42 protein-coding genes and 4 pseudogenes are annotated in these 49975 nt (G+C 58.1%); 25 read left to right on the top strand and 21 right to left on the bottom strand.

Translation table 11 applies throughout. From position 1 onward, the window contains the following. Together KGB06_RS16425 and yecR are read left to right on the top strand one after the other, a co-directional pair. Nucleotides 1-4214, top strand: a 4214-nt coding sequence (locus KGB06_RS16425; protein WP_223517512.1) for a beta strand repeat-containing protein, incomplete at its 5' end; no start/stop codon positions are given. Between the two features lie 419 nt (nt 4215-4633). After that, nucleotides 4634-5104, top strand: a complete 471-nt coding sequence (gene yecR, locus KGB06_RS16430; protein ID WP_223517514.1) for a YecR family lipoprotein — start codon at nt 4634-4636, stop codon at nt 5102-5104. Between the two features lie 106 nt (nt 5105-5210). Here yecR and KGB06_RS16435 read toward each other — a convergent pair whose 3' ends face one another. The 6 genes and pseudogenes from KGB06_RS16435 to KGB06_RS16460 form a co-directional block, all read right to left on the bottom strand. Next, the gene (locus KGB06_RS16435; RefSeq protein WP_223517515.1) at nt 5211-5459 is read right to left on the bottom strand and encodes a DUF1214 domain-containing protein; all 249 of its coding nucleotides are present in this window, start codon (nt 5457-5459) and stop codon (nt 5211-5213) included. Next, the gene (locus tag KGB06_RS16440) at nt 5372-5911 is read right to left on the bottom strand and encodes a DUF1254 domain-containing protein (protein ID WP_223517516.1); all 540 of its coding nucleotides are present in this window, start codon (nt 5909-5911) and stop codon (nt 5372-5374) included. Before KGB06_RS16440 ends, KGB06_RS16435 begins: the two co-directional genes overlap by 88 nt. 415 nt (nt 5912-6326) lie before the next feature. Beyond that, nucleotides 6327-7754, bottom strand: coding sequence for a GGDEF domain-containing protein (locus tag KGB06_RS16445; RefSeq protein ID WP_223517518.1), 1428 nt, complete (start codon nt 7752-7754; stop codon nt 6327-6329). 981 nt (nt 7755-8735) lie between these two features. Beyond that, nucleotides 8736-9086 (bottom strand): annotated as a pseudogene (locus KGB06_RS16450) (copper oxidase); the annotation flags it as partial. 484 nt (nt 9087-9570) lie between these two features. Continuing rightward, the gene (locus tag KGB06_RS16455; RefSeq protein ID WP_223517520.1) at nt 9571-10017 is read right to left on the bottom strand and encodes a hypothetical protein; all 447 of its coding nucleotides are present in this window, start codon (nt 10015-10017) and stop codon (nt 9571-9573) included. Between the two features lie 256 nt (nt 10018-10273). Next, nucleotides 10274-10492: a GDCCVxC domain-containing (seleno)protein gene (locus KGB06_RS16460; RefSeq protein WP_223517521.1), complete on the bottom strand. Its 219-nt coding sequence runs from the start codon at nt 10490-10492 to the stop codon at nt 10274-10276. Between the two features lie 165 nt (nt 10493-10657). On the opposite strand from KGB06_RS16460, the gene merR reads away from it, so the two are divergent. The 3 genes and pseudogenes from merR (at nt 10658) to KGB06_RS16475 (ending at nt 13064) form a co-directional block, all read left to right on the top strand. Then, nucleotides 10658-11056 carry an Hg(II)-responsive transcriptional regulator gene (merR, locus tag KGB06_RS16465; protein ID WP_223517523.1) on the top strand — a complete coding sequence of 133 codons (399 nt, stop codon included), beginning with the start codon at nt 10658-10660 and terminating at the stop codon, nt 11054-11056. A gap of 169 nt (nt 11057-11225) precedes the next feature. Beyond that, nucleotides 11226-12655 (top strand): annotated as a pseudogene (locus KGB06_RS16470) (IS1182 family transposase). 127 nt (nt 12656-12782) lie between these two features. After that, nucleotides 12783-13064 carry a transposase gene (locus tag KGB06_RS16475; protein ID WP_411741854.1) on the top strand — a complete coding sequence of 94 codons (282 nt, stop codon included), beginning with the start codon at nt 12783-12785 and terminating at the stop codon, nt 13062-13064. Between the two features lie 200 nt (nt 13065-13264). Here the strand turns inward: KGB06_RS16475 and KGB06_RS16480 are convergent, their stop codons facing one another. Then, a complete protein-coding gene (locus KGB06_RS16480) occupies nt 13265-14587 on the bottom strand; it encodes a DUF1329 domain-containing protein (protein ID WP_223517524.1) in 1323 nt (440 codons plus the stop codon). Nucleotides 14588-14954: 367 nt separating this feature from the next. Here KGB06_RS16480 and KGB06_RS16485 point away from each other — a divergent pair, with 367 nt between their 5' ends. The 6 genes and pseudogenes from KGB06_RS16485 to KGB06_RS16510 all read left to right on the top strand — a co-directional run bounded on the left by KGB06_RS16485 (nt 14955) and on the right by KGB06_RS16510 (nt 21338). Then, nucleotides 14955-15791 (top strand): AraC family transcriptional regulator, encoded by an 837-nt coding sequence (locus KGB06_RS16485; RefSeq protein WP_223517526.1) that lies wholly within the window; start codon nt 14955-14957, stop codon nt 15789-15791. A 108-nt stretch (nt 15792-15899) separates the two neighbouring features. Continuing rightward, nucleotides 15900-16496, top strand: coding sequence for a LysE family translocator (locus tag KGB06_RS16490; protein ID WP_223517528.1), 597 nt, complete (start codon nt 15900-15902; stop codon nt 16494-16496). 147 nt (nt 16497-16643) lie between these two features. Next, nucleotides 16644-18644, top strand: coding sequence for a peptidase U32 family protein (locus tag KGB06_RS16495; protein WP_223517530.1), 2001 nt, complete (start codon nt 16644-16646; stop codon nt 18642-18644). A gap of 126 nt (nt 18645-18770) precedes the next feature. Next, nucleotides 18771-19598, top strand: a complete 828-nt coding sequence (locus tag KGB06_RS16500; protein WP_223517532.1) for a hypothetical protein — start codon at nt 18771-18773, stop codon at nt 19596-19598. Nucleotides 19599-19808: 210 nt separating this feature from the next. Beyond that, nucleotides 19809-20432, top strand: a pseudogene (locus KGB06_RS16505) (NIPSNAP family protein). 141 nt (nt 20433-20573) lie between these two features. After that, a complete protein-coding gene (locus KGB06_RS16510) occupies nt 20574-21338 on the top strand; it encodes a tetratricopeptide repeat protein (protein ID WP_223517533.1) in 765 nt (254 codons plus the stop codon). 33 nt (nt 21339-21371) lie between these two features. On the opposite strand, the gene KGB06_RS16515 is transcribed toward KGB06_RS16510, so the two are convergent. The 6 genes from KGB06_RS16515 to KGB06_RS16540 form a co-directional block, all read right to left on the bottom strand. Then, a complete protein-coding gene (locus tag KGB06_RS16515) occupies nt 21372-22280 on the bottom strand; it encodes a MurR/RpiR family transcriptional regulator (protein ID WP_223517535.1) in 909 nt (302 codons plus the stop codon). Nucleotides 22281-22407: 127 nt separating this feature from the next. Next, nucleotides 22408-23172, bottom strand: coding sequence for an ABC transporter ATP-binding protein (locus tag KGB06_RS16520; protein WP_223517537.1), 765 nt, complete (start codon nt 23170-23172; stop codon nt 22408-22410). An 18-nt stretch (nt 23173-23190) separates the two neighbouring features. Beyond that, nucleotides 23191-24303 (bottom strand): succinylglutamate desuccinylase/aspartoacylase family protein, encoded by a 1113-nt coding sequence (locus tag KGB06_RS16525; protein WP_223517539.1) that lies wholly within the window; start codon nt 24301-24303, stop codon nt 23191-23193. A gap of 9 nt (nt 24304-24312) precedes the next feature. Further along, the gene (locus tag KGB06_RS16530; RefSeq protein ID WP_223517541.1) at nt 24313-25011 is read right to left on the bottom strand and encodes an ABC transporter permease; all 699 of its coding nucleotides are present in this window, start codon (nt 25009-25011) and stop codon (nt 24313-24315) included. Between the two features lie 13 nt (nt 25012-25024). Next, a complete protein-coding gene (locus KGB06_RS16535; protein ID WP_223517543.1) occupies nt 25025-25714 on the bottom strand; it encodes an ABC transporter permease in 690 nt (229 codons plus the stop codon). A 114-nt stretch (nt 25715-25828) separates the two neighbouring features. After that, nucleotides 25829-26605: an ABC transporter substrate-binding protein gene (locus tag KGB06_RS16540; RefSeq protein WP_223517545.1), complete on the bottom strand. Its 777-nt coding sequence runs from the start codon at nt 26603-26605 to the stop codon at nt 25829-25831. 727 nt (nt 26606-27332) lie between these two features. Between KGB06_RS16540 and KGB06_RS16545 the strand changes: the two genes are divergently transcribed. The 10 genes from KGB06_RS16545 (at nt 27333) to KGB06_RS16590 (ending at nt 37501) form a co-directional block, all read left to right on the top strand. Next, on the top strand, nt 27333-27692 hold the full coding sequence (locus KGB06_RS16545; RefSeq protein WP_223517547.1) for a DUF6124 family protein: 360 nt from the start codon (nt 27333-27335) through the stop codon (nt 27690-27692). A gap of 237 nt (nt 27693-27929) precedes the next feature. Continuing rightward, nucleotides 27930-28505, top strand: coding sequence for an antitoxin Xre/MbcA/ParS toxin-binding domain-containing protein (locus tag KGB06_RS16550; RefSeq protein ID WP_223517549.1), 576 nt, complete (start codon nt 27930-27932; stop codon nt 28503-28505). Next, nucleotides 28505-29002 carry an RES family NAD+ phosphorylase gene (locus KGB06_RS16555; RefSeq protein WP_223517591.1) on the top strand — a complete coding sequence of 166 codons (498 nt, stop codon included), beginning with the start codon at nt 28505-28507 and terminating at the stop codon, nt 29000-29002. Before KGB06_RS16550 ends, KGB06_RS16555 begins: the two co-directional genes overlap by 1 nt. A gap of 443 nt (nt 29003-29445) precedes the next feature. Then, nucleotides 29446-30357: a TauD/TfdA dioxygenase family protein gene (locus tag KGB06_RS16560; RefSeq protein ID WP_223517593.1), complete on the top strand. Its 912-nt coding sequence runs from the start codon at nt 29446-29448 to the stop codon at nt 30355-30357. Between the two features lie 34 nt (nt 30358-30391). Continuing rightward, on the top strand, nt 30392-31501 hold the full coding sequence (locus tag KGB06_RS16565) for an ABC transporter substrate-binding protein (protein ID WP_223517559.1): 1110 nt from the start codon (nt 30392-30394) through the stop codon (nt 31499-31501). A 4-nt stretch (nt 31502-31505) separates the two neighbouring features. Then, on the top strand, nt 31506-32411 hold the full coding sequence (locus KGB06_RS16570) for an ABC transporter permease (protein ID WP_223517561.1): 906 nt from the start codon (nt 31506-31508) through the stop codon (nt 32409-32411). Next, nucleotides 32408-33193 (top strand): ABC transporter permease, encoded by a 786-nt coding sequence (locus KGB06_RS16575; protein WP_223517563.1) that lies wholly within the window; start codon nt 32408-32410, stop codon nt 33191-33193. The genes KGB06_RS16570 and KGB06_RS16575 overlap by 4 nt, the downstream gene beginning before the upstream one ends. A gap of 25 nt (nt 33194-33218) precedes the next feature. Continuing rightward, nucleotides 33219-33983: an ABC transporter ATP-binding protein gene (locus KGB06_RS16580; protein WP_223517564.1), complete on the top strand. Its 765-nt coding sequence runs from the start codon at nt 33219-33221 to the stop codon at nt 33981-33983. A 59-nt stretch (nt 33984-34042) separates the two neighbouring features. Further along, nucleotides 34043-35425 carry an LLM class flavin-dependent oxidoreductase gene (locus KGB06_RS16585; RefSeq protein WP_223517566.1) on the top strand — a complete coding sequence of 461 codons (1383 nt, stop codon included), beginning with the start codon at nt 34043-34045 and terminating at the stop codon, nt 35423-35425. A gap of 666 nt (nt 35426-36091) precedes the next feature. Then, nucleotides 36092-37501, top strand: a complete 1410-nt coding sequence (locus KGB06_RS16590) for an MFS transporter (RefSeq protein ID WP_223517568.1) — start codon at nt 36092-36094, stop codon at nt 37499-37501. 282 nt (nt 37502-37783) lie between these two features. On the opposite strand, the gene KGB06_RS16595 is transcribed toward KGB06_RS16590, so the two are convergent. After that, nucleotides 37784-38803: an AbrB family transcriptional regulator gene (locus KGB06_RS16595; protein ID WP_223517574.1), complete on the bottom strand. Its 1020-nt coding sequence runs from the start codon at nt 38801-38803 to the stop codon at nt 37784-37786. Nucleotides 38804-38998: 195 nt separating this feature from the next. On the opposite strand from KGB06_RS16595, the gene KGB06_RS16600 reads away from it, so the two are divergent. Next, nucleotides 38999-39997 carry a bile acid:sodium symporter family protein gene (locus KGB06_RS16600; RefSeq protein ID WP_223517575.1) on the top strand — a complete coding sequence of 333 codons (999 nt, stop codon included), beginning with the start codon at nt 38999-39001 and terminating at the stop codon, nt 39995-39997. Between the two features lie 35 nt (nt 39998-40032). Beyond that, nucleotides 40033-40149: pseudogene (locus KGB06_RS16605) on the top strand (metallophosphoesterase); the annotation flags it as partial. A gap of 26 nt (nt 40150-40175) precedes the next feature. Here KGB06_RS16605 and KGB06_RS16610 read toward each other — a convergent pair. From KGB06_RS16610 to KGB06_RS16630, 5 genes are all read right to left on the bottom strand, one after another. After that, nucleotides 40176-40586: an ester cyclase gene (locus KGB06_RS16610; protein WP_223517576.1), complete on the bottom strand. Its 411-nt coding sequence runs from the start codon at nt 40584-40586 to the stop codon at nt 40176-40178. Between the two features lie 67 nt (nt 40587-40653). Continuing rightward, the gene (locus KGB06_RS16615; protein WP_223517577.1) at nt 40654-41775 is read right to left on the bottom strand and encodes an alkene reductase; all 1122 of its coding nucleotides are present in this window, start codon (nt 41773-41775) and stop codon (nt 40654-40656) included. A gap of 77 nt (nt 41776-41852) precedes the next feature. Continuing rightward, nucleotides 41853-42611, bottom strand: coding sequence for an SDR family oxidoreductase (locus tag KGB06_RS16620; RefSeq protein WP_223517578.1), 759 nt, complete (start codon nt 42609-42611; stop codon nt 41853-41855). Nucleotides 42612-42790: 179 nt separating this feature from the next. Further along, the gene (locus tag KGB06_RS16625; protein ID WP_223517580.1) at nt 42791-43693 is read right to left on the bottom strand and encodes a LysR family transcriptional regulator; all 903 of its coding nucleotides are present in this window, start codon (nt 43691-43693) and stop codon (nt 42791-42793) included. A 160-nt stretch (nt 43694-43853) separates the two neighbouring features. Continuing rightward, nucleotides 43854-44954 (bottom strand): alkene reductase, encoded by a 1101-nt coding sequence (locus KGB06_RS16630; protein ID WP_223517582.1) that lies wholly within the window; start codon nt 44952-44954, stop codon nt 43854-43856. A 147-nt stretch (nt 44955-45101) separates the two neighbouring features. Here KGB06_RS16630 and KGB06_RS16635 point away from each other — a divergent pair, with 147 nt between their 5' ends. Then, nucleotides 45102-45986 (top strand): LysR family transcriptional regulator, encoded by an 885-nt coding sequence (locus tag KGB06_RS16635; protein ID WP_223517584.1) that lies wholly within the window; start codon nt 45102-45104, stop codon nt 45984-45986. Between the two features lie 60 nt (nt 45987-46046). Here KGB06_RS16635 and KGB06_RS16640 read toward each other — a convergent pair whose 3' ends face one another. Both KGB06_RS16640 and katG read right to left on the bottom strand, forming a co-directional pair. Continuing rightward, nucleotides 46047-46316, bottom strand: a complete 270-nt coding sequence (locus KGB06_RS16640) for a hypothetical protein (protein WP_223517586.1) — start codon at nt 46314-46316, stop codon at nt 46047-46049. A gap of 160 nt (nt 46317-46476) precedes the next feature. After that, complete coding sequence (gene katG / locus KGB06_RS16645; protein WP_223517587.1) at nt 46477-48732, bottom strand: catalase/peroxidase HPI; 2256 nt, start codon at nt 48730-48732, stop codon at nt 46477-46479. A 481-nt stretch (nt 48733-49213) separates the two neighbouring features. Here katG and KGB06_RS16650 point away from each other — a divergent pair, with 481 nt between their 5' ends. After that, nucleotides 49214-49843: a DUF2238 domain-containing protein gene (locus tag KGB06_RS16650; protein WP_223517589.1), complete on the top strand. Its 630-nt coding sequence runs from the start codon at nt 49214-49216 to the stop codon at nt 49841-49843. Nucleotides 49844-49975 lie beyond the last annotated feature (132 nt).

A 49975-nucleotide genomic window follows, 5' to 3' on the forward strand; every position in this document is an offset into this window, starting at 1 on the left:
CCAACCACGACCTCGTCTGGAGCGGCGGCACCCTCGGTGCGGCGCAGGCCGTAGCGCTGGTCGCCGGCTTCTCGGTCGATCAGGCCGGCTGGAACTACAGCAGCAGCGAGAACCTGGACTTCCTGCGGGCCGGCGAAACCATCAGCTTCTCCTACACCGTGGTGGCCACCGATAACAGCGGCGCGGCCAACGCCACCTCGGCAGCGCAGACGGTGACGATCACCCTGACCGGCACCAATGACCGGCCGACGCTGACCATCACCGACCCGACCGGGGCGATGAACGAAGGCAACGGCGCGGCCACGCTGAGCGACAGCGGTACGCTGAGTTTTGCCGATCTGGACAGCCACGACGTCGTGACGGTCAGCCAGAGCGCCAACCACGACCTCGTCTGGAGCGGCGGCACCCTCGGTGCGGCGCAGGCCGCGGCGCTGGTGGCTGGCTTCTCGGTCGATCAGGACAGCTGGAACTACAGCAGCAGCGAGAACCTGGACTTCCTGCGCGCCGGCGAAACCATCAGTTTCTCCTACACCGTGGTGGCCACCGACAACAGCGGCGCGGCCAACGCGGCCTCGGCGGCGCAGACGGTGACGATCACCCTGACCGGCACCAACGACCAGCCGACGCTGACCATCGACGATGCGACCGGGGCAATGAACGAAGGCAACGGCGCGGCCACGCTGAGCGACAGCGGGGCGCTGAGCTTCGCCGATCTGGACAGCCACGACGTCGTGACGGTCAGCCAGAGCGCCAACCACGACCTCGTCTGGAGCGGCGGCACCCTCGGTGCGGCGCAGGCCGTAGCGCTGGTCGCCGGCTTCTCGGTCGATCAGGCCGGCTGGAACTACAGCAGCAGCGAGAACCTGGACTTCCTGCGCGCCGGTGAAACCATCAGCTTCTCCTACACCGTGGTGGCCACCGACAACAGCGGTGCGGCCAACGCCACCTCGGCAGCGCAGACGGTGACGATCACCCTGACCGGCACCAACGACCAGCCGACGCTGACCATCGACGACACAACCGGGGCAATGAACGAAGGCAACGGCGCGGCCACGCTGAGCGACAGCGGGGCGCTGAGCTTCGCCGATCTGGACAGCCACGACGTCGTGACGGTCAGCCAGAGCGCCAATAACGACCTCGTCTGGAGCGGCGGTACGCTCGGTGCGGCGCAGGCCGCGGCGCTGGTGGCTGGCTTCTCGGTCGATCAGGACAGCTGGAACTACAGCAGCAGCGAGAACCTGGACTTCCTGCGCGCCGGCGAAACCATCAGTTTCTCCTACACCGTGGTGGCCACCGACAACAGCGCCGCGGCCAACGCCACCTCGGCAGCGCAGACGGTGACGATCACCCTGACCGGCACCAACGATGATCCGGATATCCATCTGGTCACGAGCGACAGTGCGAGCGCGACGCTGACGGAGACTAATGCGGGGCTCACCGCTAGCGGTACGCTGAGCGTCAATGATGTCGATCTCTCAGATTCGATCAGCACGTCAATCACAGGAGTGGTTGCAACAGGCACTACTACAGGGCTTGGCCTGACGAACGCACAACTGCTGAACATGCTGAGTGCAACACCTACTTCCGGCCTGGCGGCTGACAGTGGCGACGCGCACAACCTGATCTGGAACTTCAATTCCGGCATACAGGCGTTCGACTATCTCAATGTCGGCCAGTCCCTGGTGCTGACTTACACGGTGCGCAGTGCAGACAATAATGCTGCGTCTGACACACAGACAGTGACAGTGACTATCAACGGCACGAACGAAATCCCGACGCTGCCAACGGTAACGGGCGCCAGCTATGGCACTAACGATGGCACGCTCAAGGCAGCTGAGACGGTGACACTGAACCTGACTTTCAGCGACGTCGTACTGGTCACAGGTTTGCCGACGCTCAACCTGAACACCGGCGGGACGGCAAGCTACACGAGCGGCTCGGGCACTAATACGCTGACGTTCACTTACACGGTAGGGGCCGGTCAAAATACAGCCGACCTTACCCTGGCTGCGTCCGCATTCACTCTTGGTGGTGCGACGATCAAAAATGCGACGGGGAACAATGCCATTCTTACAGGAGCCAATGGCGTCAATCCAACCGGCACATTGATAGTCGATACTGCTGCACCCATCGGGGCGGATGGGGAGGGGAACGGATACTACAATCGAGGTAGCAATATTTTCACAATAGGTGTGACTGACACTTCAGGTTCAGGTTCAGGTGTGGTGTCAGTGACCGTTCATGATAACCATCCCACTTCTCCTGTCGCAGACTTCTCTTTAGTGCTGGTTAATGGAACTGCAACCAATGGAAAATGGGCGATAGATGGCAATACCAATTCCGCTTTAGGAACCTCAGACAATATAGATGGACACAATGTCACAGTGACCATGACTGATCTGGCGGGTAACACAAGCACGAGATCAGAAGCTGCTCCAGCGGGGATCGCTGGAGAGGCTATCAACCTTGCACTGACTGATCCGCCGGTGGGCGCAAGTGACTTTATCGATGTGACGATAACAGGGATGCCGTCAGGCTGGACGCTGAACGCCGGAACCAACAACGGCGACGGTAACTGGACAGTGCATACCAACGATCCCGGTTCACTGACTGTGACAACTCCTACTGACTTCGCCGGTGCGCTGGTGCTCGGAGTCAGCATGACCTGGACCAACGCCGATGGCAGCATTGGTAATGCCTTCGTTTCCGACAACATAGAAGCCTACGCCCCAGGTTCACCGATCTTCGCCTTGTCCACCGACGACAATCTGACTGGCTCGTCCGGTGCCGACACCTTCGTGTTCGCCCAGCCGATCGGCAACAACGTTATTCACAGCTTCGATGCAGCGGCGGACACGATCGACTTGATCGGCTTCACGGGCGTCAACGGGTTTGCGGATGTGAGTATCGCCAACGACGCGAACGGCAATGCCGTGCTCAGTATCAGCGCCGACCAGACGATCACCATCAACGGTGTGGATGCTGCGGCGTTGAGCGGGGCCAACCTACTGTTCGATGTGGACCCGGTCACGACTAATACGGGCACCATCACCATTGCCGACGGCGCGATCATGCCGTTCGGTGGCAGCATCGACAACAGTGGCACCATAGCGCTCGGCTCCACCGGCAGCGGGACCGATCTTGAGATTCTGTTCCGTGGCGCGACGTTGACCGGAGGCGGGCAAGTGGTGCTGTCCGACAGCGCGCAGAACGTGATCTTTGGTGGCAGCGCGGACACGGTGCTTACCAATGCCGACAACACAATCTCGGGTGCCGGCCAGTTGGGAGCGGGGCAGATGATGCTGGTCAACTCGGGCCTGATCCTTGCCAGCGGCGTCAATGCGCTGGTGATCGATACCGGTAGTAGTGCCGTGACCAACTCTGGTGTGCTGCAAGCCAGCGGCAGCGGCGGATTGGTGATTGAAAGTGCACTCGTCAACAGCGGCAGCCTGTGGGCAAACGATGGCAATATCATCATCCACGGAGATGCCAGTGGCGCGGGAAGCGCGACTATCAGCGGTTCGGCGATGCTGGAATTCGGTGCTGCCTCCGATCAGCATGTGACGTTCGACAGCGGCGCGGCAGGCACGCTCAAGCTTGATGTGTCAGCGGCGTTCAGTGGCAGCGTCAGCGGTTTTGTCGCGGGTGACAGGCTGGACTTTGGCGATGTAGCGTTCGGCGCCAATACGCAGATCACCTATGCAGCGAATGACACAGGCACCGGCGGCATGCTGAGCGTGAGCGACGGTGCGCATGTGACGCAGGTCGCGCTGAATGGCCAATACGCGGCCGCAGGTTTGCAGGCGAACGCCGAGGGCAGCGGCAGTGAGCTGGCCTACGATGCAGCGGCGGCAAACCACACGATGCTGGGCGGCCAGGCCAACGACATTCTGGTCGGCGGTGCGGGCGACGATCTGTTCTTCGGCGGGCTGGGCAACGACACGCTCAACGGCGGCTTCGGCAACGATACCTTCGTGTTTGCTGCCGCAGGCTTCGGCAACGACTCGATCCAGGGCTTCGATATCAATCCGGCCGGAGGGCAGGACTTGCTCAATATCGCGGGGCTGGGGATCAGCAGCGAGACGTTCGCTGCCAACGTGAGCATTGCGGCTGACGGGGCGGACACGGTGATCGGGATCGGAGTGGACTCTATTCGCCTTGTCGGTGTTAGCAGCTCAGGTATCGATCAGACGGACTTTATCCTGTCGGCATGATGCTGTTGCTGCTGACCGCACGTTGCTACGCGGTTGCAGACCCCATCGCAGATAAATCCGCGATGGGGTCTGTGCGAGGTGTTTTTTCGTCACTCCACCCGGAGCGAGGGGGCGCCCCCGGAGTCCATGCAGTCTCCTTTCTCGGGTGTTGCTCTAGCGGGGCGAGTGCGGGGTGGTGCTCGATGCCTCCATCAGGAGCCTACCTGAACTGGTCAAAAAATCCCGGACACCAGTTACGGTGTTTATGCCGCATTCTGCTCCATAGCTATTGGCGACAGGTAGTCGTTGTAGCTGTGGAGCCTGGGCTCATTGCTGCCGTCTTTATTTAAATCGTTCGTCCATTCAAGAATCGTTTTTGTAGACAACAGCAAGGCACATTGCCATCATTGTGCTTCTTGTATCTGAACGGGATTTCCTCCATGCGTAAGCTACTTTTTCTGGTCATGCTGGCTGTTGTGGTAACAGGCTGCTCCAGCCGTAAAGACTTCTACGCAACCGGCGGGAGCCGAGCGGACGGCTCGATCGATATGGCTTATGATTTCAAACCCTTTGAGACACCGGTCGTTGACTATAAGCAAGCTGAGTCAATTGCAAACAGCAAATGTGCGGTTTGGGGTTACAACCGCGCCGAACTCTTCGGTGGGAAAACCCAGAACTGCCAGGTCCGCGATGGCTGGGGTAATTGCACCACTGGCCAGATGATCGTCAAATATCAATGCGTCGGAAACATCACGCCAGCTAACCAGGCCTCAGCTTCTACGCTCCCGTCGGTTCCGGTTGGAATGCTGACTCCTACTCAGTACAAGGAAGCGCGCGTGAAAGTATTGATGGATCAAAACCTTCCCTATGCCGAGTACCAGAAGCAGTATCAGGCGATCATGGCGGAGTGATTCGGTTGACGCTGGTTCACGGTACAGCTCAATTTCTCCGAAGCTCCCTGAGAGTCGGCGTGAAACTGAACACCGCCCGGGAGGTTGTGCTGACCGTGACCTTGTCTCACCGAACCAGTTCGACCTCGCTCGGGCGCCACTCTTTCGTGAAGAACGACTCAAGGGGGCTGTAGAGGCGCAGGAGCAGGAACCAGCCCTTGTTGGGCATGGTTTGTATCCAGTTGCCAGCTTTGGCGTCCGCTGGTTTGAAAGGGCCGAAGTAGATGGTCATGGAACCATCCGCGTTTTCGATGGCCGCCGGTGAAGGGTAGGTTTGACTGCCGGCACGCGGATAGCGCTGTGGTGTCTGGAGCATGGAGCGCGTCTGGTTATCGTCAGCTTGTCTTTGATGAGATCAACCGCAGGTTTCGTGTCGTTGTTCTCCATAAAGGCGCGAACGGCGTAGAGCACATGGTTGGTTTTCGAGCGGCCAACAAAGTAACCGCCATCAGGAACAGGACCATCGTAGTCTGGCGGCAGAATCAGGTATTTACCGCCTTCACCCCGATCAGGTCCGGGTGCGCCGATGTCGATGATCCAGCCAAACCACATGTCATTAAGCGTGCCGAGAGCCTTCGGTGGCACTTCAACCACCAACGGTCCTTTCGTCAAGTCGAGCGTTGCCACCGTGTAGATAGTATCGGCGTTGGCCGTGAGAAAGAGCGAGTCGGAGTCCATCAACTCGGAGAAGATGACCACCGAGTTGTCTTCAGCGCCAATGCTGTGGAAGCCCTCGCGAATCGCATAGGCCGATTCGGGTTTCGACACGATCCGGCGTCTTGATTGCGGGTGAAATGTCGGTAGCCGCCTGCGCAGAGGTCAGCACCGGCAGCATCATTGTAAAAAAGGACGTTAGTACGGTGATTGGTTTGAGAATGTGCACAATGGTTTTCTCCCTGGGGGAAGTTTGAAGCATTGACGACTCAAACTGAGGAAGGGCATGGCGCAAAGGATTTTCGAAAGTCAGGGAAACTACTGGCTTGGTTTCAGGATCATCGAAGATGTGCTGAAACTGATACGCCCGGATGACCTTTGACGGATATTGCGCACAGGTGACGGAGCAGCACGGAATGCTCGATCAGTTCTTCCAGCAGACCCAAGCATAGGTGCACATTTGCCATAGAATGCTGTGGCGCAAAGCTGGGTATCGGTGCCGACGCTTTCAGCGACTTCGAGACGATGGTCAGGGCAGAGGTTGGAGGCTGGTTTTGATGGTAGTCACCACACGGTTACGGCCTTCGTGTTTAGCGTGATATAGGCGTTGATCGGCTGTACGCAGAATTGCCTCGATGGTGTCACCGTCGCGGCCAGATTGTGATACACCGATGCTCACTGTGACCACGGTTGACCGCTGCAGGCCATAAAAAGAATTATTTGCAACGGTGCTTCGCAGACGCTCAGCGATTACGTGCGCGCCTTCAAGTGAAGTCTGAGGTAGCAGTATCATGAATTCTTCCCCGCCCACTCGGGCTACGCCGTCATACGGCCGGATCGAATCGAGGCATTTCCCCACGAAACTCTTCAGGATGTCATCGCCAACCTGATGCCCGAAGCGATCGTTGATGGACTTGAAATTATCCAGATCGAGTGCCAGCACGGAGAATGGCGCACCGCCGTGTTTGGTCCGGCCGATTTCGACTTCGACCCGCTCCATGAACCGACGCCGATTATCAGCGCCTGTCAGTGGATCGGTCGCCGCAAGTTGCCCGAGTTCTTGATTGGTGCGCTGGAGTTCCCGCAGGGCGCTCTCGGTATACGCCATCGCTTCGGCAAGACGCACCATCAACTCCTCTTGGCTGTAAATCTTCGAGAACGACCGCGTGGTGAGGAACGCTTGCACTACCCCATAGCTCAACATGAAGAATCCGCCGGCGAAGATCGCATGAGCGAGCCACCACATATGGTTCCACGGACGTGCAAGGATGAAGGCAAGAGATGACAGCGCGAACGCGGTGACCGAGATGACAAAAATCATCATCAGCGGCGAACGGATACGGCGTAGCAGGAGTACTGCCACGGTCAATGTGGAAAGAACGAGGGCACCACCTTCCATCGAGAGGCGCACCGAGAGATTGTCGGCGATCGGCGAATTCGCGACATACGCCACTGCCACGTCAACCAGCAGGAACAGTCCTATCCAGGTCAACCACGGGCGGGCCTTCGTTCGTTGGTCCGCAGCATCAGGTGGGCGGTGGTACGACAGCATTCCGACTAACAGCAGAATCGACATGACCAGTCGAGAGGCAGGTCCATAAAGCAGGAACAGCCAGATATTGTGGTGTGCTAGCCCAGTGAACGCACCATGCAACGCGTAGATCAGTACAAAACCGAGAAAACCAAGCGTCATCCATCGCAGTAGCGGATCTCCCGATGACTGATAGCAGCGCCACGTTACGTAAGTAACAAACAAGCCTGCCAAGGTGGCTGTCGTGATCGCAATTACATGGAACAGGTGATTCTCGAATAGAAGCGTGGGGTCCTGAAAGAAGTATAAGTAGCCAATCAGATAGGCCGGAACAAACGCAAATCCTGCGAGCAGCAAATAGGCGTAAACCTTGACCACGAGGCGAACGGCTTCAGGTGGCTCGTCGGTGGCGATGAGATGGTTCATGGTTCCCTCCAAAGTTAAATCCATATAGCCAACACCGGTCCAGTGTTGGAGCCGCCTACATGCCAACGGTCCCTCGCATCATTACGCAAATATGGGATGGACCGATCTATCGCATTTCAATATTAGACTCCTTACCAATTTCTGCTGCAGAAGCAGGTAAAAATGAATCGCCTCTGGTTTCCTGGACGCCTGCGAAAGACCGCATTTGGCCGATTCTGTTGAAAAAGTCGGCGATGGTTTGCGCATCAGAAAAGTACGCGTCCGAGATTGAAATCTTTACTTTTCGCAGAGGCTTCCGGAGTCGGATTTCACGTAGCAGCGTGCAGAAAAGGCGTTTTCACCAGTCAATGATCAGGCAGTTTGGGCAGACCGACTTTTTCAACAGAATCGGCCGTTTTGTGCCTGTCACGACCGGACTGGCTTGGGTCGATTTCGGTCATTTGTGGAGGTGGAAACCCGGCCGTGAAACTCTCTTGCTTCTGGACTTGGCTCTGAGTCGATGCCCATGCGTACCCGCGCTCATGACAATCGGCTATCGACCACTCTCTATGAATCGTGAGAAATAAGCGTCCACCCAACACACCTCGCGTGGCTAATCGTCCTGGCACTCCGGCAGCAAGATGACTTGAGTTCGCGCCTAGCCTTCAATGAATCGCTTCATGATCGTCTTGGCCAAGTCAGGATCGACCACCATCGGAGCCGGCAGTTCAGAGCGCTCAAAGGGTCAACTCCATCGCCAATACAGTGGACAACGCCAGCATCATCAGCAACGTGATAAATATTAGGCTCAACTGAGCAAGCTGCTTATAAAGGGTGTTCGGCCTTTTCGTGATTACAGCAATTGATCTATTAGTGGAAGACATCACCAATTCTCCCTTTTCCACGGAACACGGTTAGCTCCAGAAGGTGTTCATCAGGGTCACCGGCAGGATGAACAGCGCGCCGATCAGGGCGAACACAAACGGCTAGTGCATATGACGTTGGCGCCGGCAGTGTCGGGTCGAGTTTTTCCGTGCCGAATTCTTCGAGCCACAGCAGTTGCTGAGTGTACGGCTGAGCCCTGAACAATTGGCTGGGCTTGCCGTTGGTGGGGATTTTGAATGATGTCTGCAAGTTTGGTGGAAGTACGTTGTCAGCCCGTGGCGTGTTCCGGTCACCGAACACGCCGTTGGGCAGGACACTCGCGCCTGGGTTGGCTGGTGGCAAGGTCAGCACATCCAGCGCGGCCTTGAGGTCGGCCGGCGGATTGTTAAACGCCGAGGGGGTCGTCGGTGGTGGCGAGCCGAAATCATCCAGCGGCACGATGCTGGCGGTGGTCAGGGTATGGAGCATCGTACAGGGCGGGCTTGACCTGAGCAGTAAGGCGATGGAGCTGCATGGTGGTGTCGCGCGCTTCATTTTTCACCCCTCGCGTCATACCGAATCAGGCAAGCCCCGCCGTCTCCATGATGTCCGGGACGACAGCTGTTGCGGGTACCAGGGGGGGAAGCAATGAATGAGCCATTGCAATAGGGCGAAGAAAAAGTTCAAGTTAATTAACAAGCTGTATCTCAGTGTTCCAAGCGAGACTCAAATTAGGTGGTAAACACCCGGTAGGTGGGTGTAATACCCCATTTATGGGGATAGTAGCGGCCCAATTTCACCGACTGCTTTTAGTAGGGGGGCTTGCCCTAAGGCGACGTGGATTTAACGGGTCGAGAAGGGCCGCTTCTTGGCCGATTGCTGCCTGTCAGGAAGGGCCACAAACGCCCCGGGCTGCGTGAAAACGTTTTTGAGCATATTTGGCTGGAGGGGCGGGCGAAACTTGGAGCGAACGCTAATCACATGCCTCAGTTACAGCCTTCTCGGTGCGTTTGATTTCTTGCTTGATATCAGTGGTTATGCGCTGTTTTTTGAGTTGCTGTTCGAGAAAAACCTGATTCCCTTGGTTTTTCAATTCTGCATCGGTTGCAGCGTCTTTCGCCTCTAACTGGGCAGCGTGTGCGTCTATGACAGCTTCAACCTCAGCATCATTGTTTGCGGTATCCAGGGCGCTGACCAATTTGTCCACCTCAGTATTCTCGGCCTCTGCGTAAGCGTCGATAGACAGTCCCGCAGCCATCGCTCGCGCTCGACTTTCCAGGGTTTTCAAATGCTGCTGCGCTGCCTTGCACACCGTATCCTTTCGCTCGTTCTCGATAGATGTCCATTCCATGAACTTATGCGTCGTCACACCAAGCACCGCGATGATGATGGTGGTGGCCCCAATCAATCTGGCTCTCACGTTTCGCAACCTCAACTGAGTTTTGTGAGTGATTCCAGAATCCATTCGAGATATTAAAAGCTTGGCGGACCGACCGATCGTCACCAATTGGGTCAAAGCCAATACATGAGAGCCATGGTATACAACCAGCCGATGGTGAGGGTGATAGTCAGGTAGGCCATCACGAGCACCAGAGCGTGATTCCACATGTCACTAACCTCCCATAACCACCGTTGGAGGCGCGTCAGGGGCGTCTGATAAACGGAATAAACATAGGTTAGGCCGTACCACAGCATCCGCGTTGCTCCTGAAACGGCGGGCACTTCACCGTGCCAAACGAACAGAACACACAGCAGTCACCGGGGTTCGGGCGTAGCAGGGTTTTGCAACTGCCACACTCGTAGAAGAACTGGCAGGCATCCGTGGGCATGGCCTCCTGCTTGGCGAAACCGCAATGCGGGCAGGTCAACACGGATTCGAGGATGACGGCGCTCATGGTTGCCTCATTTGTGCATGGTGGGGGGATAACTTGCATTCGTCGTCGCCTTGGTCAACGCCTCAGGATCCGCCGATCTGCTGAGCCATCGTTTTCTCCATTGAATCGATCTAACCTAGAGTCACTCTACACTCCGTACCCCGGTACAGAATCAAGGGGCGTGTGATGGCGACAGGGTTGAGTATCGGAAAGTTGGCGGAAGCTGCCGGGGTGAATATCGAGACTATTCGCTATTACCAGCGACGCGGCTTGCTGGATGAGCCGCCAAAGCCGCTCAGCGGTTATCGGTGCTATCTACCGGAGCAGGTCAAACGGTTGCGCTTCATCAAGAGGGCGCAGGCGCTGGGATTCACGCTGGATGAGGTGGGTGCACTGCTGACACTTGATGCGGCCTGCACTTGTCGCGAGACTCGAGCACTGGCCGTGCGCAAACTGGCCCTGATCGAGCAAAAGATGGCCGACCTTGCCGCAATTCGGCAGGTGCTGGGCGGACTGGTGCAGGAGTGCGATGCAGGCGACGGCGGGGCTGCTTGCCCTATCATCGATGTGCTGAACAGGGAGTGATGCCTGGTTGCAGGGCATCGTGCACAGGCGTCAGGCCAGCAACCCATGCAGTGCAATCGTAAGGCCGCTTGCTAGCGGTCAGGAATGACCGCTTGTGGCCCAGAGTGTGTAAAAACGCCTCCGCGAACCCTTGCTATGATTTCTGAGGATTACATCGCAGGGATTGCCCATGAAGCGCTTTATTCAAGGTGAACACCGAGGTCAAGGCACGTTGCTTCCCGAAAACCTTGACGACTATGTCAGCGATACCAATCCGGTGCGTGTGGTCGACGTCTTTGTCGACGAGCTTGACCTGGTCAAGCTGGGTTTTGAAGGGGTTATTCCTGCCGATACTGGGCGGCCTGCTTACCACCCCGCGATCCTGTTGAAGATTTACATCTACGGCTATCCAACCGCATTCAGTCAAGCCGGCGCCTGGAGCGAGAAGCCCAGCGCAACATCGAGTTGATGTGGCTGACTGGTCGCTTGATGCCGAACTTCAAAACCATCGCCAATTTCCGCAAAGACAACGGCAAGGCCATCCGCGGTGTGTGCCGCCAATTTGTGGTGCTGTGCCAACAACTGGGGTTATTTTCCGAAGCGCTCGTTGCCATCGACGGCAGTAAGTTCAAGGCGGTCAACAATCGGGATCGGAACTTCACCAGCGCCAAGCTTCGACGGCGAATGGAGGAAATTGAGTCCAGTATCAATCGCTATCTGACAGCACTTGATACCGCAGACCGTCAGGAACCTTCCGTAGCTCAGGCCAAAGCCGAACGCCTCCATGACAAGGTCTCGGCCCTGAAAGCCAAGATGCAAGAGCTCAAGCAAATCGAGGTACAGCTAAACGAAACGCCGGATAAACAGATCTCCCTAACCGATCCTGATGCTCGCTCGATGAAGACGCGCGGAACAGGAATGGTCGGCTACAACGTCCAGACTGCAGTTGATGCGAAGCACCACCTGATCGTGGCACACGAGGTAACGAATGATGGCGTTGATCGAGACCAACTGAGTTCGATGGCAAAGCACGCACGAGAGGCCATGGGTGTCGAAGAACTGTCGGCAGTCGCAGACAGAGGGTATTTCAAAGGCGAAGAAATACTGGCGTGCCATGAAGCTGGAATTACCGTTTTCGTGCCCAAGATACTGACGTCGGGAGCGACAGCGGCTGGTCGATTCGGCAAAGATGATTTCATCTATGACACCTCAACGAATGAATACCGATGCCCAGCCGGGCAAAGCTTGATCTGGCGTTACTCAAGTGTCGAGAAGGGGTTAAAACTACATCGCTACTGGAGTTCGAACTGCCGGAATTGTGCCTTGAAGGAGCGTTGCACGCCCAGCTCTGAGCGGCGAATTAGCCGTTGGGAACATGAGTCGGTCGTCGAGGCGATGCAGAGTCGTCTTGATCAAGCACCAGAAATGATGCGGATCCGCCGCCAAACAGTGGAGTATCCCTTCGGCACACTGAAGTCCTGGATGGGGGCCACGCATTTCCTCACCAGAACTCTTACCCGGGTGAGCACGGAGATAAGCCTGCATGTGCTCGCCTACAACTTCAAACGCGTGCTACGGCTGTTGGGCAGTGATGCCTTGATGGCGGCAATGAAGGCCTGAAGCCTTTTGAGCGGTGCGATAACCGCATCTAGCAGGTACCCGCTGGCACAAGTTCCGATCAATACAGCAACATTGATTTGGCTTGGATGAGGTCCCTAGAGACCTCCAGCGCAGCGAAAAACCACCGATTACCCAATCCTCTGCATCCAAAGCGTTTTTTACACACTCTGGAATGCAAACGGTAATCCCGCTACGCAGCATGAAGCGCAAACCCAAGCCGGGTTTACCGAGACTGTTTGACCGCCCCAAGTACCGGCAGCGCAACATCATCGAGCGTATGTTTGGCTGGTTGAAGGAGAACCGCCGCATCGTTACGCGCTTCGACAAGCTCGCGAAAGGTTATGCGGCGATGGTCTCACTGGCCTGTGCCATGCAGTGTTTACGACATTACTTTTCGTACAGAGCCTAGCCATCCGGCAGATGATTTCCCTGGCAGGGCTGTCGCTAAACCGAGTGCTTGATCACGTAGATCCACAAGGGTCGGCGAGGGCGTTGTTTCAAACAGGTGTGCAGTAAAAAGCCCCGTCCCCTTTGAAGGGGCGGGGCTTTATGCGTTTCAGTGTCCCGTCCTGAGCTAAGGCTCATTGTCTGTGCGGTATCATCCCGGGCCTAGCGAATACCGGCACCCGCCATGGATTCTGGCACCCACTGCGCCGTCGATAGCGCTTCCGTATACCGAATTCCACCATGAGGACCTACCACGCCATTGATGTTGTAGGTGCCGCGCGACAGATCGTACGTCATGAACGGGGTGGCATCCGGGACCTGCTGGTCATAGCTCTGGCTGAGGAAAGCGAAGGAGCCACGGTATAGCTGGCCACTTGTGTCGTACTGATCGGAGGCCAGAGCGGCCCAGGTGTCTTCATCCAGGTAAAAGCGGCGTTTCTGGTAAATGTGCTTTGCACCGGGCTTGAGGTTGCCCTCGACGACGTAGACGCGGTGTTTTTCCCAGCGTACGAAGTCCGGGGAAATGAAGTTTGGGGTAGTCAGCGACTTGGCATCCCGGGCATAGGTCAGTTTGTAGGTGTTATAGGGCACGATCATTTCTTGCTTGCCCACCAGCGTCCAGTCGTACAGTTCGAGTGCACGGGCGGTACCGGGGTTCGGAGTGTCATAGGCCAGGATCGAAATCTGTTTGACCCGGCGCTGGGCCGGCATGTACTGCCAGGCACGGCCAGGACGCTGCAGCGGGTTGGTGGCGTTCTTGAGCATGATCGACTCGCCGGCTCGCCGCGCAGGTCCGGTATAGGACAGTTTCATCTGATAGTAGATGTCGGAGTTGTTGAAGGGCTTCGACAGGTTTTCGTAAATCGGGAAGGAGATGTATGCCTCGCCGGTGATAGCCAGGCTCGCCACTCCTGCCGAGTCGACGTTCCAGGAGTCGTACTTGGAATGGATGTTGACGCCCTGGTAACGCAGCAGGAAATTCCACATTGCCTCGGCGCCCGATTGCGGGATGGGGAACGGTACCCCCGGCATTACGTTGTCGATGGCTAACCCGCCTTCGAGTGACCTGGCGGCAGTGGCATTGCGGCGGCTATTGTTCAGCACCGCCTGTGGCAGCGCTGCGGTGCGGTGGGTCGGATACACGTCGATGCGGTAGCCGGGGTGGCGCTTGGCCAACTCGACGGTGGTGGCAGTTAGCATGCCTTTGTACTGGTCAACGTTCTTGCCGTTGATCACCAGCAGTGGTTTCTCGTGCGCATAGGGGTCCGGGCGCATGCTGTCACCGGCCTTGAAGCTGGCCGGGGCATTGGTCAGGCCACCGCTATAAGGCGGAATGGTGCCATCGGCATTACCGGCCTTTTCAGCGCCTACCAGCGTCAGGCTGGTGCCCAGTTGGGCAGCTTCCTGACTCGATACATAGGCCTGTGCATCGATGGTCAGGGCCATGAGGAGTGGAGCAGCCAGAAAACTTTTCACGAAGTTCATATTGTTGTTCTCCTGCTTGGCGTACCAAGCAATTCGTGACGCAGGCGCAGCAGTCGCGTTCGCCTTGTGGGCGACCAGACTGCCTAAATCGCCAGATGCTTTTTTATGGCTGACATTAAAGAGCCCCCGAAAAGGGGGTGCTTTTCATTTTGCGACAATCGCTTGGCTATTCATGACAGACCCAAAATATTCCGCGGGCATGGCGGCTGTGGTTGGTTCAGTCAGGGCCAGCAACGCCTTGTCGGTCACAACCGGCAGTTATGGCTCAGCACCCACCTGCACAAATCTTCTAAACGCCCTTTTCCAAAGCGCGGTAATTTAGCCGTCCGCACCGTTCAAAGCTGAACCATTACCTCTGGAGCCTTGCGTGGATAAACGCAACTGGATTGAGTTGTCCCAGGATGCCGATACCGGGATTGAATCGATTCGTGCCCATTTTCAGGGACATGCCTACGATCCGCACTGGCATGACAGTTATCTGGTGGGGGTCACCGAGCAGGGCGTGCAGCAGTTCAATTGCCGGCGCGTTCGCCACCTCAGTACGCCGGGCAAGGTATTCATGCTGGAGCCGGGGGAGATACACGATGGGCATGCGCCGACCGAGGAGGGGTTTACCTATTCCATGCTCTACCTCGATCCGCACTGGCTGGAACGGGAGTTGCTCGCGTTGTTTGAGCACGCGCCGAGCAACAGTCAGCCGGGTTTTGCCGACACCCTGAGCCAGGATCCGGGCCTGGCCAATGCCATTTATCTAGCCTTCCACGCGCTCCATGAGGGTGACTTGCGCATCGTGCGCCAGAGTGCCATCGACACCTTGTTGGGTTCGCTCACTTGCCACCTTGATTGGCGCAAGCGTCAGACCTTTGATCCGCGCCTGCCGTTGGTGGCCCAGGTTGCGCGTGACTATCTGCATACCCATGCCTACGAGGACATCGGACTGGATGATCTGGCCCAGGCCTGTGGTGTTGATCGCTTTCGTCTGACACGGGCCTTCAAGGCAGCCTTTGGGCTGGCGCCTCATGCTTATTTGATCCAGCTGCGGCTGGCCAAGGCACGGCAGTTGCTGGCGCGGGGCGAGTCGCCGGCACAGGTGGCCAGTGCTCTCGGGTTCGCCGATCAAAGCCATATGGGGCGCTGGTTTCGCCGTGCCTACCAGCTCACACCCGCGGATTACCGCAAGCGCTGCTCAAACCTTCCAGACTGAATCCCGCCGACTCGCGACCATGGTTTCCTATTTGATCAAGGAGTCCATGCCATGTCTTTTTCGCTGTTCTTTTCCGCCCCTTCGATACGCCTTCAGGGAGTCTGAGCCATGGAATCGTTGCTGCCTTTCCTGCTGTTTGCGTTCGTTGCCTCGATTACCCCGGGACCGACCAATATTCTGGTGTTGAGTCACAGTTCGCGGTGGGGGCTAGGTGCCACACTGCCGATCATTTTTGGCGCATGCGTGGCGGCGGCACTGATTGTGTTTGCAGTCGGGCTCGGCGTGGGCGAGACGCTGCTGCGGTTTCCGCGTGTGCAGCAGGCAATGGCCTGGGCCGGTGTGCTCTGGTTGAGTTGGCTGGCCTGGCAGATTTTTCAAAGCGCGCCGCCATCCTTGGACCCGGCCACCTCGCGCGACGAGGGTCTCAGCGTGTTCGGCGCCGCCACCCTGCAATTGGTCAACCCCAAGGTCTGGATGATGGCGGTGGCGGTGGTTAGCGTATTTGTCGGTGGCGGCGACAAGACCAAGCGGCTGGTGGTGTTGTCGCTGGTGTTTCTGTTGGTCTCCTTGCCGTGCATGACCCTGTGGGCGTTGCTCGGCGTGGGCAGTGCCCGGTTTTTTGGTTCGCCACAGGCGTTCAAACGCATGAACCATGCATTGGCTTTTTTGCTGCTGGTGTCGGCCTGGTTGACTGTGGTGGTGTAGGTCGAACAAAGCTGCCTGTCAGGACCGAGACCCTTGACACTCTGGATGTCACGGGTGAGTGACAGGATCCATTCCGTCGCCCCACGTGCCCATCACGTTTTTGCCCGCTACAATGCGCACCTCGACCGTGATAACCAGATAAAAAATATGTCTCTTCCCAAACATCACCTGGAATTGCTCAGCCCCGCCCGTGACGTGAGCATCGCTCGCGAGGCCATTCTGCATGGTGCCGACGCCGTGTACATCGGTGGCCCGAGCTTCGGCGCCCGGCACAACGCCTGCAACGAAGTCAGCGATATTGCCCGACTCGTGGAGTTCGCCCGTCGCTACCACGCCCGAGTGTTCACCACGATCAACACGATTCTGCATGACAACGAACTGGAGCCGGCGCGCAAGCTGATCCACCAGCTGTACGATGCTGGCGTCGACGCGTTGATCGTTCAGGATCTGGGCGTGATGGAGCTGGATATCCCGCCGATCGAGCTGCACGCCAGCACCCAGACCGACATTCGGACACTGGCGCGGGCAAAGTTTCTTGACCAGGCTGGCTTTTCCCAACTGGTACTGGCCCGCGAGCTGAACCTGCAAGAGATTCGCGCCATCGCCGACGAGACCGATGCGGCGATCGAATTCTTCATCCACGGCGCGTTGTGTGTGGCGTTCTCCGGGCAATGCAATATTTCCCACGCACAGAACGGTCGTAGCGCCAACCGTGGCGACTGCTCCCAGGCCTGTCGTTTGCCTTATACCCTCAAGGACGACCAGGGCCGCGTCGTCGCCTACGAAAAACACCTGCTCTCGATGAAAGACAACAATCAGAGCGCCAACATCCGTGCGTTGGTCGAAGCCGGCGTTCGCTCGTTCAAGATCGAAGGGCGCTACAAGGACATGGGGTATGTGAAGAACATCACGGCCTATTACCGTCAGCGTCTGGACGACGTGCTTGAAGATCGTCCGGATCTGGCTCGGGCATCCAGTGGCCGCACCGCACACTTCTTCGTGCCCGACCCGGACAAGACCTTCCACCGTGGCAGCACCGACTACTTCGTCAGTGAGCGCAAGATCGACATCGGCGCCTTCGATTCACCGACCTTCACTGGCTTGTCGGTGGGCGTGGTGGAGAAGGTGGGCAAGCGTGATTTGCAGGTGGTGACCTTTGAACCGCTATCCAATGGTGATGGCCTTAACGTGCAGATCAAGCGCGAGGTGGTGGGCTTTCGCGCCAACATCGCCGAGCCCAAGGGTGAATTCCTCGAAGAGGGTCAGAAGCGCTATCGCTACCGTGTCGAACCCAACGAGATGCCGGATGGGATGTTCAAGTTGCGGCCTAACCATCCATTGAGCCGCAACCTTGACCATAACTGGCAGCAAGCCTTGCAGAAGACCTCCGCCGAGCGTCGTATCGGTTTGAGTTGGGTTGCACGTCTTGACGAGCAGCGCCTGCAACTGACCGCCACGAGCGAAGAGGGCGTGAGCGCCAGCTTGTCTCTGGACGGTCCGTTCGGTCTGGCCAACAAGCCGGAGCAGGCATTGGAGCAACTGCGCGATCTGCTCGGTCAACTGGGCACCACTGACTATCACGCCACCGCCATTGAGCTGGTTGCATCCCAGGCGTTCTTCATTCCCAACTCGCAGCTCAAAGCCTTGCGCCGCGAAGTGATTGACGCGCTGACCGTGGCCCGTCTGCTCGCCCACCCAAGAGGTCATCGCAAGGCTGAAACCACTCCGCCGCCGGTGTATCCGGAGTCGCACTTGTCATTCCTGGCCAACGTCTACAACCAGAAGGCTCGGGACTTTTATCACCGCCACGGCGTCAAGCTGATCGACGCAGCGTTTGAGGCCCATGAAGAAACCGGGGAAGTGCCGGTGATGATCACCAAGCACTGCCTGCGTTTCTCCTTCAACCTCTGCCCCAAGCAAGCCAAAGGCGTCACCGGTGTACGCACCAAGGTCGCGCCGATGCAACTGGTGCACGGTGACGAGGTGCTGACGCTGAAGTTCGACTGCAAACCTTGCGAAATGCACGTCATCGGCAAGATCAAGGGCCACATCCTTGACCTGCCGCTGCCGGGCAGTGTCTCGGAGCCGATCGTGGGTCACATCAGTCCCGAAGACCTGCTCAAGACGATCCCTCGCGCGCCGCATTGAGTGACAGGCGTATACGCAGCATCCTGTGCTGCGTTCGCCTTCTCAGGCTTTTTTGCTGGATTTGTCTGCGCTGGCCAACTCAGGACACCACAACTTCAAGCGGTACCTCACCACTGGCGGCGGCTTATGAAACTCATACTCTCGCGCAAAGGTTTCGACTCCAGCGCTGGCGGAGTTCCTAGCCCGCTCGTGGAGGGGCGGCCAATCTCGCTCCCCATCCCCACTCGCATGCCAACGCCCATCACCTTCGGCGACCTGACCGAACCGATCCCGACCCTCATCGAACAACTCACCCGAGGCCGCCACTCCAGAGCAACTCCATGCCACCTCGATCCAGATCTTGATTCCAGCGTGCGCCCTCGCGCGTCCGGATGGCGCGGGGCGCTCGGTCAGCTTGCCGCAGCTCAGAGTCATCTCGCCGGGCAAGGTGTCGGCGTCGGCGATTTGTTCCTCTTCTGGGGTTTGTTCCGGCCGGTGACGCAAATCCAGGGCCGCTGGTCATACACGGGGCAACGCGAACATCGCGTATTTGGGTGGTTGCAAATCGGCGAGGTTTTCTCTTTGGGTGTCGATGGAACACACGCGGCTGAGTGTTACCCCTGGCTCGAAGAACACCCGCACACCCGGGCCGGCTGGAAGGAAAACAACACGCTTTACATTGCTGCCGAGCATCTGATGCTGGACGGTCGTATAACCGATCGCCCGGGGTTTGGCCTGTTCAAGACGGGCATTCGACTGACCGAGAGTCGTGCGCCGCGTCCGTCCCTTTGGTCGGTACCTGACTGGTTGAACCCAGCACGCGGCGGAGTTGGTCTGACCTATCACCCATCGCAACGCTGGTCGTCGTCCGGGACTCTGGAGGCCGCCGCACGTGGTCAGGAATTCGTCGCAGACATCTCGAATCGTGCCGATGCGCTCGCGTGGCTCGATCAGCTCTTTGCGCAGGAGGCATGATGAAGTGAGTCCTCGAAACCTGGCATACAGGCGAGCGGACTTGCATGGGTTTACCTGCTGACGGTTGCCATAAAGGAACTACATAAAGGAACTACATAAAGAAACTACCTAGAACACTAAGGTGATCGCCGTCCACCAAGGGGTTCGTCTCAATATCTCGCCTTCTAGGCTCTGGTTTAGGCTAAGGGCAACGAATGAGCGGAGCACGTTATGCGATTGTTTGAACTGATTACTTTTACGGTGCGTGTGCGGACCGTTGCAGAGGCACTGGTCCGAATCGAGGCCGCGCTGGCCAAGCCCGGAGTGGGGGGCACGCTGATGGGGTGCTGGGCGTCGGAAATCGGCCAGCTGAATCAAATTGCCGTGCTGCGCGGTTATGCCGACGAAAGTCTGCGGCAAGCGGAGCGCGAGCGCTTTCTGTTGGAGGGCGAAGCGTTCGGTATCAACGCCTTTATCACCGACCTGCGAATCGAAAATTACAGCTTGTTCCCGTTCCTCACTCCCTTGAGTGCCGGAAAACACGGGCCGTATTACGAAATGCGCGTGTGAGACCTGGTCAGTTCCGGGTTGCAACCGACACTCGATGGCTGGAGCAAGGGCGTGGAACCGCGCACCGCCGAGCAGTATTCGCCGGTGTATGCGGCGTTTTATGCCACCGACGGTGCCTTGCCGCGCTACCTGCACATCTGGCCGTGGTCGACCCTGGAGCAGCGCCTGCAAGTGCGGACTCAAGCCGTGGCAGACGGTGTCTGGCCACCCGAGAACTCCGGTCCGCAACTGCGTGACATGCGCTCGACGATTTACCTGCCAGCGGCTTTTTCGCCATTGCAATGAACGTGTGAAGGCGCAGTGGCCGTTGCAGTGGGAACTTCAGGGCGCTGGCCAGGTCAGTACGGGCGCTGTGTTGGAGATGCCGAGCAGCGATGGTGCCTGTTTTACGGCAGCACCGTCTCAGATCAGCCGAGTCCGCCCCTGATGCCAAACAAGAGTTTTCTGCCGGGTCTCATCCTGGCGTTCTGCGCCGTCGCGTCGCTTGGCTCGGTTGCTGCCGAGCGAAGAGTGCCCTCGCAAAGTAACAGCGCATCGACCACCCTGATCGAAACCGCCTCGCGGCAGTATGAAAATGGCCAGTTGGACCAAGCCGCTGCCACGCTGGAGCGTGCCCTGCATATCCAGCCGAACAATCCCGCGACGCTGCATTACCTCGGCGTGTTGCGTCTTCAGCAGGGGCAGTACCAGCAGGCTGAAACGTTGGCGGCGCGCTCGAACATGCGGGTTGGTCGCAACGTCGAGTTACGCAACCGCAACCTCCAATTGATCCAGGCGGCGCAGCAGGCCAAGGCTTCGGGTACTTCACCCAACGCCAGGGAGGACCTGGTCGCAGTACAGAAAGGGCTCGCAGAGGAGGCCCAAAGACGTCGCGAAGCAGAAATGGCCACTGCTGAACAATCTACTCCAGACGCTGAACCTCACGCAGGCAACTTCGCTCGCGCAAATGAAAAGTGGGTATCGGATTCGCCAACGGCTGGCAGGCCCAATCCCGAAGGAGAGTTGCAAGTGGCTTCGGTCGAGCCAGAGCCCGCGTACGGGGAGGTTGAAATTCCCCGCGGCCATTGGCCGCCTCCGGGTAAATGCCGCATCTGGTTTCCCGATCGCCCGCCCGGGCATCAGCCCCCACCCGGCAAATGCAAGAAGCTGCGACATCGGGTTCCGTCAGGCGCTTACCTGGTGCGCGGTTGAGTTGCTGTCTATCAGGTAAAAACCAGAACGAAATCACTTTTTCGCCGGTTTACCGCTGTTAGGAATATGCAGGTACGACATCACGCTTTCTGTCAGTTCTGTTGCCAGCTTCACCGCTTCTTTATTGCGCGCCATCACGCCGGCGACCAAGCCTTCGATCAAGGCGAGCACGGCGATGTTGGAACTGGTCAGCACCGGGTGATCGCACGGCGCAAACAGCGTGTGCTCAGCGATGCCGGTGAGCGGTGAGGCGGGTGAGTCGGTAATTGCCAGCACCGATGCGCCACGTTCATTGGCGAAGCGTGCCAGTTGCAGGGTGTCGAGGGAGTAGCGCGGCAGGGAGATCGCCAGCAACACGTCCTGATCAGTGATCGCGGCCAGTCGGTAGGCGGCATTTTCGTTGCCACCCTCCATGCTGATGGCCGTGGCGTCGGCACAGAAGGGCATCAGGGTCGAGGCGGCGAGGCCGGCGAAGTAAACACTGTTGCCGAACCCCAGAATGTAGATTTTGCGTGCCGTGGTCAGGCGAGTGACGAACGCTTCAAAGGTGTCGGCGTGGTTGTTGCTCGTCGCCGTAGTCAGGTTGCTGCTGGCGCTCTGGAGTTGCTCATGCAGGCCAAACGCGCCGCCCGGGCGATGGGCAAGTTCGTTGCGCAGTTTGTCGACCGGCGACACCATTTGCTGCAACGTTGCGACCAGCTCGGCCTTCATGCCGCTGTAACCACCGAGGTCCAGCGCTTTGGCCAGACGGTTGACGGCGGCGGGCGAGGTCAATGTTTCGTGAGCCATCTCCTCGATGGTCAGCGTCGCGGCTTTGAGCGGGTGACGCAGGATAAAGTCCGCCACCTTGCGCAATGACGGCGGCAGTTCGGAAACGATTTCCGTCAGTTTGCGCATGACTGGCGCGGCATAGACAGTGGTGTCTTTCGATGGGGTGGGCATATCCAGCTCAACAATTCCTGAAGGTGAGAGAAGGGCTGTGCCTGATGCCCTGACAAGGTTGGCTGGAGTGTATCCGAAGCCAACCTTGTCAGGGCAGCGCCGAGCAGTGGATGGGTAGGCGGCGGTCTTACTTCAAGCTCCCGGCCAGAAACTGCTGGAGGCGTTCGGACTGCGGGTTGACCAGCACCTGCCGCGGGTCGCCGCGTTCTTCGACAACGCCTTTGTGCAGGAACACCAGTTGGTTCGAAACCTCGCGGGCAAAGCCCATTTCGTGAGTCACCACCACCATGGTGCGGCCTTCCTGCGCCAGATCCTGCATGACTTTAAGCACTTCGCCGACCAGTTCGGGGTCGAGCGCCGACGTCGGCTCATCAAACAGCATCACTTGCGGTTCCATCGCCAGTGCGCGGGCAATGGCCACGCGCTGCTGCTCGCCACCGGACATATGCGCCGGCCAGGCGTTCATGCGGTGCGCCACACCGACTTTGTTCAGGTAGTGCTCGGCCTTTTCCCGTGCCTCTTTCTTGCCCAGGCCCAGCACATGCACCGGGGCTTCCATGACGTTTTCCAGAGCGCTCATGTGTGACCAGAGGTTGAAGTGTTGAAACACCATCGATAGCTGCGAACGCATGCGTTGTAACTGCTTGGGTTCGGCCGCCTTCAGCCCGCCAAGCTTGTTGGTCACCAGCTTGAGCGGTTCGCCATTGAGCACGATATTGCCCGCATTGGGTTGTTCCAGCAGGTTGATGCAACGCAGGAACGTACTTTTGCCAGAGCCGCTGGAACCGATGATGCTGATCACGTCACCGGCCTGTGCTTGCAGGGACACGCCGTTGAGCACCTGGTGCGCGCCGTAACTTTTATGCAGATCCTGAACTTCAAGTTTGTACATGGTTTGAACTCTCTGGAATCAGTCGCTGAGCAAGCGACCCTGGCGAATGGGGGTAGAACCGGCCACTTTGGCCAACCACAATCCGGGCTGGGCAAAGCGCAGCCGTTCGCGGGCATAGAGAATGCCGTCGGTGCTGGCGCGCACCACGCTATGGCGTTCGGTCAGCGGGTCGATGACCTCGAACAGCGGGTCGCCGACCTTGACCTGCGCGCCCAGCGGTTGCAGAAAACTCACTACACCCGGATGGGGCGCACAGGCGTACTGCGCGCCTGAGAATGGCACGGCTTGACAATGGCTCGGCGGTGCCGCTGGCCAGTCACCGCTGATCAGTCCTTGATCGGCGAGATACCCGAGAATGGCGTGCGCACTGTCGACGCATTGCTCGCGTTCGGTGTCTGCCATGCCACGCAATTCGATGGTGGTCGCCGCGCACGCCAGGGGAATATTGGCTTCAGGAAACCGCTCAGCCAGGCGTAACCATGCAATGGCGCAGGCTTCGTCGAAGGCACTGCCGCCCGCATCTTCGGCCAATAACGTGACCCCGGCACCGAGGCGAGCGGCCAGTGACTGCAAGCGTGGCCAGTGTTGCGGCATCGCATACAGCAACATGATCGATTCGAAGTCGCAGTGCAGGTCCAGCACCACATCGGCGTCACAGGCATGCTGCAGCAACAGGCGGCGCAGGCCGTCGAGTTCCGAGGTCGGTGCGGGCATGGCGGCGAGGGCATCGCCCATGGCGCGGCGGATGAGGGCGATGTTGGCGTCGGCATCGTCTCCTAATTGGCCTTCCAGCAGCGGTGCAACAGCATCGACCAACTCCGGGAAGTCGCGATTGAAGTTCTTGCCGCTGGAGAACTCAAAGCGCCCCTGATGGGTGGCCTGGAACATCTGGGCGATACCGATCGGATTGGCCATTGGCACCAACTCGATCACCCCGGTCAGGCGACCTTGTGATTCCAGTTCCAGAAGACGGCGCTTGAGCTCGACGGCGACGCGCATCCCCGGCAACTCGTCGGCATGCAATGACGCCTGTATGTACGCTTTGCGTGGTCCACTGCCAAAACGAAACAGGGTCAGCGTGCGTTCGGTGCCCGATGCACTCCACGGCAAGAGGTATTGAATGTGCTCCATAGCAACTCCTTAGTGCTTGCGCGGTGCCAGATACGCCAGCCAGCGGCGCTCGGCCAACTTGAACAGACGCACCAGAATGAAGGTCAGGGCGAGGTAGATGAGGCCCGCGGTGATAAACGCCTCGAACGGTAGATAGAACCGCGAGCTGACAGTCCGCGCGGCCCCGGTGATGTCGACGAGGGTGACGATGGAGGCCAGACTCGTGGTTTGCAGCATCATCAGCACTTCGTTGCTGTACTGCGGCAATGCCCGGCGCAAGGCCGACGGCAGGAGAATGCGGCGATACAGGGTCAGGCGTGACATACCCATGGCCCTGGCGGCTTCGATCTCGCCATGGGGCGTGGATTTCAAACTGCCGGCCAGCAGCTCTGCGCTATAGGCACTGGTGTTGATCGCGAAGGCCAGGCAGGCGCAAAAGGTCGCGCTGGAGAGGTAAGGCCAGAGCACGCTTTGGCGCACTGCTTCGAACTGCGCCAGGCCGTAATAGATCAGGAACAATTGCACCAGCATCGGCGTGCCGCGGATCACGTAGGTATAGAGCCAGGCCGGGAAGTTGATCAGCGGCGATCGCGACACCCGCATCAGCGCCAGCGGAATCGCCAGTACCAGGCCCAGGGCCAGGGAAATGAGCAGGACTTTGAGGGTCAACAAGGCGCCATTGAAGTACAGCGGCAGGTTTTCCCAGATCAGGTTGTAGTCGAGAATCATGGGTGGCTCCCCCTCACAGTTCGGCGGCTTTGATGCCGACCGAGTAGTGTTTTTCCAGATAGCGCAGCACCAGCAAGGACAGGCTGGTGAGCATCAGATACAGCGCAGCCACCGCGAGGAAAAACGTGAAGGGCTCGTGTGTGGCATCCGCTGCGTTCTTGGCTTTGAACATCATGTCCTGCAAGCCGATCACCGAGATCAGCGCGGTGGATTTGGTCAGTACCAACCAATTGTTGGTAAACCCGGGAATGGCGAAACGAATCATCTGCGGTACCAGGATTCGCCAGAACACCTGCGCACCGCCCATGCCATAGGCCACGCCTGCCTCGGCCTGACCTTTGGGGATCGCCATGAAGGCGCCGCGAAAGGTTTCCGAGAGGTAGGCGCCAAAAATGAAGCCCATGGTGCAGACGCCCGCGATAAAGGGGTTGATGTCGATATAGCGGGTGTAACCGAGCGCCAGGGCAATGCGGTTCACCAGATCCTGGCCGCCGTAGAAGATCAGCAGGATCAGCACCAGGTCGGGAATGCCGCGAATCAGGGTGGTGTAACTCTCCCCGAGCATGGCCAGCCATTTGAGCGGTGACAGTCGCAATGCCGCGCCGATCAGGCCCAGGGCAATCGCCAGGGACATGGACGTCAGGGCCAGGTTTATGGTCAGCCAGGCGCCATCGAGAATGCTCGATCCGTAGCCGTGAAGCATGATGAAGTTCCTCAAGCGAGCGCCGCGAGGCGCGCAAGACAAGCCCCGACAGACGCCTGCAACGGGCCGTCGCCGGGTCTTGGGTCAGGGGGGGCAGGGGGGCAGGGGTAAGGCTTACTCGCCGTAGATATCGAACGCGAAGTACTTGGCCATCACTTGCCCGTACTTGCCATTGGCGCGAATGGCGTCAATCGCGGCACTCAGGCGCGCAACGTTGGCACTGTCGCCTTTGCGCACGGCAATCCCGGCGCCCCGGCCAAAATATTTCGGGTCGTTGATGTCGGGTCCTGTCAGCGCGAAGCCCTGGCCGGCCGGTGTCTTGATGAAGCTCTCATCGGTGTTGACGATGTCGGCGAGGGTGGCGTCCAGACGACCCGAGGCCAGGTCGAGGAAAGCCTCATTCTGTGAGCCGTAACGCACCACGACGACGCCGGCTTTTTCCAGTTGCTCGGTGGCAAAACGATCGTAAGTCGAGGAGCGTTGCACGCCGACTTTCTTGCCCTTGAGGTCCACCAAAGGGTCATTGATCACGTTGCCGGCCTTCATCGCGAACTTGCCCGGTGTGTGGTAGTACTTTTTGCTGAAGTCCACGGACTTCATCCGGTCTTCGGTGATTGACATCGACGACAGCACGGCATCGATCTTGCGCACTTTGAGCGACGGGATCATGCCGTCGAACTCCTGAATGACCCACTCGCACTTGACCTTCATTTCTTCGCACAAAGCGTTGCCGATGTCGTAATCGAACCCGCTGACGTTGCCCTCTGGTGTCTTGAAGGAGAAGGGAGGGTAGGCGGCTTCGATACCGATACGCAGGCTGTCTTCGTCGGCATGTGCCAGGAAGCTGAAAGCGCACAGCGCCAGAGCACCTAGAAGTTCTGTCTTGTTCATATTGTTGACTCCTGGAGGGCATTTGGGGGAAACGGGTGCCCGCCATCCGGGTTGGCGCGGTGGATCAGTCCTGTGATCGGCGAGGCTATAAATGACACAATAAAAATCCATATGCAACATAGCTGAAAAAAAACATATCAGTTTGGGGTGTGGCAAAGCACGGGGGGATCGGGTTGGTCGATGAGCCATGTGCGGAATCGGCGCCAGAGGTCGGTGCTGAGTTCTTGGTCGTGGTTGCTGAATTTGATGACGCTTTGTTCGGCGAAGGTGGCGTCGACTTGTTGGGGTTCGGCGATCAGGCCTTGGACGCTCGCACACTCTCATTTTCGACTGAGTAACAGCCGTTACGCGTTAGTGTTGCTCGTCTGTTTAACCATGGAATGGCTCTTGTTTAATCGCCCTCAATGTTACGTCCTGAAAGCTACAAAACCTTGCGCCGTTGCCTACGGCCGCGCCAGAATCCGCCGACTTGTGTGTCGTGGGTCTTGGTTCTATCGTTTCCGTGTCGCTGAGCGGTCGGGCTTGGAAACTCGACGGGTAAACGACACGAAGGCACTCTTCATAACGTACTTTTTCGCACTGTATGCATTCCGTTATGGTGGCTGTGCGTGGGAGACCTTATAGGTCTGCCGGGCTCGTTTACCCTGGTTTTCCAACCTGCGTACAGCTGCCACCCCCTTCGCTTGGAAACGAACGTGGCAGCTCCATCAGTAAACGAGGATGTACCATGTTCAAGATCACACCGAACCCGCCGGACACCGATCCGGTCTCTCCGTACGAACCCGATTCAAAGAAGCTCAATGAGGCCGCCGAGCGGGCTCTGAACTTCCACTTCCCGTCGAATGCCGACATCAAAGCCACCAAGCGAACGCGCAGTACTCTGTTTTCCGTGGACCCCGCGGCCACGACCGAAACCCTGGCGGTTTTTTTGGTCGAGACGCTGGCCTCGGTCGATGTGATGGTCCATCAGTTGGTGGATCATCTGGAGGGTGAGTCGCGCTACGCCCTGCTGGGTATTTCAAACAGCATCATGGTGGCCGAGATCACGGCGAACCGGGTGTTGGATACGATTGATCCACCTGCGTAGGTGCGCTCTGCTGTGGTGAGTGAGTAATAGAGTTGGGCTGTGCAGTGGTGCCTTTTTTGGGGCCGCTGCGGCGTTCCGACAAGCTCCCTCGCCATAGGTTTCTCGGTGTTTGTATCTGCTCGCTGGCTGGTATTTAGGCTTGAACGTCAGGGTGTTCGAACTCAAAAACTGTTGGGTTGGGTTTTCTGCCATTTGGCACTATAGTCAATGCCATATGTCGGAGCGACGGAGGCGGCCATGAGCGCCAAGAAAAAAGATGTTGTAGGTGGTGAGTTTGTCAAAGTTGACAGCCTTAAGAGAACGGTTAAATCACGCGCCCCCAAGGTTTCCGTCACCGTTTTGGAAGACGGTCGGCAGGCGCTTACAGTGACAGGGAAGGATTCGAATGCTGCACCACAACTGGTTACGATCCTGCTCGCAGGAGATTTGGGTGATGATCGTATGGCGATCTATAGGGCCGTTAAACACGGTTTCCCGCTGCAGTCGGTGCTGGATATGATCGAAAACAGCACTGTGTATAAGCAATGCGGGGTGTTGTCGAAGATCGTAGGTGCGTCTGATCGTACGCTTGCGCGGCGACTGAAAACGCCCAATGAAGCGTTGACCCCGGAGCAAAGCACGCGAGCGCTCAACTATGCCGAGGTGTTGGAAAAGGCCACGGATGTGCTGGGTTCACGTGAGCTTGCCGAACAGTGGATGGTCAAACCTGCGCGGGGTCTGGATGGTGAGACGCCTATCGACCTGATTTCAAATTCGGTCGGGTATGAGTTGGTGACTGACTTCCTGACGCGCATTGAATACGGGGTCTATTGATGGCTAAAGACCCTTTGAACAGTGAGATTCATTTCTGGCGCCTTGATCCTGCTGCGTATGCCGCCACCTGGAGTTCGGGTATCGGGGCTGAAAAGGTGGGGGGGCGCTGGAACCCTAAAGGTATGGCCACAGTTTATGCAGCCCTGGATGCTTCCACGGCCATCCTTGAGGTGGCGGTGCATAAGGATTTCGATGCGCTGGATTGCAAGCCACATTGTTTGACGCAGGCTCGCGTGCTGGACCCGTCGAAGATTTATGTGGTGCAGCCCGAGAGTATTGCGAACCCGAATTGGCTGGTACCGGGTACCCCAAGCCGCAGCCAGCAGCAGTTCGGTGCTGACTTGTTGAGCCAGCATCCCTTTGTACTGGTCCCTTCTAGTGTTTCGCCGCATAGCTGGAATTTGTTGATGAACCCGCAACTGGCTCTTGGGTTGTATGAGTTGGTGTTGCAAGAGCCTTTTGCCCTTGATGGGCGGCTTAATAAGCCGTTGCCCTGAAGCCGGTTCTGCCCCTCTGGATCTGTGTCCGCCTATCTTCGAATGTCTGGCTGCTTTATGCCTTTTGCCATTAGGTACAGACAGTTTGTTTTCGATGAGAAGGCGCTGACCAGCGCTTGTAGGTGGCCAATCTGAAGGTCAATAAACTTTCCTGCTGGAAAAGAAAAACCCCGCCGCCGCGAAAGTAGAAAAACGGGCCAATGATCCGCACTCTCTGACGAATGCTGAAGACATCACGGTTTCGATGTAGATCAAACTCGTTCGTTAAACTAACTAAAAAGTTATGAGCTAATAACACTAGGCTTATAGCTTTTCTCCAGTCTTGGTAAAAGATTTGCTATATGACTGTCCTTATATCTTTAGAATAATTTGTGATTAGTCACAGCTGCTTTTATGTCTTTATGATCTGTCCCACAACTACTCGTGAAACAGGAGGTAGCTCGATGGCCATTCAAATTAAACCCGTCGCTGGTCGAATTGGTGCGCAACTGGAAGGTGTGAAATTAGGTGAGCACATCAGTGCTGAGGATTTCGAGTTTATTAATCAGGCACTGCTGAAATATAAAGTGCTGTTCTTTCGCGACCAACATCTGGATGACGCCGGGCACGAAGCTTTTTCCCGGCGCTTCGGGGATCAGGTGCCGCATCCGACCGTGCGTTCTGCTGAACAAAGCGCCGCCATTCTGCACCTGGACGCCAAGGAAACCCGCGCCAATTCCTGGCACACCGATGTCACCTTTGTCGCCAATTACCCGAAAATATCCATCTTGCGCGGTGTGGTTATTCCACCTTATGGCGGTGATACGGTGTGGGCCAATACTGCGGCGGCCTACGCCGACTTGCCCGAGCCATTAAAACAACTGGCCGATAATCTACGCGCCTTGCACACCAACTTATATGACTATGCGGCGCCGCGTAATACCAATGAGTCAGGTCTCAAACGTTATCGCGAACAGTTTACCGCTGAAGTCTACGAAACCGAACATCCCTTAGTGCGGGTGCACCCGGAGTCGGGTGAAAGAAGTTTGTTGTTGGGGCACTTTGTCAAACAGATACAGGGAGTAAGCAATAGCGATTCGAAACAATTGATTCGCCTGTTCCACGACCGTATTACCCATGTCGACAACACCGTGCGCTGGCGCTGGGAGGAGGGCGATGTGGTGATCTGGGATAACCGCGCCACGCAGCACATCGCGATCAACGACTACGGCGATGCCCCGCGCATCGTGCGCCGAACCACCATCGACGGTGATGTGCCGGTCGGGGTGGATGGTCGCTTGAGTCAAGCGCTCAAGCCAAGCCCTGATACCCGCTCGCCGAAAACCGAAGCCGACAAAAAACATCGCGCCGCCTGACAAGCGAGTCTCACGGACACAAGGAAGGTTGCATATGGAACTCAAAGGTATTGCCCTGTTTCACAAACGCAGCATCGCTGCAGCACTGGCGGCGTTTTTTGCAATACCCCTGGCCCAGGCCGATGTATTGCGCATTGGTGTAGCGACAGCTGGCGGCGGTGACCCGGTGACGTTCAGTGGGTCGCCCCTGGGCATCGTGCGCAATCAGCAACTGCTGGAAAAAGCCTTCGCCGGGACCGGGACCGAAGTGCAATGGTTCTTTTTCAAGGGGGCTGGTCCCGCGGTAAACGAAGCCTTGTCAAACCAGCAACTTGACTTCGCCTACCAGGGCGATCTGCCCGCCGTCGTCGGGCGCTCCAATGGACTGGACACCAAACTGCTGGCCGCACTGGGCGTACGTGCCAATCTTTACCTGGCCGTTCCCAAGGGATCTGACGTCAAAGGCATCGCTGATCTGAAAGGCAAGAAGGTGGCGATCTTTCGTGGAACCAACGGCCATCTGGTGACGATCAATCTTTTGGCGGAGCAGGGTCTTACCGAACGCGATATCAAGGTCATCAACCTCGATACCGGCAGCACTCAGGCTGCATTGGTATCCAATGGGGTAGATGCCGCATTCGGCGGTCGCGAGTTGTTCAAGCTGCGCGATAAAGGCCTGATCGACATCGTTTACGACAATCCCACTCAGGATGTGCGCTACACCCGACAGACCGCACTGGTCGTTCGGGGTGCCTATGAAAAAGAACATCCGGACAACGTGCAAAAAGTCGTCGACACGCTGGTGGACGCGGCGAAATGGGCGTCGGAAGAGAGCAATCGTGACGCGGTCTTCACTGAATGGGCCAAGAGTAATGAACCGGCAGAATCACTACGCGCCGACTTTACCGGGGTCAGCATCAGGGACAGAGCCTCGCCTCTGGTCGACAACTTCCTGCTTGGCCGCTATCAGGCCGTGGCGGATCAAGCCAAGGAAGAAAAGCTGATCCGTCGCCCCGTCAGTATCGATGGCTGGTTCGAGACCAGCTATTTGCAAAAATCCCTCAAAACCAAGGGCCTTGAGAACTACTGGACGCCCTACGGTCCAGATGGCAAACAGCCGGCGGGTAATGCAGTAGCGGCCGCGACCAGCAAGCAAGGGAGCTAGGCAAATGGCCAGGGCACAGACCGTCAAACTAGAGCAGTACGCGGCACCGGGATTTGCGGGCGATAACGTCAAACGTTTTCCACCGTCACCGGCCCGCCCAGTTCGCAAGATTGAAGTGTCGCGCCAGTCAGCCTGGCCCGTCAGTCTGGTTGACAAGGCCTTGCCCTGGCTGTTGCCGCTGGTATTGCTGGGCTTATGGTACCTGGGGGTGGAACGCGGCTGGCTTTCAGAGCAGGTGCTACCCCCGCCAGTCTACGTCTACCAGACCTTGTCGGACCTGGTCACCAGCGGTGATCTCTGGCTGAACGCGTCCGCCAGCCTGCAGCGGGTTGTCGTCGGATTTACATTGGGCGCCTTCACCGGCATAGCGCTGGGCCTGGCCATGGGACTGTCCAGGACGCTAGAGGATTATCTCTTACCCACCTTCAACGCACTGGTGCAAATACCGGTACTGGGCTGGTTACCGTTTGCCCTGTTGCTGTTCGGCATCGGCGAGACGCTCAAGTATGTGCTGATTGCCAAGGCAGCCTTGGTGCCGATCACGCTGTGCACCTTGCAAGCTTTCCGCCAGGCGCCCAAAGGGTTGTTGGAAGTCGGCCGGGCCTACGGTTTCAGTCGTCGGCAAAGCGTCACTTCCATCGTCTTGCCTGCGGCTATCCCGACGCTGTTTACCGGTTTGCGTCTGGGGTTCACCAAAGCCTGGTTATCGCTGGTGGTGGTCGAGCTGGTGGCATCGAGTGAGGGGTTGGGTTACCTGATCGTCTATGGCCGTCAGCTGTTTCAACTGGACTTGGTGATGGCAGCCGTTGTGGTGGTGGGTGCGCTCGGTCTGCTGATAGACCGCGGTTTTGATTACGCGGAGAAACGCCTCAATCGTGGTCGGCCAACTGCCGGGGGGCGTCTGTCATGAGCGCGATCTTGTCAGTCGGTAGCGGTAGCCGCCGATATCGCGGTTGGGTCTTGCCCATTTCGGTCATTGCCGTGTGGTGGTTGGCTTCGAACCAGGGCTGGAGTCATTCGGGGTTGTTCGTTTCGCCAGAAAAAGTGGCTGCAACGGCCTGGGATCAAATCGCCTCGGGCAAATTCTGGCGGGCCATTTCTGCCAGCCTGGCGCGCAACCTCAGTGGTTTTTTTATCGGTACTACGCTCGGCCTGGTACTGGGTTGCCTGCTGGGCCTGTCGCGGAATTTCGAACGCGTGGTCGGGCCGAGCTTCAATACCTTCAAGCAAATATCGCTGTTCGCCTGGATTCCGTTGATCTCGGTGTGGTTCGGCCTGGGCGATGTGGCCAAGGTGGTGTTCCTGTCATTGGCAGCACTGGTGCCTGTGGTGGTCAATACCTGTGACGGTTTGCGCAACGTCCCGCCCAACCTGTTGGAAGTGGCGCGGGTGTACGGCTTCACCCGTTGGCAAACCATCGTCGGGGTGATGCTGCCCGCCGCCTTGCCGTCGATTTTTACCGGGCTTTACCTGGCGCTGGTCTATTCCTGGCTGGCGACCATCGGCGCTGAATACTTGCTGGTATCGGGGGAGGGGATCGGCAACACGCTGATTGATGGCAGCGAACATTTCATGATGGACCTGGTGTTGTTTGGAATGGTGATTATCGGCCTGGTGGGATGGGGCCTCAACGCAGTGGCCCGGACACTTGAGCGGCGGATGCAGCGCCTATATGGCATCGCTCCTCGTTGATTGGCACTTTCAAAAGGATTGCGACATGCTCAACAACAGCCTGACCCTGGAAAACATCAGCAAGCGTTTCGCTTCCCGACCGGGCAGTTCGACGCAACTGCAAGTACTCGACAACATCCAGCTCGACATTGCGCCTGGCGAGTTCATCAGCATCGTCGGCGCCAGCGGCTGCGGCAAATCCACGCTGCTGCGCCTGATTCTTGGCCTGGACGAAGAATACGACGGGCGCATCCTGCTGGATGGCAAACCCATCGAAGGCACTGGCCTGGAACGCGGCATCGTGTTTCAGGATCACCGTTTGTTCCCTTGGCTCAACGTCGAGCAGAACGTCGCGGTCGGGCTCAAGAATTCACCCCTGAGCGCTGCGCAGAAGCGCGAGACCGTGCGCGAGCACATTGAACTGGTCGGCCTGCAAGACTTTATCGATGCCTACCCGCATCAGATATCCGGCGGCATGGCGCAACGCGTGGCGATAGCCCGCGGCCTGGTCAATCGACCGAGCGTGCTCTTGCTGGATGAACCGCTGGGTGCGCTCGATGCCTTGACCCGTGCACGTCTGCAAGGCGAGCTGCAAAACATCTGGGCCAAGGAAAAAATCACCATGATCCTGGTCACCCACGATGTTGATGAGGCGGTATTCCTCGGTGATCGAGTGGTGGTGATGCAACCGAATCCTGGCCGCATCCGGCGCATTCTCGACATCGATCTGCCGCGCCCGCGCAACCGCAGTGACAGCCGCTTCATCGCCCTGCGCGACGATGTGCTGAGCGATTTCGCCGAGCTGCACTGAGCCTCTGCACCGCGCGCAAGCACCTATTTTTCATGCTTGTTTTTTTCAGGGAACGGGAAATGTCCGAACGTCAGCTCAGCCTCAACCTATTCATCTACCCGAACGGCCATCACGAAGCCGCCTGGCGTCACCCGCAGTCGGTGCCGGAAGCTTCCATGGATATCGGCTATTACCAGCAACTGGCGCTACGCGCTGAACGCGAGAAGCTTGATGCGATTTTCTTCGCTGATTCGCCGTCACTGGCCGAAAGCGGGCGTGAAGGTCTGCGCATTCGTTTCGAACCCGTTACCTGGCTGGCGGGAATTGCTGCGGTGACCCAACGCATAGGCCTGATCGCCACGGCCAGCACGACCTACAGCGAGCCTTACAATCTGGCCCGCTCGTTCAGTGCGCTGGATCACCTCAGCAAGGGTCGCGCCGGTTGGAACATCGTCACCACTTCCATGGCGGCTGCAGCCGCCAATTTTGGCCTGGACCAACATCCGTCGGCTCATGATCGCTATGCCCAGGCCGAAGAATTCGTGCAGGTGGTCGGTGACCTGTGGGACAGCTGGGAGGACGACGCGCTGGTGCTGGACAAGAATTCCGGGGTGTTTGCCGACAGTGACAAAGTGCATTCGATCAACCATGTGGGCACTCACTACAAAGTCAAAGGCCCATTCAACTCGCCACGCTCCCCACAGGGGCGACCGGTGCAGGTGCAGGCCGGGTCTTCCGAAGATGGCCGTGATTTCGCCTCCAGGCATGCCGAAGCGATTTTCACCGCGCACCAGACCCTGCAAAGCGCGACCGAATTCGCCAACGATATCCGTGCTCGGGTGAAAGCGGTGGGGCGCGATCCTCGCCAGCTGAAAATCCTCCCGGGCATCAGCCCGTACATTGGCAGCACCGAAGCCGAAGCCCAGCGCAAGTTCGATGAACTCAACGACTTGGTGCTGCCGCATGTTTCACTAGGCCAACTGCGCCGCATGTTGGGTGTCGACCTGTCCGGTCACGATCTGGATGCGCCATTCCCGCGCCACCTGGTCAATTTCGACAGCAGCGAGAGCCAGTCCAGTCGCTTCAAATTGATCCTCGACATCGTCGACCGCGAGAAACCGACGCTGCGTCAGCTGATTAATCGCCTGGCCGGTGCTCGAGGGCATTGGGTACCGGTCGGTACGCCGGTGCAGATTGCCGACCTGATTGAACAGTGGTTCCGCAGTAGCGCTGCCGATGGTTTCAATGTGATGCCGCCAGCGTTCCCCGAGGGCTTTGAAGTGTTCCTCGATGAAGTGCTGCCGATCCTGCGCAAGCGCGGGCTGTTCCGCCATGAATATGCGGGCAGTACGCTACGCGAGCATTATGGTCTGAGTCGCCCGGTGTCGCGTTTTGCCCTGAAGTCCGCTTCAGCGACCTTGCCATTGCGCAGCGCAGTGCAATCGATTCCAGACCCTGTTTGATCTCATTCAGGGCGATTCGAGTCAGGCAGGCGGTCCATACACCGACTATCTGACTCGCTTTTGTACATGTAAACATGCGTCGTCGTACAACATGGTTCATCGCTCCGAGTCCCCACATCCCCTCGTCAATGCCCGACAATTCACACGGCTAATGATCGCTGTACCCAGCGAGTTCTATAACAAACCGAAATTTTCCCAAGCAATCTTCGTCAAGACCAACGGCTATCTTTGATATTGACAGCCCACCCTCGAACTCGATATAAAAGGCACAGTTGTACGACGACAGACGATGCATCGACTGTTCATGCCAAAAAATAAAAAGAGTGTCGGCCCCATCATGAATTCAACTTGCGAACTCATCCCCCTCAACGTCGCTTCCTCTGGCCTGATCTTGTCTGCTTGCGCGCCCGCACAGTCAGTTCCGTCGCAGGCGACGGTCCCGCCAAACCCCTGCTAGTACTCGCTACACGCCCAGCTCCAGCCACCAGCAATCGCACTGCGCGTGATGCAACCGGCGGCGGGGTACAGCATAAGTTGATCGCAAGACCCGGCTGAATCTGACCAGCCTTGACGCGGACTCTTTGCGTCTTGGCAATGCTCTACGACACAATTGATCTCGCTTGAAACCGAGAGATCATCACCATAATCCAATAATAAAGTGATGCCATGAATCTGAACGAGCCCATCAATGCGAACGCGCAACGCGTCGGCCAAACGGTCGGTAAATACCGCTGGACGATCTGTGCGCTGTTGTTTTTCGCCACCACCGTCAACTACCTGGACCGTCAGGTACTGAGTCTGTTGGCGCCGCAACTGTCGACGCAGTTTGGCTGGAGTAATACTGACTACGCCAACATCGCCTCGGTTTTCCAGTTTGTGTACGCGATTTCCATGCTGTTCGCCGGTCGCTTCGTCGACAAGATCGGCACCAAGAAAGCTTATATGTGGGCGATTGGCATCTGGTCGACCGGTGCGGTCATGCACGCCTTCGCGGTGCCGATGGGTGAGGGCATTGGCGCCCTGAGCAGCGCGCTCGGCCTTGCCGTCATTCCGGTCTCGATTGCCGGTTTCATGCTGTCTCGCGCGGTTCTGGCGATTGGTGAAGCGGGTAACTTCCCGATTGCGATCAAGGCCACCGCGGAGTACTTCCCGAAGAAGGAACGCTCCTTCGCTACCGGCATCTTCAACTCCGGTGCCAACGTGGGCGCGGTCCTGGCGCCGATCTGCGTACCGCTGATTGCCGGTATTTGGGGCTGGGAAGCGGCCTTTATCGCGATCGGTATGCTGGGCTTCGTCTGGGTCGCCGTATGGATTGCGCTCTACCAGAAGCCGGATCAGCAAAAGCGTCTGTCGGCAGAGGAACTGGCATACATCCGTAGCGATGAACCTGTGCAAGTAGCCACCCCGGAAGTGTCGGGTGTCGCTGCCAAAAAAGTATCGTGGTTCAAGTTGCTGACTTACCGCCAGACTTGGGCGTTTGCCTTCGGCAAGTTCATGACCGATGGCGTGTGGTGGTTCTTCCTGTTCTGGCTTCCGACCTACCTGTCGGCGCAATACGGCATGAAGGGAGCGGCCATCGTGGCGCCGCTGGCCGTGTTGTACAGCTTGACGATGATCGGCAGTATTGGTGGCGGCTGGTTCCCGAGCTACTTCATGTCCCGCGGCGACAAGCCATACGACGGTCGCATGAAAGCCATGCTGGTGATCGCGCTGTTCCCGTTGGTGGTGCTGCTGGCTCAGCCATTCGGTTACATCAGCTTTTGGGTCCCTGTGTTGCTGATTGGCGTTGGCGCATCGGCGCACCAGGCGTGGTCGTGCAATATTTTCACGACGGTGTCCGATATGTTCCCGCAAAAAACCATCGCTTCGGTGGTCGGCATTGGCGGCATGGCGGGTGGTTTGGGTGGTGTCGTGATGACCAAGGTTGGCGGTTATGTGTTCGACTACTACAAATCGATCAACGATATTCACACCGGCTACATGATCATGTTCGCTATCTGTTCGGTAGCCTATCTGGTGGCATGGAGCGTGATGAAGATGCTGGTGCCACGCCACAAGGAAATCACTGATCTGTAAACAACGGTCAATGCAGTAGAAAGCCCCGTCCCACTTGAGTGGGGCGGGGCTTTTTCGTTTCAAGCATCTGATCCGTATTTTCGCGTGCTATCTGCCTCTGTAATGCACTCAGATGGAGGCTCACAATGGCGGCACACAGCGAACTCATAATGTAGGAGGCCCCAATGGGCAAGATGGCAATTTTCCTGGGTGGATTTCTGGTGCTGACCATTTTGATTGGTGCCCTGGCCACGATCTCTCCCGTTTAATCCTTTCCTCCGATACGCCGATGCTTAATGCCGATCAAACATCTTCCCGCCACCGCCGCGCCTGAACCACCAATGCCGGCGCAAAGTGCAGCACAACCATGCGCACCAGATGATGAGTCAGGATGAACACAACGTTCAGCCCGCCACTGAAGGCGACCATGGAGATGGTCTCGATGGCGCCCGGCATGTAGGCCAGCCATAACGACCAAGGATCGCTGCCCCCAACCCGCCCGGCCACGCTGGCAAACGCTGCGGCGATCAGCAGCATCAGGCCAACGGACATCAGCGCAGCACGCCCGTGGCGAACAAGTTCGGCGAAGCGGATGTCCTTGAATTTCGAGCCGATCAGTACACCGAGCAGGATGGCCGCGGAGTCGACACTCCATGACGGCATGTGAAAGCCCTGCAAGTAGCCGGACTTGACGTAGACGCCGGTGAGCACGATGGCGGTGAGCATGAACGGTGCCGGCACGCCAACGTTCAACAGCAAACGACCGAGCAACAGGCACAGGGCGATCAGCGACAGCAGGCTCGGCGCCAGGCTCAAGTCCAACGGGCTGCTTTGGGCAATCGCCACGTCTGCCTGTCCGGGAATGCAAAAGCTGACGAGGAGGGTGATGGAGAGCAGTCGCACCAGATGCACGACGATCACCTTGCTGGACGCGCGTTCGGATTCGAGCAAGTCGAATACCGCCGCGAGTGCGCCGGGGTAGACGGCCAGCAGGGTATCCTTGCGGTTCCATCCGGCGATTTTCAGCAGCGCAAAACCGGCCACCGTGCTTTGAACCATCAGGCACAACAGCATGACGCCCAGGCTGGGCAAGATGGCAGCGACCGTGTGGCTGTCCCACGACGTAAACATCAAACCGGTCGCGATCCCCAAGACGATTTGCACATAGCCGAGGCCGAAGCGCAGGGTAGGGGAGAAGCGCAGGTTACTGGCGATCATTGCGCTCGCGAGTATCGAGCCCAGCAACAGGCCGTGGGGGATGCCGGCGTATTGCAACGCGGCGCCGACGCCGGTGGCGATCAGTAAACACAGTAGGGTTTTCATGAGCCTTCCTTGATTCTTGAATTCCCCGACGCTTAAATCCGGGCCGCCCCTGTTTTCCCACCTAACGGCATGATGCGTCAACAACGCTGGTCATCCTGTCCTTTAGGCGACATCTCCTGGCTTACTAGCGTTAGTCGGTAATCTGCGGACGGGTTAGAGTCGTGATCACGTTCCTGGCAAACCCGGATGACCCTGATGACGCGCCCTCGTTTCTTACCCGACAACTTCACCCTGACCCTGATCGGCGTCGTGCTGCTTGCCAGCGTGTTGCCGGTCAGTGGTCAGGTCGCAGTGGGCTTCGGGTGGCTGACCAACATCGCCATCGCCCTGCTGTTTTTTCTGCATGGCGCCAAACTGTCACGCGAGTCGATCATTGCCGGTGCCGGGCATTGGCGCCTGCATGTGCTGGTGTTCAGTCTGACCTTTGTACTGTTTCCGCTGCTCGGCCTGGCACTCAAACCGGTGTTGTCGCCGCTGATCGGTGACGATCTGTACATGGGCATGCTCTACCTCTGCGCGTTGCCCGCAACAGTGCAGTCGGCCATTGCCTTTACCTCTCTGGCGCGAGGCAACATTCCGGCGGCGATTTGCAGTGCGGCGGCGTCCAGTCTGTTCGGGATCTTCATCACGCCCTTGCTGGTGACGCTGCTGCTGAATGTGCACGGCGATGGCGGCTCGACCCTTGATGCGATTATGAAGATCAGTGTGCAATTGCTGTTGCCGTTCATTGCCGGGCAGATCGCGCGGCGCTGGATCGGCGCTTGGGTCGGGCGCAACAAAAGTTGGCTGAAGTTCGTGGATCAGGGTTCGATTCTGTTGGTGGTCTTCGGCGCGTTCAGCGAAGCGGTGAACGAAGGCATCTGGCACCAGATTCCGCTATGGGAACTGGCCGGGCTGGTGGTGGCGTGCTGCGTACTGCTGGGGTTGGTGTTGGTGGCCTCTACGGTGCTGGGCAAAGCCTTTGGTTTTAATGTGGAAGACCGCATCACCATCCTGTTCTGCGGTTCGAAGAAAAGCCTGGCCACCGGTGTGCCGATGGCCCAGGTTCTGTTCGCCGGCAGCACCATCGGCGTGTTGATCCTGCCGCTCATGCTGTTCCATCAAATTCAGTTGATGGTCTGTGCCGTGCTGGCCCAGCGCTACGCCAATCGCCAGGAATCGGTTGCTGAACTGATGGCGCAAGTAGATCCTTGATCGCGTCAGGCAATGAGCCTCGTCTGGAGTGATGCATGAAGGTTGGCGTGATTTCCGATACCCATGGCTTGCTCCGCGCCGAAGCCCTTGCGGCGCTGGAGGGGTGTGAGCGGATCAATCATGCGCAGAGCGTTACTGCAGCGTTGCTACTCTAATCAAATGCGACCGAATGAGTGGCTCAGGAACGTCGATCCGGGAACTGATCCCCAAACATAGGGTACCCGCCGGCGGAACCTTCGAGCGTCGCCTCATCCTGGATTACATCCCAGTGTTCGACCATCACACCGTCCTCAAGACGCAGGATATCGACCACGACCCAGTTTGCCGGTTGGCCGATTCCAGTGAACCGACCGTGCAACATGACGAAGTCATCTTCAGCGACTGCCAGCTGGCATTCGTAGCGCATATCGGGCGATCCTGCGGCGACCAGCTCGAACAGACCCTCGCGACCGGGCGGCACATGGGCACTGTGCTGGATATAGGAGGGTGACCAGAAGCGTTCGGCCGTCGCCAGATCCTTGCGATTGAAAAGGGTTGCGAAGCCTTCGAGGACAATGGCCTTGTTCTCGGCGGGGGTACGTGAAGTCATGGTCGGGTTCCTGCTATTGATGTAAAGGGTTGGTGGCTGAAGGGCCGCCCAAAGTTGCCTTGTTGTGTCAGGCGACAGCGGTAGAAATGTGGCGCGGATAATCGGTGTAGCCCCGGGCTCCGGATGCGTAGACGGTGTTCCAATCTATCTCCGCGAGCGGTGCTCCGACTGCGAGTCGTTCAACCAGATCCGGATTGGAAATGAAGGGCCGCCCGAAGGCGATCAGATCGGCGCTGCCTTCAGCAATGAGTCGGTTACCGCGTTCAGCATCCATCCCGACATTGGCGATCAATGTCCCCTTGAAAATGGAGCGCAAGTGCCGAAACATGGCATCACCCGCGAGAGGCTCTAGAGATGTGCCAGCGAAATCCGTCGTTGCTCCCATGATCAAGGCGTGGGAAAGACCGTAGTCACTGAGTTCGCGAATCGCGTATTCGGCCATGGGCAATGTTTCGTCATTTGCAGCGAAGGCGCCAACCTCGTTCATCGGGCCAATTCGGACGCCGACCCGGCGGGGATCGACCTCTTGTAGAACCGCCTCAATCACTTCGAACAAAAAGCGCGCCCGCTTCTCAATGCTGCCACCATATTCATCGGTTCGCAGGTTGGTTGTGCGGTTCAGAAACTGCGCAATGAGATACAAATAGTTGGCCTGAATTTGCACGCCATCGAAGCCGACGCTCATGGCGTTGCGAGCCGCTTTCGCATAATCGGAGACGGTTCGGTGAATGTCCGAAAGAGTCATCGGACGTGGCGCTACAGTGGGTTTTCGACCAAGTGGCGTGGTGCTTTCATAGCCGATATTCACATCGGACGCGGACATCGGAGCAGCGCCAAAATCGGGATGTGAAATCGCCCCTGTGTGCCAAAGCTGAGCGACCATGCGACCACCTTTTGCATGCACGGCCTCAAGCACGTGAGACCAGCCTTGCAGTTGCTCCTTGCTCCACAGGCCAGGTGTGTCGGCCCAGCCAACAGCCTCCGGACTGATGGATGCGCCTTCGGAAATGATCAGTCCCGCCGATGCACGCTGCGCGTAATACTCGGCATGCAGTTCAGTCGGCACCAACCCCGGGTTGGCAGCCCGCATCCGCGTCAGTGGTGACATGACGATGCGGTTGGGAAGTTCGAGGTCGCCCATGAGGGTCGGCTGGAACAAGGGCGCCTTGCTTGAAGTGGTATCGATCATGAGACCCGCCTCCTGGAAAATTATGCCTGCAATGTCACTTGTTTCACGGGGGCCCGGCCATTGCGATGCAGTCGCGATCAATTAAAAGCCGGTCCGTTTGCAATCATGTCGTTGAACCCGTTGACCCAGGCATGCTCGTTCGGGCCAGGATTGGCGCGCATGGCATCGGCCGGAGCGACGAGGATTTCGTTGACGCCGCTTTCGAACTGTTTCATCGCTTCCGTAATGAATTGGTCGAGGGGAATGGCGCGTTCCTCCTCGCTGCTGTTGAGCAGCTCGGTGCGTACCCACGGTGGTGCAATCTCGACCAATTGGATGCCGTGTTCGCGTAGCAGATAGCGCTGCGACAAGGTGTAGGAGTGCAGCGCTGCCTTGGTCGCCGAATAGACCGCCGTCACGGCCATTGGCACGAAGCCGAGCACCGAGGAGACGTTGACGATGACCGCATCAGGTTTGGACTTCAGATGCTCGACCAGCACCGAAGTCATCCGGATCGGACCCAGCAGATTTGTGGTGACTGTCGAGAGGGCAAGCGCATCGTCCACCGGACCTTCTGCATGATCAACCAGCATGATGCCGGCATTGTTGATCAGCACGTTGAGCTCAGGGTAATTGGCGATGAGGTGCTGAGCTGCTGCCTGGATGCTGGCCGTGTCGGTGATGTCGAGCTCGATGGCGGCCATGCCGGGGTTGGCGTCGAGCGTCTGCTGCAGTCGCTCCTTGCGCCGTCCGGAGATGATCACTTTATTGCCGAGCCTGTGGAAGGCTTCGGCCAGGCCCTGGCCGATACCGGACCCGCCGCCAGTGATGAAAATAGTATTGCCGGTCATACGCATCACACTTCTCCTGGAGAGATGAAGTAAGGAAATCCCGCCACGAACGAACAAGTCGACCGATGTGTCGTGCAGGCAGTGGCGCTAAGTTGGCAGCTTCGGCATGAACGGAGTAGCCACTCTTTTTCGCTATCATTTATGTAAAGGATGCATAGGCATTGCTGCACTATGCCGACCTGACGCTAGCTTGAAATGCCACTTCCCTCGCCAGCCAGGCTAGCTATAAGGTGCTCGATCAAGGCGCGGCCGGCACTGCGAGTACGCGAGCCATGGGGGAAGTAGGCATGAACAGGTACGGATTCGGTCTCCCAATCGGTGAGCAGTGCGACGAGTTCACCGCTTTCAAGCTCCCGTCGGCACGCCCATGCCGTTGTCGAAGTAATCCCTAAACCAGCAGTTGCCGCTGCGACAGCGCCTTCGTTTTCGTCGGTCGAGAAGTGAGCCTCAAGCTGAATTGTCCTGGTCTCGCCATCGCGTTTGAACATCCAGCCACTCGGGACAGTCGAGGCTGGCCCCGCGATGATTCGATGCGATTGCAGATCCTCAGGCGTAGTGGGCTCCCCGGCGGCGTGCAAGTAGGACGGTGAGGCGAGGATAAATCTGGAGATCGTCATGATCTGACGGCTCGTAGCACTGGAATCCAACAGCCGTCCCAACCTTATCGCTACATCGATATTTTCGCGCACCAGATCCTGCCAATGATCGGCGAGCAGGACTTGGATATGAAGGTTGGGGTGTATCGCTGCAAACGACGCCATACGCGGAATGATTTCCCGTACGCCGATGCTCGTTGGCATGCTGATCCGGACAACGCCACGTAGCTCTCCACCCCCGCGAACGCTTTGCTCTGCTTCTTCCACCGCGGCGAGGATGGGCTCCATGCGCGCCAGAAAATCTGCCCCTGCCTCAGTGGGAACGACTGCACGTGTCGATCTCGCCAGTAGCAGGGTGCCGAGATCGGCTTCGAGTTCGGCAACAATCCTGGAGACCTGGGATTGAGAAAGACCCACTTCGCGTGCCGCGGCCGAAAAGCTGCCCAGTCGCGCCACCCTTGTGAAAAGCCTGTAGGAGAAAAGGTCCTTCATGCGTTAGCACCTTCCATCAGCCAGCATGCACCTTGAGTCCGCTGGAAGAAGCTACGGTGAAACGGGGCAGTAAGCTGGCGCATCGCTGCTTGGGTGATTGATTTTTTTTGCGGGGAGGTAGCTGGGGCACTATGACCCCAGTTACCAGTGGTGAAAATTATCACGCAACTTCAGTGTGGAAAGGATAGTCCGTGTAACCCACTTGCGTGCCGCCGAAGAACGACTCGCGGTCGTACGGGTTCAGCGGCCAGCCGTTGCGCAGGCGCTCTGGCAAGTCAGGGTTGGCGATGAAGTGGCGGCCGAATGCGACCAGGTCTGCATCGCCGGCCTCGAGGATCGCGTTGGCCGATTCACCGGAGAAGCCGCCCGCCGCGATAAGGGTGCCCTTGTAGTGCTGGCGGATGAGTTGGGACGCCACCGGATTCTGGTCCCGGCGCTCGTCTTCGACGAGACCCAGGATGCGTGGCTCGATCAGGTGCAGATAGGCGAGGTCCAGCTTGTTCAGTTCGCGCGCGACATAGGTGAACAGGCCAATGGGGTCGCTGTCGGACATATCGCCGAAATTGCCGCTCGGCCCCAGACGCACCGCCACTCGATTGCTGCCCCAGACGGAGATCACCGCCCCTACCGCTTCGAGCAGGAACCGGCTGCGGTTTTCGAACGAGCCACCGTAGATATCCGTACGTTTGTTGCTGCCGTCCTGGAGGAATTGATCGAACAGGTAGCCGTTGGCCGAGTGCAATTCCACGCCGTCGAATCCGGCTGCGATACCGCGTTCGGCCGCGGCGCGGAAGCTGTCTACCAGCCCGCGGATTTCAGCGATGGTCAGTTCGCGCGCCGGGGAGCCCGGGGTCCAGCCGGTCTCGGTGAAGGCAAGGCCGCCGTGCTCCACGACGGAAGGGGCCACGGGCTGGGCGCCGCCCGGCTGCAGGAGGCTATTGGACTGGCGCCCCGCATGATAGAGCTGCAGAAAGATTTTGCCACCCTTGGCATGAACGGCGTCGGTCACGAGCTTCCAGCCGGCGATCTGGCTGTCGTCATACAGACCGGGAGCACCGAGGTAGCCATTACCATTGGCTGCGGCGATAGTGGCTTCGCCGATCAGCAGGCCACCGGCGGTGGTACGTTGGGCGTAGTACTCGGCCATCAACTGGCCAGGGATGGCGCCCGGCTCGGCACGCATGCGGGTAAGTGGCGCCAGAACGACGCGATGGGAAATCTGGTATGGGCCTATCTGGATGCTCGTATGCAGTTTGGACATGACATCGATACCTATCAGTGGTGGGATGGGCGCAATGTAGGCGTAAGATTCGCGGAGAAAAATATCCCGCGATGCCGAACATTTCGGATGGTTTTTCCGTAATCCCGCCTTGTTGGTGGAGTTCTACTGGTGCAAGCAGGAAGAGTGATGGAAAGTCTGAGTGGCATCTCAGTGTTCGTGCAGGTTGCCGAAACGCGCAGCTTTACCGAGTCCGCCCGCCAGTTGGGGGTGTCGTCCTCGACAGTGGGCAAAACCATCGCTCGAATGGAGGAACGCTTGCATGTGCGGCTGTTTCATCGCAGCACACGCAGCATCACGCTGACGGCCGAGGGGACTCTGTTCCTTGAGCGCTGCCGCCGCATCCTCAGCGAGGTCACCGCTGCCGAGTCCGAGCTTTCAGGCCTGGCCGGCAGTCCACGTGGGCGGCTTCGCGTGGGCACACCTCTACTGGGCGACCTGATGATGCCGGCCTTTGACGGGTTCATGGAGCAGTATCCGGAAGTCGAACTGGATATCGATTTTTGCGACCGCATGGTCGATGTGATCGAGGAAGGGTTCGACGCCGTGATTCGGACCGGCGAGCAAACCGATTCTCGCTTGACCGCGCGCCGCCTCGGTTCCTGTGCACATGTGCTGGTGGCGTCGCCGACGTATCTCAAGCGGTATGGCGTACCTGCTAATCCGCGTGAACTGGAACGCCATTCTTGCCTGCAGCACAAATTCCCTGCGACGGGAAAGCTGGAGCGTTGGCCGCTGCGGCTCGAAGCATCCGAGGCTGAATTGGTGCTGCCCGCCACGATGACGTCGAACACGATCGAGCCTCTTGCCTACTCCGCAATCCAGGGCAGGGGGATTGCCTTTCTGCCGGCTTTCCTGGTGCACGAAGCGCTGGAAAGTGGCCAGCTGGTCACTGTGCTGGACGATTACATTGACCGCCAGGTCGTCTTCTGGATGCTGTGGCCAGCCAGCCGTTATGCCTCGCCCAAGTTGCGCGTTTTTATTGACTACATGAGTGCGCACTTGCGCATCTGATTGCTTACGCCTGTAGCTTCAGGCGCACGCCGTCGCGGTTGGAGATCTCGATGGCATCGATCAATTCATGCATGCGCATGGCATCTGCCAAGGTAGGTGCCAAGTGGGTACCGTCGCGCACATCCTTGGCGTAGGCAGCACCGCATCGAAATAATGACCGCCATAGATGGAGAGCAGGCTGGAGAAGTTCTCCGGTGGAATGGTGAAGTGCAGGGCGGCTTTGCGCTCGCGCTGGAAATATTCAACGCTGATATGCAGCCGCACTGAACGCAGTTCCCCGATGTAGCCGTCCTGCAACAGGTCGCGCACGTAGCGATAATCCGGGTTCAATCGACGTTGCCTTCATCGACACCATGTTGCGTCAACACGCCCATACCAAGCAAAAAGACTTTTTCGAGTTTGACCTGGAGGGGGAGCATATTGGGCCACCCCAACCCCTACAACCGGGTCGAGGTGGCCCATTCAATGCCTCACAGATTCAACAATCGCATCACTTCACATCAAACCGATCCAGGTTCATCACCTTGGTCCATGCCGCCACGAAGTCTTTAACAAACTTCTCCTTCGCGTCACTGCTCGCATAAACCTCAGCCAGCGCCCGCAACTGCGCATTCGAACCAAAAACCAGATCCACACGCGTCCCGGTCCACTTCACTGCACCGGTTTTGCGATCACGTCCTTCGAACTCTTCAGCGGCCTCGGAGGTGGGTTTCCATTCCACGCCCATGTCGAGCAGGTTGGTGAAGAAGTCGTTGGTCAGCGCTTCCGGTTGTTGGGTGAAGACGCCGTGTCGGGTTTGTCCGACGTTGGCGTTCAGCACGCGTAGGCCACCGATCAGCGCGGTCATTTCTGGCGCGGTGAGCGTCAGCAGTTGCGCCTTGTCGATCAACAGTTGCTCGGCCGGCACGCGGTAGCGGGTTTTCAGGTAGTTGCGGAAGCCATCGGCAATCGGTTCGAGGAAGCCGAAGGAAACCACGTCCGTTTGCTCTTGCGATGCGTCCGACCGTCCTGGCGTGAACGGCACTGTGACGTTTTGGCCGGCATTTTTTGCCGCTTGTTCGACACCCGCATTACCAGCCAGCACGATCAGGTCGGCCAGCGAGATTTTCTTGCCGCCGGCGTTGAACTCGCTCTGGATGCTTTCGAGTTTCGCCAGTACGTTCGCCAGTTGTTCAGGCTGGTTGGCTTGCCAGGATTTCTGCGGGGCCAGACGCAGGCGTCCGCCGTTGGCGCCGCCGCGTTTGTCGGAGCCGCGGAAGGTGGAAGCGGCTGCCCAGGCAGTCGATACCAGCTGCGAGACCGACAGGCCGCAAGCAAGGATTTTGCCCTTGAGTGCAGCAACGTCGCTGTCGTTGACCAGGGCATGATCGACCGCTGGGATGGGGTCTTGCCACAGCAGTACTTCGTTCGGCAATTCCGGGCCGAGGTAGCGGGAGAGGGGGCCCATGTCGCGGTGGATCAGCTTGAACCAGGCGCGGGCGAAGGCGTCGGCCAGTTGATCGGGATTGGCCAGGAAGCGTCGTGAAATCGGCTCATAGATCGGGTCGAAGCGCAGGGACAGGTCCGTGGTCAGCATGGTGGGATTACGCCGTTTGGACGGGTCGTGGGCATCCGGAATGGTGCCGGCACCGGCGCCGTTTTTTGCGACCCACTGGTGCGCCCCAGCTGGGCTTTTGCTCAGTTCCCAGTCGAAGCCGAACAGGTTTTCCAGGTAGTTGTTGCTCCATTTTGTCGGCGTGTTGGTCCAGGTCACTTCCAGACCACTGGTGATGGCGTCCGCGCCTTTGCCGGTACCAAAACTGCTTTTCCAGCCCAAGCCTTGCTGTTCGAGACCAGCAGCTTCGGGCTCGGCACCGACATTGTCGGCAGGTCCGGCGCCGTGGGTTTTACCGAACGCGTGACCGCCAGCGATCAGCGCCACGGTTTCTTCGTCGTTCATCGCCATGCGGGCGAAGGTCTCGCGGATGTCCGTGGCTGCAGCGACGGGATCGGGATTGCCTTCAGGGCCCTCGGGGTTGACGTAGATGAGGCCCATTTGCACGGCGCCGAGCGGGTTTTCCAGATTGCGGCCCTGTTCGGTGCGGCTCTCCTCGTTTGCCCCTGGTTCAGCAACCAGCGGGCCGTCGCCGGGCTCTTGCATGGGCTTGTTTTCTTTGCCATAGCGGATATCGCCGCCCAGCCATTTGTTTTCTGCGCCCCAGTAAACGTCTTCGTCCGGCTCCCAAACGTCCGGACGACCACCGGAAAAACCAAACGTTTTAAAGCCCATCGACTCCAGTGCAACGTTGCCGGTGAGCACGATCAGGTCAGCCCAGGAAATGTTGCGACCGTATTTTTGCTTGATCGGCCAGAGCAGCCGGCGCGCCTTGTCGAGGCTGACGTTGTCCGGCCAGCTGTTGAGCGGTGCAAAGCGTTGCTGACCCGAGCCAGCGCCACCCCGACCGTCACCGGTACGATAGGTGCCTGCGGCGTGCCAGGCCATGCGAATGAACAGCGGCCCATAGTGACCAAAGTCCGCTGGCCACCAGTCTTGCGAATCGGTCATCAACGCCGTGAGGTCTCGTTTGACCGCTGCAAAATCCAGTTTTTTGTACGCTTCGGTGTAGTTGAAACCCTCGTCCAGGGGATCGGACAGGGATGAGTGCTGGTGCAGGATTTTCAGATTCAGTTGGTTCGGCCACCAATCGCGGTTCGTCGTGCCACCGCCAGCGGCGTGGTTAAACGGGCATTTCGATTCATTTGCCATGTGCGAGCTACCTTTGGTCGTGATCATCCGGGCTATCCGGCCCGTTGTGGGCTCTAAATAGCGACGAGCGAAAGCAATGACACAGGCTGCTGGGCCAGCAGTTCGATTCACTGATTGTTTTGATTACACGGAAATCGGTACAGCAGAAAACGAGGTGCAATCACGGTGGCCCACGGCAGGCTTAGTCATGTTTCTGACTCAATTCCTGTCTCCTTATCAGCTCAAATCCGGCTGGCTGACGCCAGCGCAGGGATAAGGTTAGACGCCTATCCGCAAGTCAGCTAATAGGTGGAGTATTCGGGGCTCATAGGCAAAAGCTTTTGCCGCAGCCCTTGAGTTGCCCCGCCGGCCGCCACGACTTCGGAACCCCTGCCGCCCAGGCGAATCAATGTGATTTGTAGGGACATCATTTGCCCGGAGTGTCGACAACCCGAATCACCCTGAGGCTGGAAGGAAACGCGTCAGACCAGGAGACCAGAGCATGCAGCCCAAGGCAGATGCGCGATACGACCTGACGTTGTTGAGTCTGCTGGTATTGATCGCCGTGGTGCTGGGCTATTCGCCGCACAGCCGGATCGATTGGGCGCTGGAAAACCTGTTGGCGCTATTGCTCGTCGGCACGTTGGTGGCGGTCGCACGCTGGTTTCGTTTGTCTGCTGTGTCCATCACCCTGATTTTCGTGTTCCTGTGTATTCACGAATTGGGTGCTCACTACACCTATGCCGAAGTGCCTTATGACCGTTGGTGCTCAGCCTTGACCGGGGTCGGCCTCAATAAGGCACTCGGGCTGCATCGCAATCACTTTGATCGACTGGTCCATTTGAGTTACGGGCTGTTTATGGTTTATCCCGTGCGGGAAGTGCTGTTGCGACTAACCCCATTGCGGGGTTTTTGGGTGGTTTTTATCGCGTTGAACATCATGCTGTCGACGTCGGCTATATATGAACTGGTGGAATGGATCGGCGGGGCGTATCTGGGAGACGACACTTCACGCGCGTTTATCGGCGCACAAAACGACCCGTGGGATTCGCAGAAAGACATGGCGCTGGCGGTCACCGGCGCCTGTGTCAGTCTGTCGGTGATGTTCCTGATCAAACTAAAGAAGGCATGAGCGCGTAATGCCGATCAGTTAAGCCATAACGCGATCCGTAGCAGCTGGCGAAGCCTGCGTTCGGCTGCGCAGCAGTCGTAAAACCTGAGTTTGCGGTCTTCCTGAAACACTGCATCGTCTGATTTCGCGACT

The organism is Pseudomonas sp. GL-B-19 (genome assembly GCF_019956415.1).
Taxonomy (GTDB): Bacteria; Pseudomonadota; Gammaproteobacteria; order Pseudomonadales; family Pseudomonadaceae; genus Aquipseudomonas.

Bases quoted from the DNA above. Each gene is read 5' to 3' on its own strand.
- KGB06_RS16625 (WP_223517580.1), bottom strand. From the start codon at position 43,693: ATGAAGGACCTTTTCTCCTACAGGCTTTTCACAAGGGTGGCGCGACTG.
- KGB06_RS16600 (WP_223517575.1), top strand. From the start codon at position 38,999: ATGACGCGCCCTCGTTTCTTACCCGACAACTTCACCCTGACCCTGATC.
- KGB06_RS16560 (WP_223517593.1), top strand. From the start codon at position 29,446: ATGGCCATTCAAATTAAACCCGTCGCTGGTCGAATTGGTGCGCAACTG.
- KGB06_RS16540 (WP_223517545.1), bottom strand. From the start codon at position 26,605: ATGAACAAGACAGAACTTCTAGGTGCTCTGGCGCTGTGCGCTTTCAGC.
- KGB06_RS16570 (WP_223517561.1), top strand. From the start codon at position 31,506: ATGGCCAGGGCACAGACCGTCAAACTAGAGCAGTACGCGGCACCGGGA.
- KGB06_RS16565 (WP_223517559.1), top strand. From the start codon at position 30,392: ATGGAACTCAAAGGTATTGCCCTGTTTCACAAACGCAGCATCGCTGCA.
- KGB06_RS16650 (WP_223517589.1), top strand. From the start codon at position 49,214: ATGCAGCCCAAGGCAGATGCGCGATACGACCTGACGTTGTTGAGTCTG.
- KGB06_RS16595 (WP_223517574.1), bottom strand. From the start codon at position 38,803: ATGAAAACCCTACTGTGTTTACTGATCGCCACCGGCGTCGGCGCCGCG.
- KGB06_RS16590 (WP_223517568.1), top strand. From the start codon at position 36,092: ATGAATCTGAACGAGCCCATCAATGCGAACGCGCAACGCGTCGGCCAA.
- merR (WP_223517523.1), top strand. From the start codon at position 10,658: ATGGCGACAGGGTTGAGTATCGGAAAGTTGGCGGAAGCTGCCGGGGTG.
- KGB06_RS16635 (WP_223517584.1), top strand. From the start codon at position 45,102: ATGGAAAGTCTGAGTGGCATCTCAGTGTTCGTGCAGGTTGCCGAAACG.
- KGB06_RS16510 (WP_223517533.1), top strand. From the start codon at position 20,574: ATGCCAAACAAGAGTTTTCTGCCGGGTCTCATCCTGGCGTTCTGCGCC.
- KGB06_RS16445 (WP_223517518.1), bottom strand. From the start codon at position 7,754: ATGAACCATCTCATCGCCACCGACGAGCCACCTGAAGCCGTTCGCCTC.
- KGB06_RS16525 (WP_223517539.1), bottom strand. From the start codon at position 24,303: ATGGAGCACATTCAATACCTCTTGCCGTGGAGTGCATCGGGCACCGAA.
- KGB06_RS16535 (WP_223517543.1), bottom strand. From the start codon at position 25,714: ATGCTTCACGGCTACGGATCGAGCATTCTCGATGGCGCCTGGCTGACC.
- KGB06_RS16545 (WP_223517547.1), top strand. From the start codon at position 27,333: ATGTTCAAGATCACACCGAACCCGCCGGACACCGATCCGGTCTCTCCG.
- KGB06_RS16550 (WP_223517549.1), top strand. From the start codon at position 27,930: ATGAGCGCCAAGAAAAAAGATGTTGTAGGTGGTGAGTTTGTCAAAGTT.
- KGB06_RS16530 (WP_223517541.1), bottom strand. From the start codon at position 25,011: ATGATTCTCGACTACAACCTGATCTGGGAAAACCTGCCGCTGTACTTC.
- yecR (WP_223517514.1), top strand. From the start codon at position 4,634: ATGCGTAAGCTACTTTTTCTGGTCATGCTGGCTGTTGTGGTAACAGGC.
- KGB06_RS16500 (WP_223517532.1), top strand. From the start codon at position 18,771: ATGAAACTCATACTCTCGCGCAAAGGTTTCGACTCCAGCGCTGGCGGA.
- KGB06_RS16620 (WP_223517578.1), bottom strand. From the start codon at position 42,611: ATGCGTATGACCGGCAATACTATTTTCATCACTGGCGGCGGGTCCGGT.
- KGB06_RS16575 (WP_223517563.1), top strand. From the start codon at position 32,408: ATGAGCGCGATCTTGTCAGTCGGTAGCGGTAGCCGCCGATATCGCGGT.
- KGB06_RS16490 (WP_223517528.1), top strand. From the start codon at position 15,900: ATGGAATCGTTGCTGCCTTTCCTGCTGTTTGCGTTCGTTGCCTCGATT.
- katG (WP_223517587.1), bottom strand. From the start codon at position 48,732: ATGGCAAATGAATCGAAATGCCCGTTTAACCACGCCGCTGGCGGTGGC.
- KGB06_RS16585 (WP_223517566.1), top strand. From the start codon at position 34,043: ATGTCCGAACGTCAGCTCAGCCTCAACCTATTCATCTACCCGAACGGC.
- KGB06_RS16515 (WP_223517535.1), bottom strand. From the start codon at position 22,280: ATGCCCACCCCATCGAAAGACACCACTGTCTATGCCGCGCCAGTCATG.
- KGB06_RS16435 (WP_223517515.1), bottom strand. From the start codon at position 5,459: ATGCTCCAGACACCACAGCGCTATCCGCGTGCCGGCAGTCAAACCTAC.
- KGB06_RS16520 (WP_223517537.1), bottom strand. From the start codon at position 23,172: ATGTACAAACTTGAAGTTCAGGATCTGCATAAAAGTTACGGCGCGCAC.
- KGB06_RS16495 (WP_223517530.1), top strand. From the start codon at position 16,644: ATGTCTCTTCCCAAACATCACCTGGAATTGCTCAGCCCCGCCCGTGAC.
- KGB06_RS16580 (WP_223517564.1), top strand. From the start codon at position 33,219: ATGCTCAACAACAGCCTGACCCTGGAAAACATCAGCAAGCGTTTCGCT.
- KGB06_RS16460 (WP_223517521.1), bottom strand. From the start codon at position 10,492: ATGAGCGCCGTCATCCTCGAATCCGTGTTGACCTGCCCGCATTGCGGT.
- KGB06_RS16630 (WP_223517582.1), bottom strand. From the start codon at position 44,954: ATGTCCAAACTGCATACGAGCATCCAGATAGGCCCATACCAGATTTCC.
- KGB06_RS16480 (WP_223517524.1), bottom strand. From the start codon at position 14,587: ATGAACTTCGTGAAAAGTTTTCTGGCTGCTCCACTCCTCATGGCCCTG.
- KGB06_RS16610 (WP_223517576.1), bottom strand. From the start codon at position 40,586: ATGACTTCACGTACCCCCGCCGAGAACAAGGCCATTGTCCTCGAAGGC.
- KGB06_RS16615 (WP_223517577.1), bottom strand. From the start codon at position 41,775: ATGATCGATACCACTTCAAGCAAGGCGCCCTTGTTCCAGCCGACCCTC.
- KGB06_RS16555 (WP_223517591.1), top strand. From the start codon at position 28,505: ATGGCTAAAGACCCTTTGAACAGTGAGATTCATTTCTGGCGCCTTGAT.